Source organism: Streptomyces gamaensis (assembly GCF_042656465.1).
Taxonomy (GTDB): domain Bacteria; phylum Actinomycetota; class Actinomycetes; order Streptomycetales; family Streptomycetaceae; genus Streptomyces; species Streptomyces gamaensis.
In genome coordinates this window covers 173,015-229,915 of sequence record NZ_JBHSPB010000011.1, presented here as the reverse complement: position 1 = coordinate 229,915, position 56,901 = coordinate 173,015, and the positions used below count along the sequence as shown (strand labels likewise).

Sequence of the window (56,901 nt, the reverse complement as noted above, 5' to 3'; positions counted from 1 at the left end):
ACGGGTTCCGTCGGCCGTCGCCCCACGCGGGGGAGCCCGCGCGGCAACGACAAAGGCGAGGAGATTGTCCGCTCCTCGCCATGCTCAACATATAGCGCACTGGGGGCCTTGCCGCAAGGCCCCGGTCGTGCCGCACAATCGTCGGCCGAGGCCGGAATCCACGGGAATTCAGGGATTCGTCGCGCGCATTCGGTGCGGAGCGACCGGCCGGACACCACATGGGGGATTTCATGTTCGACGTGATCGTCGTCGGCGGCGGACCGACCGGCATGATGCTGGCGAGCGAGTTGCGGCTGCACGGCGTGCGGGTGCTCGTACTGGAGAAGGAGGCGGAGCCCGCCGCGTACGTCCGCGCGCTCGGGCTGCACGTGCGCAGCATCGAGGTGATGGACCAGCGCGGTCTGCTGGAGCGGTTCCTCGCGCACGGCAAGAAGTATCCGGTCGGCGGCTTCTTCGCCGCCATCGCCAAGCCGGCGCCCGAGCGGCTGGACACCGCGCACGGATATGTCCTCGGCATCCCGCAGCCCACCATCGACCGTCTGCTGGCCGAGCGTGCCGCCGAGCTCGGTGCCGGGATCCGGCGCGGCGCTGAAGTGGTCGGGCTGAGTCAGGACGAGGACGGGGTGACCGCCGAGCTGGCCGACGGGACCGTGCTGCGCTCGCGCTACCTCGTCGGCTGCGACGGCGGCCGCAGCACGGTGCGCAAACTCCTCGGCGTCGCCTTCCCCGGCGAGCCCGCCCGGGCCGAGACGCTGCTGGGCGAGATGGAGGTGGCGGCGCCGCCGGAGACGGTGGCCGCCGTCGTGGCCGAAGTCCGCAAGACCCAGCTGCGGTTCGGCATCGGGCCTGTCGGGGGCGAGCGGTACCGCGTCATCGTGCCCGCCGAGGGGGTGGCCGAGGACCGCGCGGTCCCGCCGACGCTTGAGGAGTTCAAGCGGCAGCTACGGGCGTACGCCGGCACCGACTTCGGCGTGCACTCACCGCGCTGGCTCTCCCGCTTCGGCGACGCCACCCGACAGGCCGAGCGCTACCGGGTCGGCCGGGTGCTGCTGGCCGGCGACGCGGCGCACATCCACCCGCCGGTCGGCGGGCAGGGGCTCAACCTCGGCGTGCAGGACGCGTTCAACCTCGGCTGGAAACTGGCCGCCGAGACCGGCGGCTGGGCGCCGGAGGGGCTGCTGGACAGCTATCACACCGAACGGCACCCGGTGGCCGCCGACGTGCTGGACAACACCCGCGCGCAGATGGAGCTGATGTCCACCGAGCCGGGCGCCCGGGCAGTGCGGCGGCTGGTGTCGGAACTGGCCGACTTCGAGGAGGTGAACCGGTACCTGATCGAGAAGATCACCGCGATCGCGGTCCGCTACGACTTCGGCGAGGGCCACGCGCTGCTCGGCCGGCGGATGCGGGACGTGCAGCTGAAGCAGGGCCGCCTCTACGAGCTGACGCACGCCGGGCGCGGGCTGCTGCTCGACCAGACCGGCCGGCTCTCGGTGGAGGGCTGGACGGACCGGGTCGACCACGTCGTCGGCACCAGCGAGGAACTCGACGTCCCCGCGGTGCTGTTGCGGCCCGACGGCCATGTGGCGTGGGTCGGCGAGGACCAACGGGAGCTGCTCGACCGGCTGCCGACGTGGTTCGGCGCTGCCGCTCGCTGAGCGCGCGGTGACGGCCCGGGCGGAGTGCCTTCGCCGGACGCGCCGGACCGGGCCGGCGGGTCACCCGTCCGGACGCCACGAACCTGCGCGGTGGCGCGGCGGAACCCAGGCTGGGGGCATGCGCACCCCTCACCGCGACCGGGCCGCACGCCCGGGAGAGCCCGCCCCGTGGGCATAGCCGACAGCGGCCGGGGCACCGTACACACCCGAACTCCGGGCGCAGTACGGGCCGTTGCCGCCGCTCCGGGCCTTCGGCGCCGCCGGGCGCACCGCTGCGCGGCGGCCGTGGCCGCCACGGTGCTGGCGGCCGTCACGTGTGCGTCGGGGTGCGGCTCCGACGCCCCGAAAGCGGCAGGCCCTGTCGCCGCGGTGCGGCTCGCGGGGCACACCTACCAGGTGCCCCGGCCACTGCCGCCCGCGGCTCCCGGTGCCCTGATCGCCGCGACCGACCACGGCCCCGCGCCGCTCTTCGACGGCGCGCGACGGTGGACGGTGCTGTACCACTCGGTCGACGCGCACGGGACGGACATCCCGGTGAGCGGCACCGTGCTGCTGCCGGCGGGCCCGGCGCCGGAGGGCGGCCTGCCGGTGGTGTCGTGGGCGCACGGCACCACCGGGGTCGCGGACCAGTGCGCTCCGTCGCAGGCCGCCGACCTCGGGTCCGCCGTCTACGCGCGGCAGGTGCGGCGGCTGCTGCGGGCCGGTTACGCGGTCGCCGCCAGCGACTATCCGGGGCTCGGCACGCCCGGGATGCACACGTACCTGGTGGGCGCGGACGAGGGCAACGCGGTCGTGGACATCGTCACCGCCGCGCACCGCCTGGTGCCGGGCCTGTCACCGGTGTGGTTCGCCATGGGGCACTCGCAGGGCGGGCAGGCCGCGCTGTTCGCGGCCAACGCGGCGCGGCGCGCGCCGGAGTTGCGATTCGCCGGCGGGGTGGCGATCGCGCCGGCCAGTCACCTGGGGGCCATGCTGCCGGGGGTCATCGCCGCCCACGAGTCGTCCGCGCTGTCCTTCGTGCTGTACTCGCTGGCCGGGCTGGGCGCCACCGACCCGTCCGTGGACGTCCGCAGACTCGTCGGGCCCTCGGCGGCGGGGACCGCCCAGGAGGTACTGGGCACGTGTCTGAAGGCCGGCTATCCGGCGCTGGCCCGTGTCACCACCGAGCAGATGCTGCCGCTCGGCCCGGCACAGATCACGGAACTGGGCGGGAAGCTGAGCGCGCACGGGGACCCGGACCGTACCGCGATCCAGGATCCGGTGCTGGTGGTGCAGGGCGGGCAGGACCACGACGTTCCCGCGCAGTGGACCGCCGAAGTCGTCGGCAGGCTACGGGCCTTGGGGTCCCCCGCCATCACCGACCGCGCCTATCCGGGCAGCGACCACGACCAGGTTCTCGGCCGGTCGGTGTGCGATGTCCTGGCGTTCCTCGCGGCCCATGGGGGGCGTGCCGTGCCGGGGTGCACGCCGTAGACCGCACGGGCCGCTGCGGGAAAATCCGTTGTCCTGCCCTGCCCGGGGCGGAGACCCTGTCCTCGTGACCGACATCAGGACGCTGACCCCCGACGACTGGCCGCTGTGGCGCGAGCTCCGGCTCGCCGCGCTCGCGGAGGCCCCGTACGCCTTCGGTTCGCGTCTCACCGACTGGCAGGGTGACGGGGACCGGGAGGAGCGCTGGCGCGCCCGCCTGGAGCTTCCGGGCTCGTGCAGCCTGGTCGCCGAACTCGACGGCCGGCCCGTGGGTTTGGCCGCCGGTGTCCCCGGCACCGAAGCGGGTACCGCCGAGCTGAGGTCCCTCTGGGTCACGGCCGCCGCCCGGGGCCGCGGTGTGGCGGACCGTCTGGTGCGGGCGGTGGAGCAGTGGGCGGCCGACCGGGGTGCCGAGCGCCTTCACCTCACCGTCATGCCCGGCAACGAGCACGCGTCCGCGCTCTACCGCCGTCACGGCCTGCGCGACACCGGGCCGCACGGCGCGGTCCTCCCCGACGGCCGCAGGAAACGTCTCATGGTCAAGCGCCTGTCCGCCGGCGGGGAGGCGCACCGGGCCGACGTCCGGCGGATCGCCCGTGAACAGGCGGTCATATGGCACGAGCTTCTGGAGCGACTGAAATGACGGTCCGTTACCTCGATGCGCAGGACGTCCTGATCGTCGCCGAACCGGCCTGCGGTGAGACCGAGTTGGTCCTGCGCGATGCCGGCTGGCTGGAGTCCGCGGTCGGCCGTCCGGCGGCCGAGATGTACGGGCAGCAGGTCCACCCGGACGTCGTCGACAAGGCCGCCGCGCTGCTCCAGGCCCTCGCGATCAACCACCCTCTCTTCGACGGCAACAAGCGCACCGCCTGGCTGTCCTGCGTCACCTTCCTGACGCTCAACGGCATCGGGCTGCGCCCCGACATCGACGCGGCGGAGCGCCTGGTGATCGGGGTGACGACGGGCGCGGTCCGCGAGGTCGCGGACATCGCGCGGGGGCTGCGGGAGCTGATGACGACCCCGGGCTGAAGCCCGGGTCGAAGCCCGGACCGAGGAGGGTCGTCATCAGCGCCGGCGGGTGAGGTGCGGAGGGGGCGGCGTTACTTGTTCAGCGCCGCGACTCCGGCCTGTGCGAACTTCTCGTCGAGGTCGCCGCTCGGTGCGCCGGCCACGCCGATCGCCGCGACGGGGGCGCCCTTGGCCTGGACGGGGGCGCCGCCGGGCAGGAAGAGGGTGCCGGGGATGTCCTTGAGGTTCGGGGTCTGGGAGAGGCGGCCCATCAGGGTGGAGGTGGGTGCGTTCCAGGAGACGGCGGTGAAGGCCTTCTTCTCGGCGGAGGCGTAGGACTGCGGGCCCGCTCCGTCGCCGCGGAGGGTGACGAGGGTGTTGCCGTTGCGGTCGACGACGGCGACGGAGATCTTCTGCCCTTCCTTGGTGGCGGCGTCCAGGGTGGCCTGGGCGGCCTTGGTGGCGGCGGCGATCGTCAGGTGGGTGGACTGGTTGAGGTTCCGGTCGGCGGTGTCGGCCGTGACCGGGGTCTTGGCCGCGGCGGCCGGGGCGGCGGCGTTCGCCGCGACGGCGCCGACGCCTCCGGCGGCGAGGACGGCGGTGGCGGTGACGAGGATCTTGCGGGTGTTGGTCATGGATCCGATCCTGCGGTCGGCTCCCCGTGGTGGTCTTCGGCCCACCGGCTGCTCGTGCGGGGCGTGACGGCCGACGGCCGTGTCATCCGATCGGTTGATGCGAGGATGGCCGTACCACCACAGGATGGGTGCGTATGCGCAGGTTGAGGAGAGTTCGATGCGGCGAGCCATGCCGTCGGCACAGCAGACCGCGGACCCCGTGCGGGCGGGGGCCGGCGGCCCTGGTGGTGAGGAGGCCACGGTCCGCGGGGAGCGGCACATGGCGCTCGTCATGCACGTCGCGTTCTTCCTCCTGCTCAGTGCTTCGCTGGCCAGGTTCCTGATCCGTCACCCCGGCAGCCCGCACACGTCGTGGATCATCGCGCTGTGCGCCGGGCTGGCGCTGTTGTACGTGCTGGGTCCGGCCCCGCTGTCCTCTCCCACGCCGCACGGGCTCGTCTGGCTGGGAGCGGTCGTGGCCGTGTGGACGGTGCTGGTGGTGATGGCGCCGAGTTTCGCGTGGTGCGCGGTGCCGCTGTTCTTCACGGGTCTGCGCACCCTGCCTCCGCGCGCGGCGCTCGCGCTCGTGGGGATGCTCACCGTCTTCGTGGTCGCGGCCCAACTCAAGCTGTCGGACGGGGGTTTCGACCCGAACCTGGTCCTCGCCCCGCCCGCCGTCGCCGCCATCGCCACCGCTGTCTTCGTCCACATGCAGCGGCAGGGCGAACGGCAGCGGCAGCTGATCGACGACCTGATCCGTACGCGGAACCACCTGGCCGCCACCGAGCGCCGCGAGGGCACCCTCGCCGAGCGCCAGCGCCTGTCGATGGAGATCCACGACACCCTCGCCCAGGGCCTGTCCAGTCAGCAGATGCTGCTCCAGGCGGCCGACCGGATCTGGACGGCCGACCCCGGTACCGCCCGCCGCCACCTCCGTGGCGCCGCCTCGATCGCCGGACGGAATCTGGCGGAGGCCCGCCGCCTCGTCCACGATCTCGCGCCCGCCGACCTCGCCGACAACGGGGGCCTGGAAGAGGCTCTGCGGGCGCTGGCCTCGCGCGCCTCGCGGGAGCCGGGCGGGCTCGCCGTCCGGTGCGTGATCGAGGGCACGCCCGCCTGCCCGCTGCCCGACCGCACGGCTTCGGCGCTGCTGCGCATCGCCCAGGGCGCGCTGGCGAACGTCCGTGAGCACGCCGGTGCCGGCACGGCGACGCTCACCCTCACCTGCCTCGGTGACCAGCTGGTCCTGGACATCGCCGACGACGGCAGCGGTTTCGACACGTCCGCGGGCACCGCGGACGTCTCCGGGGCCCGGGGGCACGGGCTGCCGGCGATGCGTGCGCGTGCCCGGCAGCTCGGCGGCACGCTGACCGTCGAGTCGACGGCGGGCGAGGGCACCGTGATCTCCGCCGCGATCCCCCTGGAGTGCGCGTGATGGCCGACGTCCCGGTCCGTATCCTGCTCTGCGACGACCACACCGTGGTACGCGCCGGACTGCTCGCCCTGCTCGGCAGCGAGCCCGACATCGAGGTGGTCGGCGAGGCCGGTGACGGCGAGGAGGCGGTGGCGGTCGCGGCGAGGCTGCGGCCCGACGTGGTGCTGATGGATCTCCAGCTCGGGCCCGGGATCGACGGCGTGGAGGTCACGCGCCGTATCGCGGCCACCGGTGTCCACGTCCTGGTGCTGACCACCTATGACACCGACGCCGACATCACCCGCGCGATCGCCGCGGGCGCCACCGGTTATCTCCTCAAGGCCGAACGCCCGGAAGAGCTCTTCGCCGCGATCCGCTCGGCCGCCCAGGGCCGTACCGCCCTCTCCCCGCCCGTCGCCAGCCGCGTCATGAGCCACATGCGCGGCGCGGCCCGCCCCACGCTGACCGCTCGTGAACTCGACATCCTCGGCCAGCTCGCCCAGGGGCTGGGCAACCGCGAGATCGCCCGCGCGCTGTTCATCAGCCAGGCCACGGTCAAGACCCATCTGGGCCGTATCTACGACAAGCTCGGCGTCGAGACGCGGGCCGGAGCGGTCGCCGTGGCGAAGGAGCAGCGCCTGCTGCCGTGACATGCTTGCCGACGAGGCCCTCGACGACGCCCGAGCGGTGTGCCGGTCGCGCCGGCGGTGCCACAGCCGGTGGGCCGGTTCAGTGGTCCTCGACGAGGATCATGTCGAGGGTGCGCGGGCCGTGCGCGCCGTCGACACGTGTGAGTTCGATGTCCGCCGTGATGGAGGGACCCGCGATCCACGCCGCCGGCCTGTCGGGGGTGAGGTGTTGCAGTGCTTCGGCCAGGGTGCCGACGATCTGCGAGGCCATGATGACCACGATGTGCCGGTCGGGCAGCAGGCTCAGCAGTCGTCGGCCCTGGGTCGGCCCGCCGTTGACGGCGAAACCGCCGGTCTTGGCCACTGCCACCGCGCAGCCGGTGATCGAGACGTCCACTGCTGCCAGGGGCTCGATCGGTGCGCCTGGTGTGTCCGGCAGTACGGTCGTCGTCATCGGGATCGCGGCGAGCCATTGCTTGGGGGCGTCGCCCGGCGCGGCGAGGGTCCGCGCGTGGTGACCGGCCACGACCTGCGCGACTGTTGCGGCGAGCTGGTCCGGGGTGACGCGGTGGACGCGGGTGCCGTACGCGCGGTTGTGCGTGAGGAATTCCTCGATGTCCGGCGGGGCGCTGCGCAGGTATGCGCGGGGGATCTCTTCCTTCCAGGACTCGGCGGGAACGTCGGCGAGCGCGTCGTCGACCTTCCGGAGGATGTTCGCGCGGGCGGTCACTGGGTGTCTTCCTTTGCTTCTGCTTGCTTTGCTTCTGCTTGCTTTGCTGCTGCCTGCTTGCGGAGTTCCTTCTCGTGCTCGGCCATCCAACGGCGGAAGGAGGTGCCGGGCAGTTCGGGCAGGTTGCGCGAGCCCTTCCAGTTCTTCGCCGGGCCCGGCAGCGGCAGTGCGGCCGCCTTGTTGCCGAACACTCCGGCGGCGCGCTGGCCGGCGCCGAGTACGCGGTGGTGTGCGAACATCTCGCGCGAGGCGCTCATCGCGAGGCGTTCCATGGTGTGGCCGGGGCCGCGCGCTGCTTTGGCCCGTAGGTGCAGCAGGACTTCCGGGAAGTCGATTTTCACCGGGCAGACCTCGCTGCACGCGCCGCACAGTGAGGAGGCGTAGGGCAGTGAGCGCTCCACTTCGTTGGACATGCCGCCCAGTTGCGGGGTGAGGATCGCTCCGATCGGTCCGGAGTACACCGCGCCGTACACCTGGCCGCCGCCGGCGTGCTCGAAGACGGGGCAGACGTTGAGGCAGGCCGAGCAGCGGATGCAGCGGAGTGCCTGGCGGCCGACCGGGTCGGCCAGCGCGTTGGTGCGTCCGTTGTCGAGGAGGACGAGGTGGAATTCCGTGGGCCCGTCCCCGTCGTGTACGCCGGACCACATCGAGGTGTAGGTGGCCTGTCGTTCGCCGACCGCCGACAGCGGCAGCATTTGCAGGTAGACCTCAAGGTCCTGCCAGGTCGGGACGAGCTTCTCGATGCCGATGACCGAGATCAGGGTGTCCGGCAGGGTGTTGCACATCCGGATGTTGCCCTCGCCCTCGAAGGTGAGGAGCGTGCCGGTTTCGGCGACGGCGAAGTTGCCGCCCGTGATGGCCACCGTCGCGCGCAGGAACTTCTCCCTGAGGTGGATGCGTGCGGCCTCGGTGAGTTCTTCGGGATGGTCGGTCAGGTCCTCGGGCGCGGGGCGGCCGTGTTTGGCCATCTCGCTCACGAAGGTGTCGCGGACCTGTGAGCGGTTGAGGTGGATGGAGGGGGCGATGATGTGGGAGGGGTGGTCCTCGCGCAGCTGGTTGATGAACGCGCCCAGGTCGGTCTCCACGGGCGTGATCCCCGCCTCGGTGAGCGCTTCGTTGAGGCCGATCTCCTCGCTGATCATCGTCTTGCTCTTGATGACCTCCCGCGCTCCCTTGGCGCGTACCAGCTCGGTGATCAGCGCCGCGGCCTGCTCGCCGTTCTCGGCCCAGTGCACGTGGCCGCCGCGGTCGATCACCGACTTCTCCAACTGGCGCAGGTAGGAGCCGAGATGGCGGATGGTGTGGTCCTTGATCGCGGCGCTCGCGTCGCGCAGCTGCGCGGCGTCCGGGACCTCGGCGAAGGCCCGGGCGCGCTTGCTCCGCATCATGCGGGTCGCGTGCGCGATATTGCCTTTGAGGACGGTGTCGTTCTCGGCCTGGTCGGCGGTCCTGGAGAATTTCGGCATCCCCATGAACGTCAGGCTCATCGGGTCACCCCGCTCGGTTCGGAGTCGCACACTGTGGGGCTGCTGGCGGAGCCGGGTCCCGGGCAGCGGCGGGACGGGCCGGCGGCCCAGGTGGTCGCGTGGCGGATGGCGTCGTCCTCCTCGGTGGAAGCCAGGATCTCGGCGATGTGCATGGTCGTGACCGCCGCGCCCGCCTGCCGGTTCAGGGTCCCGCCGATGTTCATCAGGCAGGAGTTGTCGGCGCCGCACAGGACTTCCGCGCCGCTGTCGACGACGTTGCGGGCCTTGAGGTTGGCCATCGAGGCGGACACGGCGCGGTTCTTCACCGAGAAGGTGCCGCCGAAGCCGCAGCATTCCTGGGCGTCCGGCAAGGGGACGTACGTCAGTCCGCGCACGGCTTTCAGGAGGCGCTCCGGGCGGTCGCCCAGCTTCAGTATCCGCCGGGAGTGGCAGGACGGGTGATAGGTGACCGAATGCGGGAAGTGGGCGCCGATGTCGGCGGTGCCCTGTACGTCGATGAGGAACTCGGTCAACTCGTAGGTACGCGGCACGATCTGCGCGACCTTCTCCTCCAATTCGATGTCACCGCGCGCCAATTCGGGGTAGTGGTGCCGGATGACGGTGGCGCACGACCCGGAGGGGGTCACGATCACCTCGGCGTCGGCGAAGTCCGCCACGAACTTGCGCGCGAGCGACCGGGCGTCATCGGGATAGCCGCTGTTGAGGTGCATCTGACCGCAGCAGGTCTGGGATCTGGGGAACTCGACCGCATGGCCGAGACGCTCCAGCAGCGTGACGGTGGCACGGCCCGCGTTCGGGAACACCGCGTCATTCACACAGGTGACAAAGAGCGAGATACGCACGGTTGTTGCTCTCAGTAGTTGTTCTGTTCGGCGAAGCGCCGGCAGATGGCGGACAGCAGTTCAGGGGAGTCGTCCCGGTCCAGTACGGCCTCGATCAGCACCAGCTTGTCCGGGTTGCGCCGGGCCTCGGTGAGGGCGGCGTCGAGCTCCTCGCCGTTCGTGGCCCGGACGCAGACGGACCGGTCGGCCGCGCCGAAGGCCGCGGGCAAGGCGGTGTAGTCCCAGGCGGCGATGTCGTTGTACGGGGCCGTGGCGCCGTGGATGGCACGCTCCACGGTGTAGCCGTCGTTGTTGACGACGATCACCACCGGGGCCGCTCCGTAACGGGCCATCGTCCCGAGCGCCTGCGCGGTCAGTTGGAGCGAGCCGTCACCGATGGCGAGGACGCAGCGCTTGTCGGGGACGGCGAGCTGGGCACCGAGGGTCGCGGGCAGGGTGTAGCCGATCGAGCCCCACAGTGGTTGTGCGATCAGTGTGCCGTCCTCGGGCAGTGTGATGTCCTGGGCCGCGAAGAAGCTCGTGCCCTGCTCGGCCAGGAGCACCTCGCCGGGCCGGAGGAAGGACTCGATGCGCGACCACAGGGAATTCTGGGTCAGTGGTCCTTCTTCCGCTTGCCGGTGACGGCCCGGGACGGCAGCCGGCGCCGGCGGCCTCAGGTGTCCGGCGCTGGAGAACAGGGCGGTGAGCCCCGCCAGCGCGTTGCTCAGGGAGATGCCCTCGTAGCGGGCGTGCCCGACCGTCGCGTGTCCCTCGAAGAGCTGGACGGTCCGCAGGGGGGCGAAGCTGTGCGTGAATCCGCCGGTCACCGTGTCGGTGGCCTTGGCGCCGGCGAGAATGAGCAGATCGGCGTCCTCGACCGCGGCTCTCGTCTCCTTGCCGCTGAACGCTCCCACGTACACGCCGGCGAAGTACGGGGCGTTCTCGGCGACCGTGCCGCGGGCGCTGCCCAGGACACAGGCGCGTATCGGGGCTCCCGCCTCCAGGAGCGTACGCAGCGCTCCGGTCAGGCCGTACCGGTCGATCTGGTACCCGGCCAGGAGCGTGGCGCTCTCGGCGTCCGCCAGCAGCTCGGCCACGTGCGCGAGGAACTGCGCGAGCCCGGCGGAGTCCGCGGGGCGTTCTTCCGTGGCCAGCAGGGGGGCGTCCGGCGCGGGGACAGGCAGAGTGACCAGATCGGCGGGGAAGTTGAGGTGGGCGGGGCGCTTCCCGTGCCACATGGCCCGCAGCAGCCGGTCGATCTGTGCGGTCGGGTTCTCCGGGGTGAGGGTCTCGCGTGCGACCGTCACTTCCTGGAACATGCGGCCGAAGTGGTCGTAGTTCCCGTCGGCGAGGGTGTGGTGCACGGGCTTTCCCGCCGCGACGACATCGGTGGCGGGCATGCCGGTGATGGCGAGCACCGGTACTTGCTCGGCGTAACTGCCCGCGATGCCGTTGACCGCGGAGAGCTCGCCCACCCCGAAGGTGGTGGCAAGGGCGGCGGCGCCGCGGCGGCGGGCGTAACCGTCGGCCGCGTAGGCGGCGTTGAGCTCGTTGCAGTTGCCGATCCACGTGAGCTTGCGGTGTTCCAGGATCCTGTCGAGGAAGCCGAGGTTGTAGTCACCGGGGACTCCGAAGACGTGCTCGATCCCCAGCTCACACAGCCGATCGAGCAGATAGTCACCGAGCGGGACACGGGCCATGGCGATCGCTCCTCCACACACCAACAGTCATCGATAGGTCAAGGACATTGACCTATTCCCACGGTAGGCCCGCCCCGGGTAATATGTCAACATGCTTGACCCAAATCGCCCGACCGTCGCGGACCGGGACCTGTGCCTGCTCTATCTCGCCTACCGCGAGTACAACGAGGAGCCCGACGCCACCCTCGCCGAGCACCGGCTCAACCGGTCCCACCACCGGATCCTGTTCTTCCTCGCGCTCATGCCCGGCATGAGCGTCGGCGAGCTGCTCGGCATCCTCGACCTCAGCAAACAGGCGATCAACGCCCCGCTGCGCACCCTCGTCGGCCAAGGGCTGATCGAGGCGGTCCCCGCCGCCGACGACCGGCGGCGCAAGGAACTCCGGCTCACCCCCGCCGGGGAACGCCTCGAACGCGAGCTGGGGCGACAGCGCGGCCGTCTGGGCGCCGCGCTCAAGGCGGTCGGCCCCGAGAAGGCCGCCGCGTGGCGCGAGGTCATGACCGTGCTCGCGGGGGACGCCTGGAGCACGCTGGCCGACCGGCTCCCGGACGCCCGGTAGACACGCGCCGGCAACCGCCGGAGGCGGCCGTCCCGGCAGTGGATCCGTGCTCTTAAAAAGCTCTTAGTGGGGTTTGAGATACCTGTCTGGCTTCCTTCTCAGGTACCCCAGCACACCCGGAGCACGGACCATGACACCTCCCGACGTAGAAGGCATATCCGCTCAGGGCCCGAGGCGCGGCCCCCGTCCCAAGCGCTGGGTCCTCATAGCGGCCGTGATGGCCGTGCTCGGGCTGGGCACCTGGCAGGTGCTCGACCACTTCGAGGTCTTCTCCGACAAGGGCGACGCGATCAGCTTCGGCGGCAACGGCGAGCAGAGCGCCGGGCAGGGCGGGACGGGCAAGGTGTCCATGCCCAGGGGCCCGGAGGCGAAGTTCGCCGTTTCCGGCACGGTTCCGGAGGACGGCAGCAAGATCGCGGTCACCGAGTACGCGGGAAAGAAGTCCGGGTTCACGGGGAAGGTCTGGGTCTGGGTCCCGCCGCAGTACAAGGACCCCAAGTACGCGAAGAGCGGCTTTCCCGTGATGATCGCGCTGCCCGGTGGCGCCGGGTATCCGAGCAACTACTGGATGGGCACGGACCTCAAGCTTGAGGCGAGCATTTCGAAGTGGTCCCAGGAGGGCAAGAGCCTGCCGTTCATCATCGCCATGCCGGTCCTCAACCCCGAGCCCGACAAGGGCGGTCTGTACTGGGACGGCAGCGATATTCCCGGCCAGCAGAAAATGGGGACCTGGCTGACGGAGGACGTGCCGGACCTGGTCAAGGAGAACTTCCGCACGATCGACTCCCGTGACGGCTGGGCCTTCATGGGCTCCTCCACCGGAGGTTTCGCGGGGCTGAAGTCCGTGCTGCAGAAGCCGGACAAGTTCAAGGCCGTCATCGCCTCGGGGCCGGACATCGTCCCGGACTCGCGGCTGTGGGCGGGCCACGACGCGGAGAAGGCGGCCAACAACCCCAAGGTGCTCGCGCCGAAGCTGATCCAGGCCGGGCGTCCGGACGTCTATCTCGCCTTTCAGGTCGGCACCAAGGAGACCTCGGCCATGCCGCCGATCGAGGACTTCGTGAAGCAGTACACGAAGGGCCCGATCCACACCAAGCTGAGTGTCATCCAGGGAGGCAGCCACAATGCCAAGACATATGTGCCGAACATGGAGGCCGGCGGTCTGATCCAGTGGATCAGCGAGCACATGCAGGGCCCCGTCCCCTCCTCCTGATGCCGGATTCCTCCCGGCCGGGAACCGGCCGTCCTGTACAGAGTCCGCTCCCCCGTCCCTGTCTCAACCGCCGTGGTTGACAAGGGAAACAAGAACAGACGTACGCTCTGAGGGACTCCGCTCCGAGGAACTCCCCTCAAACGTCAAGCGTCCGCCCCGGCGGACGATATGCGCGGCACCGCAGTCGTTTCCCCCACGGCCACCCTCGCACGTGGTCCGGTGAACACGGAGGTCCGGCAGCTTGAAGACACACAGACATCAGTGGCCCACGTGGCCGAGGTTCACCCCGCGGACCGAGGAGCGTCTGCTCGCGGCACTGCGGTCGGGCCGCTGGACGGTCAGCGGCGCGTACACGGGTGAGCGGTCCTTCGAGGAGTCCTTCGCGCGGGACTTCGCCGCGTATCTCGGTGCCGCGCACGCGGTTCCCACCTGCAACGGTTCGGCCGCCCTGACCATCGCCCTGGAGGCGCTGGACGTGGGGCCCGGCGACGAGGTGCTCGTCCCCGGGCTCACCTGGGTGGCCTGCGCCTCCTCCGCCCTGCGCGTCGGCGCGACCCCGGTGCTCGTCGACGTCGAACCGGACACCCTGTGCCTGTCCGTGGCGGCGGCCGAGGCCGCGCTCACGCCGAGGACCAAGGCCGTCATGGCGGTGCACCTGTACGGGTCCGCCGTCGACCTCGACGCCCTGGGCGCGCTGGCCCGCCGGCACGGCCTGGCGCTGCTGGAGGACTGTTCGCACGTGCACGGCGCCGTCTGGGGCGGGCGCCGTCTGGGGACGTTCGGCGACATCGCGGCGTTCAGTCTGCAGCAGACCAAGCTCCTCACCTGCGGGGAGGGGGGCGTCGCGGTGACCTCCGACCCGCGGATCCACTCCCGTCTGTACCGCAAGCGCGTCGACGGCCGCCGCCACCGGGCGGGGGCCCCGCCCGGCGAGCTGGAGCTGGAGGAACTGCCCGGGGTGCAGGGCTACAACTACTGCATGAGCGAGTTCAACGCGGCCGTCGCGCTGGACGGGCTCGGCCGGCTCGACGAGGAGAACGCCCTGCGCCGGGCCTCCATGCGGCGCCTGGAGGAGCTGCTCGGCGGCGTCGAGGGCGTCTTCCCCCTCGCCCGGCCGGCGGCGCTGACCGCCGAGGCCGCCTACCAGTTCTGTGTGCGGCTGCGTCCCGAGGTGTTCGGCCACGGCGCCAAGCACAAGGTCGCCGCTCTGCTCACCCAGCAGCTCGGGGCGTACGTCGAGCCCGCCGACTCGGCGCTGAACCGCAACGACCTCTACCAGCCGCTCAGTTCGGGCTGGGTGAGGGCCGGGGAGCGGCGGGCCCGGGAGCTGGACCCGGCGCGCTTCGAGCTGCCCGTCGCCGAGGCCGCGGGGGAGAACGCCGTCGTGCTCCCGCACTGGATGTTCCTCGCGCCGCCCGAGCGCATGGACCTGGTGGCCGCGGCGCTGGAGACGGCCAGGAACCGCCTCGCCGTTGCCTGACGTCCCGTCAGGCAGTACGTCCCGCGTGCCCGGCAGCTCCGTTCCTCCACGAAACACGAAAGGGGGACGCCATGACACCCCGTACCACGGCGGACACCGCTCCCGTGCGCGTGGTGACGTCGACCGGCCACGGAACCCTCAGCCAGGGCGACGCCGTCGCCTTCCTGCGCACCCTGCCCGACGCCGCCGCCCGCCTGGTGGTCACCTCGCCCTGGTTCACCGGCCCGTACCGGGCCTCTTCCGCGGACCCGACTTCTCCGGGCTTCGTCACCTGGCTCGATCCGTTCCTCACGGAGATCGCCCGGGTGCTCCGCCCGGACGGCAGCCTCGTGATGGAGCTCGGCTGCACCTGGGCGAAGGACGCCCCGGTGCGCACGGTGCAGAACTTCGCCGCGGTCAACTCCCTGCTGGGGCAGGGGGACTGGCATCTGCTCCAGGAGTTCTACTGGTACAACCCCGACTCCCTGCAGACCCGGGAGGAGTGGCGCACGCACCACCGGGTGCGCCTCGACGACTGCGTCAGCATGTGGTTCTGGCTGTCCAGGACACCCGATGTCCCGGTGGACGCCCGGCAGGTGCGCGGCTTCCAGAACCATCTCACCCGGCCGTTCGGCAACTTCCTCACCATGGGCGACTCCCCCGCCGACGGGTCCTGCCCCGACGAGATCCCCGGCGAGCCGTCCCCGGTGCTGGCGGACCGTTTCCCGGTGGCGCTGCCGGAGTACTTCATCCGCCTGCTGACGCGGGAGGGCGAGCTCGTCGTCGACCCCTTCGCCGGGACCGGTTCCACGGCGCTGGCCGCCGAGGCCACCGGCCGTACCTGGGCCTGCAACGACGTCTCGGACGAGGCGACCGGGATCGCCGAGCGGCGTATCGACGCACTACGAAGGTGATGGTCTTGGACTTCCAGCCCCCTCCCCCGGCCCCGGCCGGTACCCACGGACCCCAACACCCCTTGACGGAACGGTCCTTCGCGCTCGGGGACCGGCGCGTGCGGGTCCTGCTCGGGCACGACTGTCTCGACGAGGTGGCCCAGGTCCTCACCGCTCTGGACGCGGACCGCTTCGTGTTCGTCACCGACGACACCGTCCAGGGGGTGGTGGGGGGCAAGCTCGCGGGCGTCGTCGAGCAGACCGCGCCCGCCCTGCTGCTGTCCCACCCACCCGGTGAGGCGTACAAGAACCTCGCCACGCTCTCCCGGTTCATCGACCTCGCCCTGGACTTCGGGGTCACGCGCCGGTCCGTCGTCGTGGCCGTCGGCGGCGGCATCCCCGGCAATATCGCGGGGCTGCTGGCCGGGCTGCTCTTCCGCGGCATCCGGCTCGTGCACGTGCCGACCACCGTCATCGCCGCGTGCGACTCGGTCATCTCGGCGAAGCAGGCCGTCAACACCGCGCACGCCAAGAACACCGTCGGCCTCTACCACCCGCCCGAGCTGATCGTCGTCGACCTCGGTGTGGTAGCCGTGGGGTCCCCGCGCGATCTGCGGTCGGGCACCTGCGAGACCGTCAAGAACGCGCTGGCCATCGCACCGGGACAGATCCCCGCCCTGCGCCGGCTGCTGCGCCCGCGGGCCGACTACACGGCGGCCGACCTCGGCGAGATCTTCGACCTCAGCCTCACGGTCAAGAGCCGGCTGCTGCTGCGGGACCCGCACGAGAAGCACGCGGGCCTGCTGCTGGAGTACGGACACACCGTCGGCCACGCCCTCGAACTCGCCAGTGCCGCACCGGACTCGGCGGCCCGTGCCATCAAGCACGGCGAGGCCGTGGCCCTGGGCATGGCCGCGGCGGCCGATGTCGCGCACCGGCTCGGCGTCCTGGGCGCGGACGCGGTGGACGTGCACGAGGAACTCATCGCGCGCGTCGGGGTGTGCCGCTGTCTGACGGCCGGGCTGGACACGGAGACGGTCATGCGCCACATCGGTTTCGACAACAAGCGCGGCTACCAGGCGCACAGTTCCTCGCACGTCCCGATGGTGCTGCTGAGCGCGCTGGGCGTCCCGCTCGGACCCGGGCAGCGCTGTCTCACCCCGGTCCCCCGTCGCGCCGTCCGGGCCGCCGTCCACGAACTGCTGCGCCGGGGCCGGGAGTGCGGCGGGCGATGCTCCCGGGGGCGCGGGGCCCATGCCTGAGACCGTCACGGCCCGGGCCCCGCTGCGGATCTCGCTCGCGGGCGGCGGCACCGATCTGCCCAGTTATTCCGCGCGCCACGGCGGACTGGTGATCAGCTGTGCCATCGACCGCTACGTCGGGGTCACCGTCCACCCCCGCGAGTTCGAGGGGCGGCTGCGCACCGCCACGGACCGCTGCGCGAGCGTCGAGGGGGCGCGGCTGCACCCCGATCCCATGCTGCGTGCCTGTCTGACGCGCGCGGGGCTGACCCGCGCCGCTCAGGTGGCCGTCTTCGCCGACGTGCCCAGCGGCAGCGGGCTGGGCGGCTCGGCGGCCCTGGCCGTCTCCCTGCTGCACGCCGCCGCCCATCCCCGTACGCCCGACGCCCGTGAACTCGCCGAATCGGCGGCCCGGATCGAGATCGAGGACCTGGGGCGCGCGGTCGGCAAGCAGGACCACTACATCGCGGCCCACGGCGGCATCCGGATCCTGCGTTTCGACGCCTCCGGCCACGTCGGGACCGACCGTCTCGACCTCGACCCGGGCGTACGGGCCGAGTTGGAGGGACGGCTGCTGCTGTTCCACACCGGTGTCGGCCGGGACGCCGGGGACGTGCTCGCCGAGCAGAACCGGCACACCCTCCAGGGCCACGGCGACGCCCTGCGCCGCCTGCACGGGATCCGGCGGATCGCCGACGACATGGCCGGCGCTCTGGGCAAGGGAGACATCGACAGCGTCGGCGAGCTCGTCGAGCGGCACTGGCGGCTGAAGTGCGGGCTCGGCGCGCGGGTCAGCAGCCCGTGGCTCGACGGCCTGCACGACCGGGCGCTCGCGGCCGGGGCCGTCGGGGGAAAGCTGCTGGGTTCCGGCGGCGGCGGGTTCCTGCTGCTGGTCTGTGGCCGCGGGCGGCGGGACGCGGTGCGTCTGGCCATGGCCGGCGCGGGCCTGCGGGAGCTGCGCTTCCGCTTCACCGAGAGCGGATCCCGTGCCGTCTCCCTGCCGCCGTGACTCCCGTGCCTCCCGACGCGAACGCACCCCGAGCGAAAGGCGACCCAGCCGTGCTGGTCACCGTCGTCACCCTCACCAGGAACCGGCCCCGCCTGCTGGCGCGCGCCCTGCGCAGTGTCCAGCGGCAGGACCTCGACGCCCCCTGCCGGCACCTCGTCGTGATCGACGACTGTCACGAGACCTATCTGTCCCTGCGGGCCCGCGAGCCGCTGCCCGGCAACGTCCGCTGGCTGCTGGCCGGGCGCGGCCCCGAGGACGTGTCCGGGCCGGGGCGCTCGGCCCGGCTGCGCAACATGGCGGTACGCGCGAGCCGCGCCCGCTGGATCTGTTTCCTCGACGACGACAACGAATGGGAGCCGGAGCACCTCAGCAGCCTGCTGGAGTGCGCCGGGCGCACCGGTCACCGCGCCGTGCACTCCCATCTGACGATGCTCAACGCCGACGGCACCCCGTATCTGGAGCCCCGTGAGCCCTGGGCACGTGACGCGGCGGAGGGGCGGGCCCAGTGGGCGTGGATGCGCGCCAAGGGCGTCGTCACCCCGGGCAGTTGTGTGCGGCGGGACCGGCTCGACCCGCCGGGGGTGGCCGATCCGGTGGTCTCGGTCGACACCGGTGAGTGGCTGCTGGACCGGGGCCTGCTGCTGGACGTGCCCTTCCGGGACGTCTACGACGCCCGGGACGAGGCCGCATCCGTCGGCGAGGACGACAAGTTCGCCATGGATCTGCGTGCTCGCGGGGAGCCGGTCTCCTGCACCGGAAGGGCCACCCTGCGCTACTACCTGGGCGGCTACTCCAACAACTTCTCCCTCCCGTTCGACCCAACCTTCTCCTGGCGGGACGCGGGAGAACAGGAGGCGGTCCCATGACCGGTCCGTATCGCTTCGAGGACGGCAAGGTGGTCACGCCGGAGGGGTGCGAGCTCAATGTCGCGCACCACTGCAATCTCGGGTGCGCCTCGTGCAGCCACCTCTCCCCGGTCTTTCCCCGGTCCTTCGTCGATCCGGGGACGGCGGCGCGTGATCTGACGGTGCTGGCGCGGTCCTTCCGGGCCCGGTTCGTGAAGGTCCTCGGCGGGGAGCCGCTGCTGCACCGCGAACTCGTCACCATCCTGCGGTCCGTACGTGCCAGCGGCATCGCGCCGAGGATCGTCGTGTGCACCAACGGCGTGCTGCTGCCGCGTATGCGCGAGGACTTCTGGGCGGCGGTGGACGAGGTGGAGATCTCCGTCTATCCGGGGAAGGAGCTTCCCGAGGAGGAGCTGGCCCGGATCCGGGGGCACGCGGCGGACCACGGCGTCACCCTCACGGTCCTGCACTACTCGCACTTCCGTTACTCCTATTCGGAGTTCGGCACGTCCGACGAGGGTCTGGTGCGGCGGATCCACGCCACGTGCCAGATCGCCCATGTGTGGCGCTGCCACACCGTGTACGAGGGCCATTTCTTCGTCTGCCCGCAGTCCGTGTTCCTCCCCCGGGTCCTCGACGGCGGGGCGGATCCGTGGCAGGACGGGCTGGAGATCACGGACGAGCCGGGGTTCCCGGAGCGGCTGCTGGCGTATCTCCGCTCCCCCGAGCCCCTGCGGGCCTGCCGGAACTGTCTGGGCAGTGCGGGGCTGCGCATGCCGCACGAGCAGCGCACCCGGCGCGACTTCCGCGAACCGCAGCGGCGCGCCACCGAGGACCTCACCGATTACGGGTTCCTGGCCCTGCTGGACCGTACGCCCCACGCGGACGACGGCTGTGCCGTGGACAGCCCGGAGGAATGGCGCGCCCGCCTTCGCGAGACCGCCGGCAGCGCGGGCCGGGCGCCGTCCGGCTCCGCCGGCCCTCACATCCACCACACCCCGAAGGGGACCTGATGCGTTGTCTGGTGACCGGCGGGTCCGGTTTCATCGGCCGTCACGTGGCCCGCCGCTGCCACGACGAGGGCCACGAGGTCCTCGTCGTCGACACCCGGTGGACGCCCGACGACCCTTTTCCCGGCCGGGCGTTGAGCGTCACCGCGCGACGGGAGGTGCGCGAGCTGTTCGCCTCCTGGCGGCCGGACACGGTCATGCACCTGGCCGGGGTCGCCGACGCGCGTGCCGTGCTGGCCGACCCGGTGACCGCGATGGACATCAATGTCACCGGCACCACGGTGGTGCTCGACGCGTCGGCCGCCTGCGGGGTCTCCCGCGTCGTCCTCGCGGGCAGCTGCTGGGTGTACAACGCGATGCGTGTGGAGGCCATCGACGAGGACGAGCCCTTCCTGCCGACCGGCGCGGGTCACTTCTACACCACCTCGATGATCGCCAAGGAGCTGCTGGCCCGGGACTACGCCCGGCTGCACGGCCTCGATTCCACGGTGCTGCGCTACAGCCCGGTCTACGGCCCCGGCATGTGGCCCGGGCTCGTCGTCTCGGCCTTCCTGCGGGCGGCGGCCGAGGGCAGGGAGCTGACCGTCTTCGGCGACGGCTCCGAACGGCGCGCGTTCCTGCACGTCCACGACCTCGCCGACGCCTTCCTGCGGGCCACGGCCCCGGTCGCCGCGGGCGAGGTCTACAACCTGGAGGGGCCCGAGATCCTCACCACGCGGGAACTGGCCGAGCGGGTCTCGGCCCTGTTCGGCGGGGTGCCCATCGTGCACCGCGAGGAGCCGGCCCGGCGCGGTGAACTCGTCTACTCCCAGCGCCTGGTCTCCACCGCCAAGGCCCGCCGGCAGCTCGGCTGGACCCCCCGGATCACCATCGACCAGGGGCTGCGCATGCAGCTGCGGGCCGGCGAGGGCAGCGCGGCGGAGGTGAGCGGCCGGTGAGGCCCGCGCGCGTGGTCCCCGTACGGCCCGACTTCCGCGACGCGGACATCGAGGACGTGCTCGCCGCCGTGCGCACCAGTCTGACGACCGGGCAGCTCACGCAGGGCGCGCAGGTCGAGGCGTTCGAGCGGGAGACGGCCCGCTGCTGCGGTGTCCGGCACGCCGTGGCCGTCGCCTCCGGTACGGCCGCCCTGGTGTGCGGGCTGCGGGCACTGTCCGGCGAGGGCGGCGGCGAGGTGCTGGTCCCGGCCAACTCCTTCTACTCGTCGGCCGCCGCTCCCCTGCTGGCAGGGCTGCGGGTCCGGCTGACGGACGTGGACGCCGGCACGCTCGCGCCCGGGGTACGGGACCTGGAGCGGGCCGTGACCGGCGCGACCACGGGGGTGCTGCTCGTCCACATGGGCGGCATGATCACCCCGGACGTCGAGGCCGTCGCCGCCTGGTGCGCGCGCCGCGGGCTGTGGCTGTTCGAGGACTGCGCCCACGCCCACGGCAGCCGCCTGGGCGGGCGGCACGCCGGGACCTTCGGCGCGGCCGGGGCGTTCTCCTTCTACGCGACGAAGGTCCTCACCTCCGCCGAGGGCGGCATGGTCATCACCGACGACGACGAACTCGCCCGGCTCGTACGCCTGTACCGCAACCTGGGCAAGCCGGAACCCTGGCGCAGCTACCACACCGTGCTCGGTGAGAACGCGCGGATGAGCGAACTGCACGCCGCCGTCGGCAGGGTGCAACTGCGCCGTCTCGATGCCTTCCTGACGGCCCGTGACCGTGTTGCCCGGCGCTACACCGCCGGGCTGGCCGGCCTGCGCGGGGTACGCCCCCTGCTGCCCCAGCACTCCCCGGCGAGCTGGTACAAGTACGTGGTCGTCCTGGATCCCGGGACCGACCGGCAGCGGCTGCGCGCCCTGATGCGGGAGGAGGGTGTGCAACTCGGCGGTGAGATCTACGAGTTGCCGCTCGATGCCCAGCCGGTGTTCCGGGGGCGGATCCCGGCCGGGGAGCATCCTGTCGCCACGGACCTGTGCGCCCGGCACATCTGTCTGCCCCTGCACACCCGCATGAGCGACGCCGACGCCGACGCCGTCCTGCGCGCCCTGGAGGCGGCCCTCGCGGACCCGGACGTGACCCCGCCCCCACGGCACTGACGGAAAGGGGACCCCTGTGCCCGCCCTGTCACCGCAAGAGCTCTACCTCTTCGACACCACCGGATTCCTGCTCGTGCCGGGCCTGTTCAGCGCGCCGGAGGTCGCCGGTTTCCGCGCGGAACTCGACCGGCTCCGCCCGGTCGACCCCGGCTTCGCCAACACCCTGCGCTACGACGGCCTGCCGGGCGCCAGTGAGCTGTTCGCCCGGCTCGGGCGGGACGGCCGCATCGTCGGCCGGGTGCGCGAGGTCGTCAACCAGCCGCTGCGCATCCTGGAGGGCTACGCGCTGCGCCGCGGTCCGGACAGCGTGCTGTACCTGCACGGCGGCAGCTCCGAACTCCTCGACCTCGGCGGCGGGACCGTGGGCCGCGACCTGTCGATCACCCACACCTACCACGACGGCAAGCTGTTCTGCCCGTACGTGAAGGCCCTGGTGTACCTCAGCGAGATCCGCTCCCGGGAGGACGGCTCGTTCTGCTACATCCAGGGCTCGCACAAGGCCAACTTCCCGCTGCTGCGCCCGCGCGCGGAGCGCGGCGCGCGCACGTCGCTGATCGACGAGGGCTTCCCGACCCTCAGCGACCTGTTCGTGGGCGCGGGTGACCTGCTGCTGCTCAACGAGGCGCTCATGCACGGAACCCGCCGCAAGCGCACCCCCGGTGACCGGGCGCTGGTCGCCTTCGGGTACGGACCGACCTACATGGCCGACTGGCGCGAGCTGGACGGCGAGACCGGCGACCTGCGCGGCACAGGGTACGTCGACCACGACGTCGAAGAGGACTTCGTCCGCTGACAGTACGGCCGTTGTGCCCGGCCGGGTTCCGCCCACCACGACCGCGAGACGCCCCCGCACCCGTCCGGTGCTCCCCGACACGATTGCAGGTACGCAGAGATGACGCAGGACTCCATCGCCGGAGGCCGTCCGGGCCGCCGCCCGTGGGAGGAGTACCTGGACGCCGCGGGCCCCTTGCTCGCAGCCATGGGCGACCAGGTGCAGCAGCTGATCACCGAACTCGACGAGGTGCGGCGCGAGGGCGCCGCGGTCTTCCTGGCGGGCAACGGCGGCAGCGCCTCGGCCGCCTCCCATCTCGCGCAGGACCTCCTCAAGGGCACCTGCGCGGAGGGGAACCCGCCGCTGCGGGCCGTCTCCCTCACCGACAACCTGTCGATGCTCACCGCCTATGCCAACGACTGCGGTTACGAGAGGGTGTTCGTCGAGCCGCTGCGGCTGCTGGCCCGCCCCGGCGACCGGCTGCTGGTGATCAGCTGCTCGGGCACCAGCCCCAACGTGGTGGCGGCGGCGCGGTGGGCCAAGGGGGCGGGGCTGCGGGTGATCGCGGTGACCGCGGGCACCGGCGGCGTCCTGCGCGATCTCGCGGACACGGAGGTCAACACCCCCACCAAGGACGTCGGCATGGCCGAGGCCATGCACAGCATGATCTTTCACTTCGTCACCCAGTCCCTGCGGGACAACAGCGACAACTCCCCGCGGCCACCCCAGAGTTGATCCGAGGAAACCTCCGCGCCGAAAGGGCTTCCCGCATGCGTGCAGCAGTGCTCCACGGCCCCCGCGACCTGTCCGTCGAGAACGTCCCCGAACCGGAGCCGCCCGAGGGCTGGGCCCTGGTCCGCGTCGCCTACAACGCGATCTGCGGCAGCGACGTCTCCCTGTACAACGACGTGTGGCACGGCTCCGCCCTGCCGGCCGTACCGGGCCACGAGTGGAGCGGTACGGTCGTCGAGGCCCGCGGCCCCCTGGTGTCCCCCGGAGACAAGGTGGTCGGTGACATCGCGCTGACCTGCGGGCACTGCCCGTGGTGCCGCAGAGGGCAGCCGGTGATGTGCCCCGGGCTGCGGGAGTTCGGCTTCACCGACCCGGGCGGCTGCGCCGAGTACATCGCCGTCCCGGAGACGCATCTGGTGCGACTGCCGCCGGACACCGATCTGCTGACGGCCACCCAGGCCGAGCCGCTGGCCGTGGCCCTGCACGCACTGGACCGGGTACGGCTGGAGGCCGGGGAGACCGTCGCCGTGCTGGGCTGTGGCGGCATCGGCCTGAACCTGCTGCAGGCGGCGCGGATGTCCGGCGGCTGCGTCGTCCTGGCCGTCGACCCGATCGAGCGGCGGGCCGCCGTGGCGGCCTCCCTGGGCGCGCGGACCGTGCTGTCCGGCGAGGAACAGGTCACGCGGTGGATCGAGGACGTGGGCCCCGCGGGGCTGCCGGATGTCGTCCTGGACGCCTGCGGGGAGCCGGAGGCGATCCGGCTGGCCGGGGAACTCGTGCGGCCCGGCGGCCGGGTCGGGCTGATCGGCTACCGGGTCGGCAAGCGGGTCGAGGTGCCGTCCGCGCAGTGGCCGCTCAAGCTCATGTCGACGATCGGGGTCATGGGGCCGGGCCGGTTCCTGCGCCGGGCCGCGGACCTGGTCGCGCGCGGGGCCCTGCGCACCGACCCGGTCATCACCCACGTCCTGGGGCTGTCGGAGGCCGACAAGGCGTTCCGGCTCGCCGGCCGGCGCGACCCGGACGTGATCCGCGTCGCGATCCGTGCCGACCGCTGAAGCCGGGGGGAGGGCAGCGCGCGTGACCGAGGTGCGTACGGATCCGCTCACCGGCCTCACGGTGGCGGTCAACGGCCGCCGCCAGGGCCGGCCGCGTTCCCGGGGCGAGGACTGTCCGTTCTGTCCGGGCGGGACCGAGGCGCCGGCGGACTACCGGGTCCGGCGGTTCCCCAACCGCTGGCCCGCCCTGGACGGGGGCCGGTGCGAGGTGCTGCTCCACTCCCCCGAGCACGGCGCATCCTGGGCCACCATGGGTATCCAACAGGCCCTGACGGCCGTGGAGTTGTGGGGCGAGTGCACTGCGGAGCTCGGTGCGCGGCCCGATGTGGCCTACGTCCTGCTCTTCGAGAACCGGGGTGCCGACGCGGGTGCGACCGTGGACCATCCGCACGGCCAGGCGTTCGCCCTGCCGGACGTCCCGCACGCCCCAGCGGCCCAGTTGGAGCGCAGCCGCCTCCTCGGCCGCTGCCCGCTGTGCGAGGAGCCCGCGAAGGAGCTGGTGGTGGCCGAGGAGGGCGGGTGGCGGGCGTGGGTCCCCGAGGCGCCGCTGTTCCCGTACGCGCTGCGGCTGGCGCCGCGCGCCCATGTGCCGGATCTGCCGGGGGTGACGGCGGGCGGGCTGCGGGAGCTGGCCGGGCTGCTCACGACCGTCTTCGGCCACGTCGACGCGCTGTTCGGCCGGCCCGCCCCGTATCTGCTGTGGGTGCGTCAGCGCCCCACCGACGGCGGGCGGTGGCCGTGGGCGCACCTGTATCTGGAGGTGAACGTGGTCTGGCGGGCTGCCGGGGTGCCCCGTTACCTCGCCGCGGGGGAACTGGGCAGCGGGATGTACTTCACGCCGCTGGAGCCGGAGCGCGCCGCCGAGAGGCTGCGGGGATCGTGACGGCCTCACGGCGGCTCGGGTCCCGGTCAGGAGTGGCGGGGTCGGGCGGCCAGTTCCTCCAGCTGGTCCACGAGGAGGGCGATCGGGTCCGGCGGGACCTGCCGGCGCACGGCGCGGGCCGCGCGGCGGCCGATCTCCTGCCACTCGTCACGGCGCTGCCAGGCCCGTTCCAGGGCATCGTCGAGGCAGGCGGCGACCGGGGCGGCCGCGACGAAGCCGGTGACCCCGTCCTCGATGAGCTCGGCGTTGCCCGCCACGTCGCTGACGACGGCGGGCCGGCCGCAGAGCATCGCCTCGACGATGACGGTGGGCAGGCCCTCGGCCCGCGAGCACAGGACCAGGCCGTGGTGCTCGCGCCAGATCGCCTCGACGTCCGTGGTCCAGCCGGCGAACTCGACGCCGCGCAGGCCGAGCCGGTCGCGCAGGCCGCGCAGCACCCACGCGTGGGAGCCGGTGCCGAACAGGGAGACGGTCAGGGGGCGTTCACGCCACTTGGGCCGGGCGAGGACCTCGAAGAGCACGTCCTGGCCCTTGCTGATGGGGTCGAGGCGGGCGGGGCAGGCCAGCCTGAGGGGTTCGGCCGTCGCGGGCCAGGGCGGGGCGGCGGCGTAGTCCACCTTGAAGTGGCAGCGCACGACACGGGCGTTGGGCAGGTCCGTGCCGATCTGGCGTTGGGTCAGTTCGCGGTTGGCCTCGGAGACGAAGACGGCGGCGCGGGCCGCGCGGTACGCCACGGCCAGCCGCTGTGCCACGTCGTCCGCCGGCCACTCGAAGTCGGCGGCGGAGTTGGAGTAGGCGACGTAGGGGAGGCCGCGCGTCCGGCACTCCTCCATCCAGCCCAGCCCCTCGTAGTTGTCGCCCTGGGAGATGACGACCAGGTCGGGGCGGACCTTGTCCAGGGTGCTCGACTGCCGCTCGGACCAGGGGAGTTCGTGGATGGGCCGCAGGTCGTGGGGAGGCTTCTCCCAGCGGCGGTGCACCGTGCATCCGGCCCGCTCGACGGCGGCGAGCTCGGCGGGCACCTCGTCCCAGCCCTTGACGCACGCGTGGATCTCGGCGCCCCGGTCCGTCCAGCAGCGCGCGGCGAGCGCCCAGTTCGTCTCGCTGGGGCCCCACGGCGCCGTTTCGTTCGCCGACACGATGAGAATGCGGAGTCGTGCTCGATCGGCGGTGCCCATTCTCGCATGGCCTCCATTCCGGCTCCCCGGGAGCCTGAATGACCATAACAGCGGAAGCGGGTACGCGGAAGTGCGGTACACGGCAACGGAATTCGGCCCGGCCGAAAATGCCACGGGCGGGCCCGGCACATTCTTCCTGGACCGGGACGGCACCGTGAACGTGAAGCCGCCCGACGGGCAGTACGTCACGTCCCCGGGGGAACTGGTGCTGCTTCCGGGCGCGGCCGAGGCCGTGCGCCGGCTCAACGCCGCGGGGCGGCGCGTGGTGCTGGTGACCAACCAACGGGGCGTGGCCAGGGGCCTGATGACGCGCGAGGACGTGGCCGCGGTGCACCGGCGGCTCGCCGAAATGCTGCGGGCCGGCGGGGCGTTCCTGGACGCCTGCTACATCTGTCCGCACGAGGTGGGCCGGTGCGGCTGCAGAAAACCGCTGCCGGGACTGCTCCGGGCGGCCGCGCGGGATTTCCCGGACATCGATCCGGCGCATTCCGTCATGATCGGTGATTCGGAGTCGGACGTGCTCGCCGGAAAGGCCGCGGGCACCGCGACCGTCCGTATCGGCCGCCCGGCGGAAAACGCCGGACAGACCGCGGCGGACCTTGTGGCGGCGGATTTGTGGACGGCCGTCGATCTTTTGCTCACGTCCCGTCGGCGGCCGCGACGGCGCGGCCCCGCAGACCCGCGGAGAGGTGATGGCGTGTGAAGGTTCTGGTGACCGGCGGTGCCGGTTTCATCGGCAGTGCGGTGGCCTGCCGGCTGCTTGAGGAAGGGCATCGGGTCGTCGTCCTGGACGATCTGTCCACCGGGTTCGCCGACGCCGTCCCGCGCGGGGCCGCGTTCGTGCGGGGTTCGATGTCCGAGGCGGCCGGAGTCCTTTCCGGGCAGGGCCCGTTCGACGCGGTGCTGCATCTCGCGGCGCGGGCCCTGATCGACGATTCGGTGCGCCGTCCCGAGCGTTTCTGGCGCAACAACACGGTGGAGAGCCTGACCCTGCTGGACGCGGTGCTGCGGGCGGAGGTCGGCCGGCTGGTGTTCTCGTCCACGGCGGCGGTCTACGGGCAGCCGGACCGGGTGCCGATCGAGGAGAGCGCGCCCACGGTGCCCGCCAATCCCTATGGGGCGTCGAAGCTCGCCGTCGATCTGGCGCTGGAGGCGTACGCCCGGGCTCACGGGCTGGCCGCGGTGAGTCTGCGCTACTTCAATGTGGCGGGCGCGCTGGGGGAGTTCGGTGAGCGGCACGAGCCGGAGACGCACATCGTTCCGCTGGCCCTGGAGGCGGCGCTGGGCGGGCGCGGGGAGTTCCCGGTGTTCGGTGACGACTATCCCACCCATGACGGCACATGCGTACGGGACTTCATCCATGTCGCCGATGTCGCGGAGGCGCATCTGGCCGCGCTGCGCGGCGCGGTGCCCGGCGAGCACCGCGCCTACAACCTGGGCAACGGCGCGGGTTTCTCGGTGCGGGAGGTGCTGGCGGCCGTGGCCCGGGTGACCGGTCGCCGCGTGCCCGCCCGGGTGGTGGCCCGGCGCCCGGGGGACCCGGCCGTCCTGGTCGCCTCCGCCGGCCGCGTCCGCCGCGAGCTCGGCTGGCAGCCGGCCCGCCCGGCCCTCGACGGGATGATCGAGGACGCGTGGCGGTTCCACCGGGCCAGGCCCTCATGACGGACACAGCATGACGGACACAGCATGACGGACGAGGAGATGACGGATATCAACTGCCGGAGCGGCCCTCGGGTCCGCTACCGTACATCCCACAGGATCCGGGCAAGTTCTCCGATGTCGGTGATGCCGGACAGATCCGTCGGGACCTCCTCCAGCACGTCGAAGTCGTGCAGGAACGTGAACATCAGCATGTCCTCGGCGAAGCTCTCCGGCACCTGCCACTGGGCCCCGTCGAGCAGCGCGGCGAGCAACTCGCGGTCCGCGCGGAAAGCGTTGAGGTGCAATTGGACGAGGCTGTACCGGGGGTCTCCCGCGTACACGTCGGTGAAATCGATCAGACCGGTCACCAGCTCGCTCTCCGTATCGACGAAAAGGTTGGTGCCATGCAGATCGCCGTGCACGAATACCGGTTCCAGGCCGTCGAGCAGGGTGTCGACGTCGGGGAGGAAATCCTCCACCTTGTCCAGCAGCCGGTCCGAGAGATATCCCCATTCCCGGTGGTCCGCCACGGTGGCCGCGCGGCGTTCCGTCAGCAGCTCGGCGAAGACCGGGGAATCCGGTCGCAGCGCTCTGGATCCGGTCAGCGGAACGGAATGCAGCCGGCGCAGCACCGCACCGAAACGCCGCGCCAGGGTCAGCTGCGTCGGCCGGTCCGCGCGCGCGGACGCTTCCCGCCAGGTGATGCCGGAAGCGGTCGCCATCACCAGGAACGGCCACGGCCAGCCACTGCTGCCCGGATACAGCTCGCCCCGTCCCAGCAGCGGCGGAACCGGCAGATCCTGGCCCGCCAGCACCTCGTACGCCTCCGACTCGGCGGCATGGCTCTCCGGTCCGCACCAGTGCTCGCCGTAGAGCTTGACCACCGCGCCGGTGTCGGCGATCAGCACCGGGTTCGTGCTCTCCCCCGGGATCCTCAAGGCCCGCGGGGCGGCCAGGCCCGCCAGGTCCAGCGCGCGCCGTCCCCAAGGCTCCCAGAATTCCGGATCGTTCCGCAGTTTCGCGTAGGTCTCTTCCGAGGTGATTTCACTCGGCTGGGCGGGGTAATTCTCCGGCACGGCAGGTCCCCGGTTTCTCTGCGTGTGATGATGCCTGTCGAATTCGATTCAGGATAACATGGCCGACCGACCGGGCAACGGTGAACTCCGGCCATTTACCCCATCGTTGTGAGGAGTGGCATTGAGCGTCGACGGCACTTCGGCCCGAACTGCCGCGTCATCCCTTGCTGTTCTCCGCCGGATCGGCCCGTATTTACGGCCGGTGTGGCGCCCCGTCGCCGGGGCCGCCGCTGCCACGCTGGGGGCTCTGCTGTGCGGGCTCGGCATTCCTCTGGTGGTGCAGCGCATCGTCGACGGGCCGCTGCGCTCCGGCGATTTCGGACGGCTGCCGCAGCTGGTCCTGCTCGTCGCCGTGCTGGGAGCCGCGGAAGCGGGGCTGTTCTGGGCGCGCCGCAAACTCATCGCCCGTCCCACCGCGCTGGTGGAGTCCCGGATGCGGGCCGACCTCTTCGCCCATCTGCTGCGGCTGCCCGTCGCCTTCCACGACCGCTGGCAGTCCGGCCAGCTGATGTCCCGCGCGGTCAACGACCTGGTGACCCTGCGCAAGTACCTGGCCTTCGCGGCGGTCTTCCTCCTCGTCAACTCCCTGACCCTGGTGGCGGGTCTGGGCATCCTGTTCACCATCGCGCCCGCGCTCGCCCTGGTCGGCCTGGCCGGTGCCGCGCCGCTGCTGCTGGTCTCCTACTTCTACGAGACGCGCTACAAGGTCGTCGCCCGCCGCGCGCAGGACCAGCTGGGCGACCTCACCACCGTCGTCGAGGAGACGATGCTCGGCACGCGCGTCATCAGGGCGTTCGGACGCTCCGCGGAGCGCACCCGGACCTTCGTCGAACAGGCCCGCCGGCTGCGCTCGACCGAACTGCGCATCGTGCGCATCCTGGGGGCGCTGTCGACCGCGCTCCTCGTCCTGCCCGAACTCGGCATCGCCGGCCAGCTCGCGGTGGGCAGCTGGGGCATCGCCGACGGCCGGCTGACCCTCGGCCAGCTCGTCGCCGCGATCACGGTCAGCACGTATCTGCGCTGGCCGACCGAGTGCATCGGCTGGGCGCTGTCGGAGACCAGCACGGCCGCCGCGGCCTGCGACCGCTACTGGGAGATCAGGGACTGCCCGCCGGCCGTCACCGACCCCGCCCGGCCCGTGTCCCCGGTCCGCCCCGCGCGGGGCAGGCTGCGCTTCGAGAACGTCCACTTCCAGTACCCGGGGCGGACCGGCCCGTTGCTGCGCGGCGTCGACCTGGAGGTACGGCCCGGCGAGACGATGGCGCTCGTCGGCGCCACCGGATCGGGCAAGACCACCCTGGCCTCCCTGGTCCCCCGGCTCGCGGACGTCACCGCCGGCCGCGTGACCGTCGACGGCGTGGACGTAAGGGACATGCCGCTGGCCGAGCTGCGGGCGATGATGGGCTGCGCCTTCGAGGACGCGCTGCTCTCCTCCGCCTCCGTCCACGAGAACGTCGCCCTCGGCGCCCCGGCCGCCTCCCCCGCCGACGTCCGCGAGGCCCTCCGGGTGGCCTGCGCCGAGGAGTTCGTCGACGCGCTGCGCCCCCACGGGCCGGGCACCCGCGTCGGGGAACGCGGCATGTCCCTGTCCGGGGGACAGCGGCAACGGCTCGCCCTCGCCCGCGCGGTGCTCCCCCGTCCCGTCCTGCTCGTCCTCGACGACCCGCTGTCCGCCCTCGACCTGCACACCGAGGCGGAGGTGGAACGGGCGCTGCGCGGGGTGCTGCGCGATGCCACGGCGCTCGTGGTGGCGCACCGGCCGAACACCGCGCGCATGGCGGACCGGGTCGCGGTCCTGGCCGACGGCCGCATCCTCGCCGTCGGCACCCACCGTCGGCTCCTGGACTCCTGCGCGCACTACCGCGCCCTGATGGCGACCCCCGGACGGTGACCCGTGAGCGAGACGACGTGCGCGAAGTCCCCCGGGTCCGCCGGGGCCCCCGGGCACACGGCGGACCTCGCCGGCGCCCTCGCCGCCGAGGACGCCCCTGTTCTCGACAAGGCCACCCAGGCGCGTGTCCGCGCCCGTTCCCGGCGGCTGCTCGGCTCGCTGCTGCGGCCCTGGCTGTCCCGGTCCCTGCTGGCGCTGGCGGCCCTGGTGGCCGAGAACCTCGGGCAGTTGGCCGGCCCCCTGCTGATCGCCCGGGCCATCGACGTAGGGGTGCCGACGGCGGTCGCTGGGCGGCCGGGGGCCCTCGTGTGGTGCGTGGCCGGGTTCACCGCCTGCGGTCTGCTCGCCGCCGGCGCGCGCTACGGCTTCTTCCGGCTGTCCGGCAGCGTCGGCCAGTCCGTCCTGCTGGAGCTGCGCACCCGTATCTTCGAGCACGCGCAGCGCCTGCCGGTCGCCTTCCACGACGCCTACACCTCGGGCCGTGTGGTCTCCCGGCTCACCTCGGACGTCGACGCGGTGCGCGACCTCGTCGAGACGAGCCTGGACGGTCTGCTGACCTCGCTGCTGTCGGTGGGCGGGATCGCCGTCCTGCTGCTGTGGCTGGACCTGCCGCTGGCCCTGGTCGTCCTCTCCTCGGCCGTCCCTCTCGTGCTGATGACCCGCTGGTTCCGTGAGCGGTCGCGGCAGGCGTACCGCAGGGCCCGCAACACCGTCGCGGAGATCCTGGTGGAGCTGGGCGAGACGCTCGGCGGCATCCGGGCCGTCCAGGCGTTCCGCGCCGAGGCCCGCGCGGCGGCACGGATGAACCGGCTCAACGACGACTTCCGCGACGCGCACACCGACGCGCTGCACGTGGTGGCCCGCTACACCGCGGGCGTCCGCCTGCTCGGCAACGCCTCTCTGGCCCTGGTCCTCGCGATCGGCAGCTGGCGGATCGCGAACGGCACCCTGCCGCTCGGCGTGCTGACCGCCTTCCTGCTCTATCTCCGCAAGTTCTACGATCCGTTGGACGAGCTCGCGACCTTCACCAACAAGTACGCCGCGGCCGCCGCGGCCCTGGAGAAGATCTCGGGCTTCCTGGCCGTACGCTCGTCCGTGCCCGAACCGGCCGCCCCCGCGTTCCTCGCCGCCGACCGGCCGGAACGGGGCCGGCTGCGGCTCCGCGACGTGGAGTTCCGTTACGCGCCTACGGGCCCGCTCGTCCTCCCGCGCCTGGATCTGACGGTTCCCGCGGGGCAGACCGTGGCCGTCGTCGGCGAGACGGGCGCCGGGAAGTCCACCCTGGCCAAGCTCGTCGCCCGTTTCTACGACCCGTCGGCCGGAGCGGTGCTGCTGGACGGCGTGGACCTCAGGGATCTCGCGGAAGCGGACCTGCGCCGCGAAGTGACCCTTCTGACCCAGGAGAACTTCCTGTTCAGCGGGACAGTGGCGGAGAACCTCGCACTGGCCCGGCCCGACGCGGCCGAGGCCGACCTCCACGCCGCCGCGGCCGCCGTCGGCGCACACGCCTTCATCACGGCCCTGCCCGACGGCTACGCCACACAGGTCAGCAAACGCGGCAGCCGCCTGTCGGCGGGCCAGCGCCAGATGGTGGCCCTCACCCGCGCCTTCCTGGCCGACCCGACCGTGCTGCTGCTGGACGAGGCCACCTCCAGCCTGGACATCCCGACGGAACGCGCCGTGCAGACCGCCATGGCCAAGGTGCTCGCCGACCGCACGGCCCTGATCATCGCGCACCGGCTGTCGACCGTCCTGGCCGCCGACCGCGTGCTGGTCATGGAGTCCGGCCGTATCGTGGAGGACGGACCGCCCGGTCAACTCATCGACGCCTCGGGGCCGTTCAGCCGTATGTATCGCACATGGATCTCGACGGTCGACGACGGGCCGCCGCCCGGGAAGTGACGCCGTCCGGAAAGTTCCGGAAAGTGATGTCGCCGGGAAGTGATCAGGAAGGTTCGGCACCCCGATGCTCCACCTCGTGACCGGCGCTCCGGGCGCCGGGAAGTCCACGGTGATCGCGCACCTGGCCGCGTACCCGTTCACCGCCGTCGACTTCGACGAGCTGATCGGCCCCGTCGGCAGCCTGCTGGGCATGGACCTCACGTCCGCCTCGGCCGGCCTGGCGTGGCCCGGATACAACAGGCTGTGGGCGAGGATCATCGCCTTGATGCTGCGGTCCGGCAGGCCCGTGCTCGTCATGTGCCCGCTGTCACCAGACGAGTGGGCCCGCGCGGCGTCGGACGTCGCGGGCCTGCCGGAGCCGCTGTGGGCGCGGCTCGACTGCGACGGGGCGGACAGGCGGGCACGGCTGGCCGCTCGTGGCTGGGACCGCGAGCAGATCGACAACGCGCTGGGGGACGCGGACGAGCTGCGCCGCGTCATCGGCCGGGCGTTCACCACCAGCGGCCGCGGTCCCGCCGAGGTGGCGGCGGACCTGGCGGGGTGGGTCGGAGAGGCCCCAAGAAAGACCCCAAGAATTCGCACAGATATGTGATAAATTCCCCCCATATCCCTCCGACAGCTCTGCCGTCCGTTCCGGGCGCCCGCAAAGCCCAGAACGGAATTTTCGAGTGGTTCAGCTCACCCAGCCTGTCAACGATCCCTCCGCTGCCCCTGGTGAGGAGTCCCTGGGGCACGGGCTCAAGCAGCGCCATCTGACGATGCTGGGGCTGGGCGGGGTGATCGGAGCCGGGCTCTTCGTCGGCTCCGGCGCCGGGATCGCCGTGGCCGGTCCCGGGATCATGCTGTCGTACCTGTTCGCGGGCGGACTCGCGATGCTCGTGATGCGGATGCTGGGTGAGATGTCCGCCGCGGCGCCGGCTTCCGGCTCCTTCTCCGTCCACGCGGAGCGGGCGCTGGGCCGCTGGGCCGGGTTCTCGGCCGGCTGGCTGTACTGGTTCCTGCTCGTCGTCGTGCTCGCCGTGGAGGCCACGGGAGCCGCCACGATCGCGAACGGCTGGCTGCCCGCGGTTCCGCAGTGGGCCTGGGTGGCGGTCTTCATGACGGTCTTCACCGTCAGCAACCTCACCGCCGTGCGCAACTTCGGGGAGTTCGAGTTCTGGCTCGCCTCCCTGAAGGTCGGGGCGATCGTCCTGTTCCTGGGGCTGGGCACCCTCGCGATCACCGGGGTGCTGCCGGACACCGCCCCGGTGGGGCTCGCGAACCTCACCGGCCACGGGGGCTTCCTCCCCAACGGCTGGGCGGGCGTCATCAACGGGATCCTGGCCGTGGTCTTCACCTTCGGCGGCCTGGAGGTCGTCACGATCGCGGCGGCCGAGTCCGACGACCCCGCCCGCTCGGTGTCGCGTGCGGTGCGCACCTCGGTGTGGCGGATCCTCTTCTTCTACATCGCGTCGATGCTGGTCATCGTCACCCTGCTGCCGTGGAACGCCGTCAGGCCCGGGGAGAGCCCGTACGTGGCCGTGCTCGACGCGATCGGTGTGCCGGCCGCCGGGCAGATCATGAACGTTGTGGTGTTCGTGGCCCTGCTCTCGGCGCTGAACGCGAATCTGTACAGCGCCTCCCGCATGGTCCACTCGCTCGCCGAGCGCGGCGAGGCCCCGCGCGGACTGCTGCGGGTCTCGCCCGGCGGGGTCCCGCGCCGGGCCGTGCTCGCCTCCGTCGCCTTCGGCTTCGTGTCCGTCCTGCTCAATCTGTTCTGGCCGGACACCGTCTTCTCCTGCATGCTCAACGCGGTGGGCGCGGTGATCCTCTTCGTCTGGGCCCTGATCGCCGTCTCCCAGCTGCGGATGCGCCGCCGTATCGAACGCGAGCACCCCGAGCGCCTGGTCCTGCGCATGTGGGCCTTCCCGTACCTGACGTGGGCGGCGCTGGCCGCGATGGCGACGGTCGTGGCACTGATGCTGACCGATGCCACGGCCCGGCAGCAGCTGCTGTGGTCGGCCGGGGCGGCGGCGGTCGTCCTGGCCGTGGCGTGGATCAGGGAACTCCGCGCACGGCGCGACACCGACATGCGCTGAAGCCCCCAGGGGCCGGCGGGCCCGCCGGCCCCTGGGGTTGCCCGGCCGGGGTTACTCGACGACCAGCTCGACCGGGATGTTGCCGCGGGTCGCCCTGGAGTACGGGCAGACCTGGTGCGCCTGCTCGACCAGCTCGCGGCCCGTCGCGGCGTCGACCGTGTCGGGCAGTTCCACGCGCAGGGTGACCGCCAGCCCGAAGCCCGCGCCCTCCTTGCCTATGCCGACCTCGGCGGTCACGGCGGCCTCGCCGAGATCGGTCTTCGCCTCGCGGCCCACCAGTCCGAGGGCACTGGCGAAGCAGGCCGCGTACCCGGCGGCGAACAACTGCTCCGGGTTCGTTCCGTTGCCGTCGCCGCCCAGCTGCGCCGGGAAGGCCAGCCGGACGTCGAGACGGCCGTCGGAACTGACGGCGCGGCCCTCGCGGCCGTGGGTGGCGGTGGCGACGGCGGTGTACAGGGCTTCCATGCGAACCATCCCTCTCGAACGATCGTGGCCGACGACCTGTGCGGTCGCCGTACCAGGAACAGTAGCCCACGATTAAGTTGTGCACAACTAAATGCCTCCCGAGCTAACCTGGGCGCATGACGAAGCCGCCGACCGAGAAGCCACCGACGGACCGACCGGGGGACGCGCCCCGCGAGGACTACCTCCGCCTGGACCTGCAGCTCTGTTTCTCCCTGAACGCCGCGTCCCGCGCGTTCGGCTCCGTCTACCGCACGGTCCTCAAGGACCTCGGTCTGACGTACCCGCAGTACCTGGTCATGATGGCCCTGTGGGAGCACACCGAGCTGCCCGTCAAACGGCTGGGCGAACTCCTCCGCCTCGACTCCGGGACGCTCTCCCCGCTCCTCAAACGCCTGGAGGCGGCCGGGCTCGTCCACCGCGAGCGCAGCGCGCAGGACGAGCGCTCCGTCCTCGTCCGCCTCACCCCGGCGGGCTCGGAGCTGCGCACGGAAGCCGCCCTCGTGCCGGTGCGGATCATCTCCGCGACCGGCCTCGACGCCCGCGAGGCCGCGGAGCTGCGGGCCACCATCGACCGGCTGACCCGCGCGCTCGACGCCGCGGCGTCCGCTACTTCTACTTCTTGAGGACGGCTTCCATGACGGACTTGGCGATCGGGGCGCCCAGCTTGCCGCCGCCGATCTCCGTGCGCGAGATGTCCATGCCTTCCGGGTCGACGAAGACGGCGACCGCGACCGGCGAGGTGCCGTCGCTCTGCTTGGCGTAGGAGACGAACCAGGCGTAGGGCAGCTTCTCGTTGTTCACGCCGTGCTGCGCGGTGCCGGTCTTGCCGCCGACGGTGTATCCGTCGATCTGCGCCTTGCGGGCGCTGCCGTCGCTGGCGGTGGCGGTGGCCTCCATCATCTCCTGGACCTTCTTCGCGGTGGCGGCGGAGACGGCCTGGGACTTCATCTTGGGGCCGAACTTCTCGATGGTGGTCAGGTCGGGGCCGCGGAGCTCGTCCACGATGTGCGGCTGCATGAGCTTGCCGTCGTTCGCGAGGGCCGCGGTGACCGCGGCCATCTCCAGCGGGGTGCTGGTCAGGCTGCCCTGTCCCATGCCGGTCAGTGCCGTCTGCGGCTTGTCGAGCTTGTCCGGGTAGAGGCTCTTGGCCGCGGCCAGGTCCCCGAAGTCCTTGTTGTAGAAGTCGGAGTTGAGCCCGAACTTCTGCGCGGTCTCGCGCATCTTGTCCTGGCCCAGCTTGTTCGCCGCGTCGAGGAAGACGTTGTTGCAGGAGATCTCCATGGCCCGCTTCATGGAGACCTTGTCGCAGGACGCGTCGCCCGCCTCGCTGCTGATCTTGTTCGTGGACAGCGGCAGCTGGTACGGGGAGGGGGCGCCGGAGGACGCGTCGACGTTGGTGACCACGCCGTTCTCGATGGCCGCGGCGGCGGTGAGGATCTTGAAGGTGGAGCCGGGCGGGTAGGTCTCGCGCAGGGCGCGGTTGTTCAGCGGCTTGTTCTTGTCCTTTTCCAGTTCGCTGAACTTCTTGCTGTTGTTGATGTCGGCGAAGACACCGGGGTCGTAGGAGGGCGTGGAGGCCATGGCGAGGATCCTGCCGGTGCGCGGGTCGATGGCGACCACCGCGCCCTTGGCGTTGAGGTCGGTCAGACCCTTGTAGGCGGCCTCCTGCGCCTTGGGGTCGATGGTGGTGATGACGTCGCCGCCGCGCGGCTGCTCCCCGGTCAGGATGTCCTTGGCGCGTTTGAGGGCGAGCCGGTCGTCGCGGCCGTTGAGGATCTTGTTGTAGGTGCCCTCCAGCAGCGAGTTGCCGATGGCCTGGGAGGCATAGCCGGTGACGGGCGCGTACATCGGGCCGTCGACGTAGGTGCGCTTGTACTTGAAGTCCGTGTCACCGCCCTCCTGCGAGCCGGTGACCGGCTTGCCGCCGACGATGATGTTGCCCCGGGGGTTGGCGAAGGCCTCGATCTTCACCCGGCGGTTGTTCTTGTTGCTCGACAACTCGTCCGCCTGCACGAACTGCACCCACGTCGCCCGGACCAGCACGGCGAAGACGAGCACCCCACAGAAGACGGCTATGCGCCTCAGCGGCTTGTTCATGGTCCTGCGCTCCTGTCTCCCTTGTGCCCGCGTCAATGCCCCCGGGCCGAACACTGCGGCCTCTGGGGATGAAGGATGTCATTTCTGTCAAAACGGTTCCAGAAGTCCGTCAAAACCCGGTGATCAGAGCCTCTTCGGGGGGCGGAAGCGGCGACGGTATTCCGCGGGGCCGACACCGAGGTTGCGCAGGAATGCGCGGCGCATGGCCTCGGGTGTGCCGTAACCGCAGCGGCGTGAGGTCTCCTCGATGCCGCTGTCCGTGGTGGTCAGCAGACGGCGGGCCTGCTCCAGCCGGATAAGCTCCACGTAACGGCCGGGTGTCATGCCGACCTCGTCGCGGAAAGCCCTCCCGAATTGGCGCGGTGACAACGCCGCACGGCGGGCGAGCGCCTCGACGGACAGGTCCTCGTCAGGGTGCTCGGTGATCCACTGCTGGACGTCGCGCAGCGGCAGGCGCTCGGCGGTCTGGGCGTGCAGATGGGTGCTGAACTGGGCCTGATCGCCAGGACGGGTCAGGAAGACGACCAGCTCACGGGCGACGGACAGGGCCGTCTCCCGGCCCAGGTCGTCGCGGACCAGATCCAGTGCCAGGTCGATGCCCGCCGTCACCCCCGCCGACGTGGCCAGTTTCCCCTCCCGCAGGAAGATCGGGTCGGGTTCGACGCGTACGGCGGGATACCGGGCGGCGAGGTGTTCGCACTGCGACCAGTGCGTGGTCGCGCGGTGGCCGTCCAGCAGTCCGGCCTCGGCGAGCAGGAACGCTCCCGTGCACACCGACACCACGCGCCCGGCCTTCGGGGCGTGCTCGCGCAGCCATCCGACCAGCCCCGGGTCCGGGCCGGGGACGCGGGTCCCCGGACCGCCGGGTACGACGAGCGTGTGCGGGGACGGCCCGTCCGCCAGCGCCAGGTCGGGGACGAGGGTGAGGCCGCTCCACGTCCGTACCGGACGGCCGTCCAAGGTGGCCGTCCGGACCCGGTACGCGTCGGGCCGGTACAGGCCGGCGCACGCGAACACCTCGACCGGGCCGGTGACATCGATGCTCTGGACACCCTCGTAGAGGACCACCAGCACGTCACGGCGCACCATCGCGGCTCCTTATGCCCCTGGGAACATCCCTGGGAACGTCCCTGGGAATCGACAGCAACTCACTTCGAGGACACAGGTGTTGCCCCGGTCAGCGCTTCGGCTGCGGCGACCGCGACATTCTGCACGAGTTCAATACCACGTTCCTGGGATTCCTGACCGCTGGAGAGGATCGCGATGCGCAGCGGGTGCCCACTGTGCTGTATTTCACCGACGCTGTTGATGTCCCACAGGCCTGTGGCGGTACGCGGAAGCCAGCCGTTCTTCAGGACACAGGAGGTGTTCGCGTCGGCCGCTGCGGATATCCCCCACCGTTGATCGGCATCGATGCGGCCCATCAACGTGCGAATGTACTGCCGGGCGGAGGGGGTGAGGGGAGAGTCGTCGCCCACAGCCCTTTCGAGCAGGGTGAGCTGATCGACAGCGGTGGTCTGGGTCAGTCCCCAGTCGTAACCGCTACCGGCGACGGTCTGACTCAGACCGAAGGCTTTGTTGGCCGCCGTCAGCCCCGCCGAGCCGCCGATTTCGCTCCACAGCGCGGTGGCTGCGTCGTTGTCGCTCTCCTGCACCATCTTCTCGGCCAGTTCCCTCTGGCCACCGGTCAGCGGCGTGCCGTGGGCCCGGTACAGCAGGGCCGCGAGGATGTCGAGTTTCACGATGCTCGCGGTGTCGTAGCTCCAGCGGCCCGTGTGGTAGTCGGCGGTCGCGCCCGTCTTCATGTCCCGCACGGCCACGGCGTACGAGCCGCGCACCGGAATTCTCTCCAGGGCACAGCGCAGCGCGGTGGCGGGGTCCGCCGGTTCTCCGCCGCTTCGCTGTCCGTCCGACGGGTCCGTCGGCGGTGCGGAAGGCTCCAGAACAATGGGCTGTTGGGGTCCGGCCAGCGGCCTTCTGTTCCAGGACGTGATTTTCCAGAGCGCGAGACCGCAGACCACGGTCACCGCGACGGGGAGAACGATCCAGCGCCAGCCTTTCATCGACCGGGGCCGGCCTGTCTGACATTGCATGTATTGCTGATCTCCGTCGAACCGGATACGAGGTCGGGAGTCACCGTAACCACGGCGGAGAGCACCGGAAGCCGGGCAGAACTCCATTCCGCGCAGCACGTCCGAATACGTGGGAAACACGTCCCGGTTTCCGCCCTGGTTTCTGTCCCGGTTTCTGTCCCGGCGTTCCGCGGGTTGATCTCGCCGGGTGACACCCCCGTGTCCTCCCGTTGTCCGCGCGCGTTCGCCCGTACAAGCACAACGTGCGCCGTGCCGGTCTCGCACAGTCCGCGCGGAGAAATGCCGAAAACCGTCGGAAGAGTTGACCGTTGAGCGAGCACGACGTAGTGGTGACCGGCCTGGGGCTGGTCACACCGGCCGGCGTGGGCGTGCCCGCCACCTGGGAGGGCCTGCTCTCCGGCGACCCGACGGCAGCCACCGATCCGGAACTGGCCGGGTTGCCGACCGACTTTTCCTGCCGGGTGCCCGGATTCGACGCGTCCGCCCTCCTCGGGTCGCGGCTGGCCGCACGGCTGGACTCGTTCACGGCCATGGCGGTGCTCGCCGCGCGTGAGGCGGTCGCGGACGCGGGTCTGGAACCGCGCGAGTGGGATCCGACGCGGGTCGCGGTGGCCGTCGGGACCGGTACGGCGTCCCTGGAGAAGTACGTCGACGAGATCGTGAAGGTCGCCGAGGGGCGGCACCTGCTGGTTTCTCCACTGGTGCTGCCACGCAGTATTCCCAGCATGGCGGCCGGCGAGATCGGGCTCGACCTCGGGGCGCGCGGCCCGAACCTGGTCACCAGCACCGCGTGCGCCTCGGGTGCCACCGCGATCGGCACCGCCCTGATGATGCTGCGCACCGGGGCGTGCGACGTTGTCGTCACCGGGGGTGCGGAGTCCATCTGCTCACGGCCGGCAGTGGTGTGTTTCGGGCAGTTGCGGGCGCTCTCCCGCCGCTGTGCGGAGCCCGAGCGGGCGTCGCGGCCGTTCGACGCGGACCGGGACGGGTTCGTGCCCGGCGAGGGGGCCGGGATGCTGGTGCTGGAGCGGAGCGGTCATGCTCGGGCGCGCGGCGCGGTGCCGCTGGCCCGGCTCGCGGGCTACGGGGCGTCCTGCGACGCGTACGACGTCACGGCCCCGTGCCCGGACGGGCGGGGAGCGGCGGAGGCGGTACGCGCCGCGCTCGCCGACGCGGACCTGGAGCCGGGCGCCGTCGGGCACGTCAACGCGCACGGCACCGGCACCCGGCTCAACGACGCCGCGGAGAGCGCCGCGTTGCACCGGGTCTTCGGCCGGCCGCCCCCGGTCACCGCGCTCAAGGGGGTGCTCGGGCACGCGGTCGGCGGGGCCGGGGCGATCGAGGCGGCGTGCACCGTACTGTCGCTGCGCCACGGGGTCGTTCCGCCGACGGCCAATCTGGAGTGCCCCGACCCGGAGCTCGATCTGGATGTGGTGGCCAAGGTGCCACGTCAACTGCGGCTGGAGGCCGCGGTGTCGACATCGTTCGGCTTCGGCGGCCAGAACGCCGCGCTCGTCTTCACGGCGGTGTGACCAGGGGCTGCCTTCGACTTGCTGTTCCCGCTTTCGACATGGAGGAGTTGGGATGTCCACGACGTACGACAGGATCGCCGGCATTCTTGTCACGGACCTCGGCCTGCCCGAGGAGGAGATCGGTCCCGATGTGGTCCTGGAGGACTTGGGCCTGCGTTCCCTGGATCTCGTCACGCTGGGCGTCGCTCTGCAGGACGAGCTGGATCTGGAGCTGGAGGACATCGACCCCGCGGAGACACTCGGCAGCTTCTGCGTCCGCGTGGAGCGGAAGCGGGAACAGCCGTGCCCCCCGCTGCCGGTACCGGCTGCTGCGCCTGAGGAGCGCGCCGCCGTCGGGACCTGACGGACTCCTTCGGCCACCGACCGCTGTGGGGCACGTGTGTGCCGACTGACCGACCTTGACGAAGGAACAGCGCATGGCTCCCGCAGTACGGAACCTGACCTTTCACGGCTACCGTTACTCGTGTCTGGTGCACGAGCAACCGGACCCCCGGCTGTCACCGGTGGTCCTGCTGCCGGGCGCGGATCAGCAGGCGGATGCGTTCGGCGGGCCCTGTCGGCTCATGACGCGCTGGGCGACGTGCGTCGGTATCGATCTGCCCGGCGGCCCGGGAGCCGATCCGCTCCCGCCACGGTACGGGCCCGGCTTCCTCGCGGACTGCGTCGCGCACACCATCGGCGAACTCGGCCTGGGGAGAGTGAACTTGTGCGGGGCATCGGCAGCCACTCCGGTGGCCTACCAAGCCGCGGTGTCGCACCCCGAGCATGTGGCGCGCGTCGCCCTGATCGGCTTCATGACCACCGCACCGGAGGAGACCGACGCGTTCGAGCGGGAGGCTCACGAGCTGCTGACGTCCGGCCGTACCCGGGAATGGGCCGGCCTGATGGTACGTCACCTGTTCTGTCACGACGCGCGCCGCGTGGTGCGCGGGCGGTCGATGCTGGTCAAGCTGTTCCTGCGGACCTATGCGAACAGCAACCGGAACGACCTCGCGCGCTACCGTCAGATGGCCGAGAGGTTCCGGCTGCACCGCGACTGGTTTCCCGGGGTGGGCCTGCCGCAGCCGGCCTTGTTCTTCACCGGTGAGCACGACCGGATCACGCCACCGGAGGAGGCCCGTGCGGCGGCCCGGCTGTGCGCGGACGCGCGGACCACGACGGTGAAGGAAGCCGACCACATGCTCTTCGCCGAGCGGATGCCGGAGACCGTCGATCTCCTCACCAGGTTCTTCTCCGGGGAGAGCCTGGAAGGTCTGCCGTACTGCGGGGACGTCGAGTATTTCGGCACCGGCGCCCGCCCGGCGGCGGCGATGCCTGGTGCGTAGCCGGTACGGGCGCTACGGCCGCCCGGACAGTGCGCCCGGCCGATCGGCGCCGGCCCGGACCGGTCGTTCACCGTGCCGGCGGTCACCGCTGCCGGGCAGCCACCAGTTCCACCGGCCCAGCAGCCGCATCAGCGCGGGGACGAGGAGCAGGCGCACGACCGTCGCGTCCAGGGCGATGGCGACGGCCACGGCGAAGCCGAACTGGCGGACGGCGGCGCTGCCGACGGTGGTGAACGACGCGAAGGCGGCGACCATGACGGCGGCGGCCAGGGTGATCGGGGTGGCGGTGCGGGACAGGGCGACGGCGACGGCCGTGGTGTCGTCGTCACCGGCGAGATGGCGTTCGCGGACGCGGCGGACCAGGAACATCTCGTAGTCCAGGGACAGTCCGAAGAGCATCACGACGGTGACCAGGGGCACGTAGTGGTTGATCACCGGATGCCCCGCGGTGCCCAGCCACGGCGCGCACACGCGCAGGATGCCGAACGTGGCCGCGGTGACCGCGATGTTGGCGGCGATCGCCTTGAGGGGAAGCAGCAGGCTGCGGAAGGCGACCGTGAGGAAGCACAGGGCGCCGACGAGCAGACAGACGGCGACCGTGACCAGGCTGTCGTCGACCACCGTGTGCTGGTCGGCGAGCGCGGCGGGGGCACCGCCGACACAGGCCCGCCGGCCGGGCGGCAGGGCGCTGGGGAGGACGTGGTGGCGCAGCCGGTCGACCAGGGACGCGGTGGGGGCGGCGTCGATCGCGCTGCGGGGCAGTACGAGGACCGCGGTCGTACCGCGCTCGTTGCCGACGGGCACGGCGGCGGCGATGTCCGGGTCGGTTGCGAGCGCGTTCATCAACGCGGGGAGTTCTTGGGGGACTTGGGTGCCGGGATGGGGCAGGGCGATCACGACGGTGGCGGCCGCGCCGGCGGCTCCTTGTGTCTCCAGGGTGTGCAGGGCGGTACCGGCCGGGGTCCCGGCGAGCGCGCCGCGGTCGAAGTCGAAGCCGGTCCGCAGCCCGGCGGCCGGCCAGGAGGCCAGGGCGAGCACGGCCAGTGCCGCGAGGGCGCAGGGCCAGGGGCGGCGCATCACCTGCCGTGCCCAGAGTTCCCAGCCGCCCGGCCGCTTCGCCCGGTCCGTGTTCCGGCCGGTGGTACGGGGCCGCCGCGTGGCCGTGACGGCGTCCGGCCACTGCGCGAGGCAGGCCGGGAGCAGGGTCACGGCGGCGAGCAGGGCCGTCGCCGTGACGGCCATCGCCCCGAGGGCGCAGCTGCGGACCAGCGGCATGCCCACCACGAGCAGGCTGGCGGCGCCGGCCACGACGGTCAGCGCGGAGTACGTCACGGTACGGCCCGCCGTCAACACGGCGGCCACAGCGGCCCGTTGCCCGTCCGCGCCTTCCGCCCGGTGCTCGCGGAAGCGCATCAGGACGAGCAGCGCGTAGTCGAGGCCGACGCCCAGGCCGAGCGCCGAGGTGGTCGCGGCGGTGAACAGGTCGACGGAGACGCCGGGGACGACGCCGAGCAGGGCCAGGGCGACGGCGACCGTGGTACCGGCGGCCAGCAGCGGCAGCGCGGCGGGCACCGGGCGTCGCAGGACGAGGAGCAGGGCCGTGCAGGCGGCCGTGACCGCGAGGGCGTCGGCCAGGCGCAGCGAGGGCGCCATTTTTTCCTGAAGCTGTGTCACGGCTGCGGTGAGGCCGAGCAGATCGGCGCTCACCCGGTGTCCGGAGACCCGGTCCGCCGTGTCCGCCAGTGCCGTCTGCTGGGCGGCCGACCGGGCCTGCCGGCGGTCCGGGGCGCCGGCGACGCCCACCAGGCGGTAGGCCGTGTGCCGGGTGTCCCCCGCCGACGGCACCGGCAGGTCGCTGACGCCGGCGATGCCCGGCTGCGCGGACAGTGCCGCCGAGGCCCGGTCGACGGTCTTGCGGAACAGCGGGTCCTCGGCGTCCAGTCCGGGCGAACGGAATACGGCGATCATCTGCTCGGCCCCGAATTCCGGGAATCCTTCCTGCACGATGCGGCCCGCCTGTGCGGACTCCGTGTCCGGCATGACGAACGACGGTACGGCCAGGGTGCCGGTGAATCCGGGGAGGAACAGTGCGGCCGCCCCGAGGAACACGGCCCACAGGGAGATCACCCACCGCCGGTGCCGCACCACGACCAGTGCGAAAGACCGGGTCAACTCCTCTTGATCAGCCCTTTTTTGACTTGCCGTCGGCTGCGTGTCCCGTGGAGCGTGACGCTGGGCGAAAAGAGTCATCACGACAGCCTTTCCAGGGTCCGCGTGGACAGCGAAATCCCCACGGCGAACCGGGGAAATACGGGAACCACAGTAGGACATGAATAGACTTCAGAAGACGCACGCACCCAGCCCCGCCGGAATTCCGACCCCGATGGAGACGCGTGAACATCCAGTCATGTCATGAGTGCCCGGTTTCCCGACGGCCGCGGGGTCTCGCCGCGGCCCTGGTGACGGCGGCGCTGGCCTGCCTCGGCGCGGCCCCGCCGCCCCTGTCCGCGGGCACGCCCGCGCCGGGTGCCGCGGGTGTGGCCCTGACCTGCCAGGGGCACACGGCCCCGGGGGAGCCCGTCGTCGTCTCGCCACCCCTGAGCGGGCAGCGGCAGCACACCACTGTGCGGGGAACGCTGCTGCTGGACCACTGTGTCTCGCCCGACGGCACGGCCGAGCGGCTGCGCTCGGCGCGGGTCGTCCTGCATGCGTCCGGCCGCGCCGACTGCTCCGGTGCCCAGCACGTCACGGGAACAGGCCGGGTGATCTGGTACCGGAGCCCGGATCGCAGTGGCAGGCCCGTCGGCACCTCCGTGCTGGGTACGGACGGGCCGGCCGGCGGCTGGTCACCCAGCGGTCCGCTGCCGGCGGTCACCATCCGCTCCGGCCCCCTGGCCGGCGGCACGGTCACCGTCGGCGCGGTGGGCACGCCGCGGATGCTCCACTGCTCCACGCGCGGCATCGGCTCGCTCGCGGGTTCCTTCTGGGCGACGGTGCGACGCTGACGGCCCCCGGCAGCGGGTGCCGGGGGCCGTGGTCGCGCCTGTGGGGTCAGCCCGAGTGGTTCGCGGGGGTGAAGGCGCGGGGGACGAGGAGGGCGGCCAGCACAGTCACGGCGGCCATGACGCCCGCGGAGACCAGGCTGGTGGTCGCGAAGGAGTCGGTGAAGGCCGTCTTCGCGGCCTGCGCGAGGTGCGCGCCGTCCTGGGGCAGGCGCTCGGCCGCCGACAGCGCTCCGGCCAGCGACTCCCGGGCCGCTTCGGCGGCGTGCGCGGGCAGGCCGTGGCTGTCGGTGGTCACCGCGCCGCGGAAGAGCGCGGCGGCCAGGCTGCCGAGGACGGCGATGCCGAGGGCTCCGCCCAGTTCGAAGGACATCTCGTCGACGGCGGCCGCGCCGCCGGCCTGCTCGGGCCGGACGGCCGCCATCAGGGTCACCGAGGAGGCGGTGAACATGGCGCCGCCGCCCGCGCCGAGCAGGACCAGCGCCCCGGCGACGGGCACGTAGCCCCTGTCGACGAGCAGGCCGAGCAGGAGTGCGCCGAGCGCGACGGTGGCGAGCGCGCCCACGATGACGGTGCGCATGCCCAGGCGGTGGATCAGGGCGGAGGCGGCCGGGGCGGCGGCCAGCAGGGCGAGCGTCATCGGCAGCAGGCGCACTCCGGCGTCGAAGGCGCTGAGCCCCTGGGCCATCTGGAAGTGCTGGGTGAGCAGGAAGAGCACGATGGCCTCGGTGGCCATGGTCAGCAGGATGGCGACGGCCGCCGCACTGAACGTCCGGTTGGTGAAGAGGCGTACGTCCAGCAGGGGTTCGTCGAGCCGGAGCTGGCGGCGGGCGAACCAGGTGAGGAGGGCGGCGCCGGCCGCCAGGGCGAGCAGGGTGCTCGGGGCGCCGATGCCGGCCTTGCCGATCTGCTTGACGCCGAAGACGAGCGCGATCACACCCGCCATGGACAGGGCCACGCTGGGGGCGTCGAGGCCCGCGTGGGCCCGGCCCGTGGACTCCGTGAGCCACAGGGCTCCCGCGATCAGGGCGATGAGGACCACCGGCACGTTGACCAGGAACGCGGCGTGCCAGTCGAAGTGCTCCATGAGGAGTCCGCCGACGAGGGGGCCCGCCGCCATGCCGCCGGCGGCCATCGCGGACCAGATGCCGACGGCGACGGTGCGTTCGCGGGTGTCGGTGAAGGCCGTGCGGATCATCGAGAGCGTGGACGGCATGATCGCGGCGCCGCCGACGCCCAGCAGGGCGCGGACGGCGATCAGCGCGGCCGGGCCGTCGGCCACGACGACGAGTGCCGAGGCCAGCCCGAAGAGGGCGAAGCCGGTGAGCAGCAGCTTCTTGCGGCCCCAGCGGTCACCGAGCGCGCCGGCGGTGACCAGGAGTCCGGACAGGACGAGCGCGTAGGCGTCCACGATCCACAGCTGCTGGGTGGCGTCGGCGCCGAGGTCCCGTACCAGGGCGGGCAGGGCGGCGTTGAGGATCGTGGCGTCCATGCCGATGAGCAGGACGGACACGCACAGGATGGCCAGCTGCAGCCAGCGCAGCCGCGAGGGGGCGGGGGTTGCCGTGGGGCTGGTCACGGCTATCTCTCCTTGAGGCACTAGAGTCGCGAATGAGACGTTCACGTCTCATTCTCTTCCCCAGGGTACATGCCTCGCTCAGGGGCGGGCCTCCTCGACGGCGACCAGCGGAAGGCTGACCTCCGGATCGTCGAGGCACTGGCCCGTGCGCAGGTCGAAGACCTGCTTGTGCATCGGGGAGGCGACGACGGGGACGCCGTCGCGGCTGCCCATGATCCCGTTCGCGATGACGTCCGCGCCGGAGAACGGGTCGCGGTTGGAGACCGCGTAGACCTCGCCCGCGGCGGTCTTGAACACCGCGGCCTCGCCGCCGCCGGGGAGGCGGACGGGGCGGCCGCGGCCGGGTTCCAGGGAGTCGAGGGCGCCGAAGTCGACGTGCCCGAAGCGGGAGAGCGCGGCCGGGTCGTCGAGGACGGCCTCCCACTCGTCCCGGTACGCCGCCACGTGCCGCTCCATCTGGGCCTCCAGCTCGGCGCAGATGCCGAGGGAGTCCTCCAGGACGACCTCCTTGACGTGGTCGAGGCCGCCGTCGATGCGCTGGATCCAGGCGGCGGTGCGCTCCAGGCGCTCGGCGGTCATGACGTAGTACATCAGGAACCGGTCGACGACCTTGAGGAGTTCGGCGGTGGACAGGTCGGTGGCCAGCAGGTCGGCGTGCCGGGGACGGGCGCCGCCGTTGCCGCACACGTACAGGTTCCAGCCCTTCGCGGTGGCGATGACGCCCACGTCCTTGCTGTGGGCCTCGGCGCACTCGCGCAGACAGCCCGAGACGCCGCCCTTGAACTTGTGCGGGGTGCGCAGGCCCCGGTAGCGCAGCTCCAGGTCGATGGCGAGCTGGATGGAGTCGCCCTGCCCGAAGCGGCAGAACCGGGAGCCCACACAGGACTTGACGGCGCGCAGCGACTTTCCGTACGCCTGCCCGGACTCGAAGCCGGCCGCCCGCAGCCGGCGCCAGATCCCGGGGAGCTGTTCGGCGCGGGCGCCGAACAGGCCGATGCGCTGCGCGCCGGTGATCTTGGTGTAGAGGCCGTGGTCGCGGGCGATCTCGCCGAGCACGATGACCTGTTCCGCGGTGATCTCGCCGCCGGCGACGCGGGGGACGACCGAATAGCTGCCGTCCTTCTGGAGGTTGGCGAGGAACAGGTCGCCCGAGTCCTGGAGGCCGGCCTGCTCGCCGTCGAGGACGTGCCCGATGCCGAGTTCGGGCGCGAGGGTGCCCAGGACGTTCGCGACGACCGGCTTGCACACGGCGCAGCCTTCGCCGCCGGTCCCGTGCTTTGCCAGCAACTCGGTGAAGGAGCACAGGCGTTCGTCCCGTACGACGCGGTAGATCTCGGAGCGGGTCAGCGCGAAGTGCTCGCACAGGCCGCGCGGCTTCTCGACGCCCCCGGCGGCGAGTTCCGCGTCGAGGACGGCCTGGAGGGAGCCGGCGCAGCCGCCGCAGCCGGTACCGGCCTTGGTGCGGCGCTTGATGCCGTCGAGGTCGGTGAGTCCGTGCTCGGCGACGGCCTGCTTCACCGCCGCCTTGGTGACGTTGTGGCACGAGCAGACGACGGTGTCGTCGGGCAGCGCGTCGGCGCCGGGTGTCCCCTCGCCCCCGCCGGGGGCGACGAAGGCCGCGGCGGGCGCGGGGAGTTCGCGTCCGACGTGCGGTTTGAGGGCGTCGTACGGAGCGGCGTCGCCGACGAGGATGCCGCCGAGCAGCTGCCCTCCGGGGCCGAGCAGCAGCTTCTTGTAGACGCCTTCGCGGCCGTCGGAGAACAGCACTTCGGCGGCCTCGCCGGTCTCGCCCGCGAAGGGGTCGCCGAAGGAGGCCACGTCGGCGCCCATCAGCTTGAGCTTGGTGGAGGTGTCGGCGCCGGTGAAGGTGAGGGAGGCGGCGCCGGCGAGCCGGTCGGCGACGGTCTCGGCCATCCGGTAGCCGGGCGCGACCAGTCCGTAAACCTGTCCGTCGGCGGTCCGGGCGCACTCGCCGACGGCGAAGACGCGGGGGTCGCTGGTGCGGCAGTGGGCGTCGACGGCGACGCCGCCGCGGGCGTCGACGGCGAGCCCGCTCTCCCGGGCGAGCCGGTCGCGGGGGCGGATGCCCGCCGAGAAGACCACGACGTCGGCGTCGATACGGTGCCCGTCGGACAGCAGCAGGCCGCGGGCGCGGCCCTCGGCGTCGGTGTCGATGCCGCGCGCGCTGACGCCGGTGTGCACGGTGACGCCCATCGATTCGATGGTGGTGCGCAGGGCGGCCGCGCCGCCGTCGTCGACCTGCAGCGGCATGAGGCGTGGCGCGAACTCGACGACGTGGGTGCGCAGTCCGAGGGTGCGCAGGGCGCCCGCGGCCTCCAGGCCGAGCAGCCCGCCGCCGATGACGGCGCCGGTGTGCCGTCCGCCCTCGCCGACGTAGGCGATGAGCTTGTCGACGTCCGTCAGGGTGCGGTAGGTGAAGCAGCCGGTGGCCTCCCTGCCGGGGACGGGCGGGACGAACGGGGAGGAGCCGGTGGCGAGCACCAGCGCGTCGTAGGCGAGGCGTGCTCCGCGCGCGGTGGTGACGGTGCGGGCCTCGGTGTCGATGCGGACGGCGGGGTCGCCGAGCCGCAGGTCGATGCCGTGCCGGTCGGCGAACGCGCTGTCGGCGAGGGACAGTTGGCCTCGGGGGGTGCCCGCGAAGACGGAGGACAGGTGCACGCGGTCGTACGCGGGGACGTCCTCCTCCGCGAGGACGGTGACGCGCCGGCCGGTCGTCCGGCCGGGTCCGGGGAGCGCGTCGCGTTCGGCGAGGGCCTCCAGGAAGCGGTGGCCCACCATGCCGTAGCCGATGAGCACGAGGTTCTGCGGGGGCGTCGAGGGCATGAGGTGACTCCAGGAGGCGAGTGGCGACGGGGCCTTCCGCTTCGACCGTAGCCGCGCGGTGCCGCCGGTCCGGGCCGCGAACGGCCCTGCCGGCAGGGACCAGTGGCCCTGCGTGGAGGGCCGGTCGCGGACCCCGCCGGGCGTGGCCCGTGCCTAGCCTGGGCAGCGCGGGCCGCGTCCTTCCTTGTCACCTCGGCCCGTGCACAGCGGATCCGGGGCCGCGGGGGTGCGCGACACCACCCCCGGCGGTCCCGGATCCCCGGACCGGGAGGCCGAGATGCTCGTACTGGCCGTGCACGGCAGTGCCGTACCGCAGGCGTCGGCCGTGATCGGGCGGCTGGCGCGCTCGCTGGGGGTGCCCGTGGCCGTGGGTCACCTCGACATCCAGCGCCCCCGCCTCGCCGAGGTCCTGGCCCGGCACCCGGGCGCGGTCGTCGTGCCGCTGCTGCTCGGTGACGGCTACCACCGCCGCGTCGGCATCCCGGCGACCGCCCGCCGCTTCGGCTGTACGGTGACCCCCGGGCTGGCCGGGGAGCCGGGCGTGGCCCGGGCGGTGCACCGGCGGCTGCTGGCGGCCGGCGGGCCCGGGGACGCGGTGGTCGTCGCGGGCGCCGGCTCGTCGCGACCGTCCGGCAACGACGGAACCCGTGCCGTCGTACGGCAGTTGAGCGCGGCGCACCCCGACATCCCCGTCCTCGACGCCTACTGCTCCGCCGCGTCGCCCACCGTGCCGGAACGCGTCGAGCAGCTCGGGCGGGCCGGATACCGGCGCGTGTGCGTCGCCACGCACCTGCTCGCCCCCGGCCGCTTCACCCGGGCCCTGGAGGCGACGCCCGGGGTGACGGCCGTCTCCGCGCCGCTCGCGGACGACCCGGTGATCGCGCGGCTGGTGCTGAGCCGGTACGAGAGCGCGCGGCGGGACGCGTACGCCTGCTGAGGCGGCCGAGGGGACAGGGCAGGACATGCGCCGGCCCCGTCGCCGCCCGGGGTGGCGGTGACGGGGCCGGCGCACGTCCCGTGGGGCGCTCTCAGAAGAAGGCCTCCACGATCCCGAACCCGCAGCCCACGGAGACGCCCGTGGTGATGAGTCCGGGCAGCATGAAGGAGTGGTTGAGGACGAACCGGCCGATGCGGGTGGTCCCGGAGCGGTCGAAGTTGATCGCGGCGATGAAGGTGCCGTAGGTCGGCAGCAGGAAGTAGCCGTTGACCGCGGGCCACATGGCTATGAGCAGCGGCGCCGGTATGCCCAGCGCGACGCCCAGCGGCATCAGGGCCTTGGTGGTGGTCGCCTGGCTGAACAGCAGCGCGGACAGCAGGAGCAGCATCACCGCGAAGAACCACGGCTGGGAGTGGGCGATCCCGCCCAGCTTCTCGGTGATCAGCTTCTGGTTGTGGCCGATGAACGTCAGGCCCAGCCAGGACAGTCCGAAGACACCGATGACGGCGACCAGTCCGGAGCGGGCCACGTCCGTGCCCGGCACCTTGGCCGCGTCCACCTTGCACAGCAGGAGGATCACGGCAGCGACGGCCATCATGATGATCTCGATCGCGGCGGGCATGGACAGCGGGGCGCTGCCGCCGCTGCCCGGCACCGAGGGCCGCAGCTGCGGGAAGAGGCCGCTGACCACGACGGCCAGGGTGCCCGCCAGGAAGAGGCCGGCGGACAGGGCGGCGCGCGGCGGGAGTTGGGCGCTTTCCCGGGCGGCGGGCTGCCGGTTCTCGGCGGGCAGGTCCTTGCCGATACGGCTCTGTACGGCGGCGGCGGTCAGGACGCCGAGGAGGGTGGCGGGCACGGCCACCGCCATGATCTTGGGGAGGGTCCAGCCGTCGCCGTCGAACATCACGATCATGGCGGCCATGGCGGCGGAGACGGGCGAGGCGGTGATGCCCACGGTGCTGGCGATCGAGGAGACGGCGATGGGGCGCTCGGGCCGGACGCCGCCCTCCCGCGCCACGTCGTGGATCACCGGCAGCAGCGGGTAGAAGACGTGGGCGGTGCCCGCGCCCAGGGTGAACAGCCAGGAGACGACGGGGGCGATGAAGGTGACCCGGGAGGGGTGGCGGCGGATCATCCGTTCCGCGACTGCGACCAGGTACTGGATGCCGCCGGCCGCCTCCATCGCGGCGGCCGCCATGATCACCGCGAGGATGATCAGCATCACGTCCACGATGCCCGCGGTGTCGGCGGGCGCGACCTGGAAGACGGTGGCCAGGACGAAGACGCCGACCGCGCCCCACAGACCCATCCCCACACCGCCCTTGCGGGATCCGAGAGCGATGGCCGCCAGCATGACGGCCAGTTGAAGCAGCATGGAGAGCACGGACGGACCTTACGTTCGAACATATGGTGCACCCCTACGGTAGGGCACCTGGAGGACAGCTCTTGCCCCGAAGGCCGGCCGGCCCCGGTGGTCACACACGGCCCGCCCCGCGCTCGCGCAGCAGCAGCCAGCCGAGGTAGGCGCCTCCCGCGACGCCGGTGACCACGCCGACCGGCAACAGGGCGGAGCCGGTGAGCCGTTGGGCGAGCAGGTCGGCGCCGGTGACCAGGAGCGCTCCGGTCCAGGCGGCGGGCAGGAGGTTCGGGCCGGTGGCGCCGGTGATCCGGCGGGCGAGCTGGGGGGCGGCGAGCGCGACGAACGGGACGGGGCCGGCGGCGGCGACCGCGGCGGCGGTCAGTCCGGTGCCCGCCGCGAGGAGCACCAGGCGGGTGCGTTCGGGGCGGACGCCGAGCGCGGCGGCGGCATCGTCGCCCATCTCCAGCACGGCCAGTCCCCGCGCGCGTGCGAGGACGAGCGGGAGCAGCGCGGCGAGCGCGACAGCGGCGACGGTCACGTCGTGCCAGCCGCGCCCGTTGAGGGAGCCTGCCATCCAGGAGGCGGCCTGCGCCGCCTTGCCCAGCTCCGCGCGGACGTAGAGGAAGCTCGTCACCGCGCCGAGGACCGCCGAGGCCCCGATGCCGACCAGGACGAGCCGGTGGCCGTGCACGCCCCGCTTCCACGCCAGCAGGTACACGGCGGCGGCGGTCGCGAAGCCGCCGCCCACCGCGCCGAGCGCGGTCTGCGCCGTGCCCGCGCCGAGGACGACGATCGCGACGAGCGCGCCGGCGGAGGCGCCGTGGCCGAAGCCGATGACGTCGGGGCTGCCCAGCGGGTTGCGGGACAGGGACTGGAAGACGGCGCCGGCCGTGCCCATGGCGCAGCCGACCAGGACCCCGTCCAGGGACCGGGGCAGCCGCAGGTCGGTCACGACGAAGGCGGCGCCGGGCGGGCCGTCGCCGGCCAGGGTCCGCAGGACCTCCCACGGGGAGAGGGCGTACGAGCCCGTGCCCAGCGCCGCCACCGTCACCGCCGCCACGGCCGCGAGCAGCGCCGCGCACACGGTCACCGAGCGGCGGTCGACGCGCAGGGACCAGGGGCCCAGGCGCAGAGAGGTCTTGCGTGCGGTCACAGCGCGGCCGCCTTCCGCCGCCGTACCAGGTACACGAAGAGCAGGCCGCCCACGAAGGCCGTCACGACGCCGACCTCGATCTCGTAGGGCGGCGCGGCGATGCGGCCGAGGACGTCGCAGGTGAGCAGCAGGGCCGGCGCGTACAGCGCGCAGTACGGCAGCAGCCATCGGGGGTCGGGGCCGGTGAAGGCGCGGACGGCGTGCGGGACCATCAGGCCGATGAAGCCGATGGGTCCGCACATCGCGGTCGCCCCGCCGCACAGCAGGGTGACCGCGACGACCGAGAGCACTCTGGTGCGTCCCACGCGGGCGCCGAGCGCGCGGGCGTGGTCGTCGCCGAGGGCGAGCGCGCCGAGGGGCCGGGCGAGGGCGAGCGCGAGCAGGCCGCCCGCCGCGAGGACCGGGAGGGCGGCGAGGAACAGGTCCACGGGCCGGCCCGCGAGGGTGCCGACCGCCCAGTGGCGCATGGTCTCCAGGGTGTCGAGGTCGGTGAGTTGCAGGCCGTTGACGTAGCCGAGGAGTGCCGCGTTGACCGCTGTGCCGGCCAGGGCGAGCCGGACCGGGTTCGCGGTGCGGCTGCCGGCGAGCGCGGTGACGAGGACCGCGGCGGCGGCCGCGCCGGCGAGGGCGAACCACAGGTATCCGGTGAAGGAGCCGACGCCGAGCAGGGCGACGGCGGTGACCACGGCGGCGGAGGCGCCGGCGTTCACCCCGAGCAGTCCGGGGTCGGCGAGCGGGTTGCGGGTGAGGGTCTGCATGACCGCGCCCGCCATGCCCAGGGCGGTGCCCGCGGCCGCTCCCGTGAGGGTGCGCGGCAGCCGGAGTCCGCGGACGATGCCGTCGCTCTCCGTTCCCGACGGGGCGGTCAGGGCCGACCAGACCTCGCCGAGGGGCAGGGGCCGGGTGCCGACCGCCAGGCTCGCGGCGACGGCGGCCAGCAGCAGGACGAGGCCGAGGGCGAGACCGGTGATCCGCAACGGCCGGTGCGCCGTGGCGGGTTCGGGCGGCCCCACGGGGGCAGGGCGTGATCCAATGAGCATGTACTTAGGTTAGGCTAAGCTAAGTAACGGATCGCGCCGTGGTCACGCGGCCCCCTGCCACCGGGCCGCTGTTCGCGCCAACGCGCCTGCGCACCCTACCTCCTGAGGCCACGTCAGTCACGGGGACGGCGATCACACGTCAGAAAGCGGGGACACGATGAGCGGCACACCACCCACCTCGGCGGCACGCCCCGCCGACGGCTCCGCGGACGTCCGCCCCCGCCCCCTGACCGGCCCGGGCATCGCCCGTCTCACCGAGCAGCTGGCCGCCGCCGCCACGGACGGCGAACGCGAGGCGCTCGTCGACGGGTTCTGGGAACGGGCCGAACGGCAGGGCACCCCGCTCGTCGAGGAGATCGACGGCGATCCGGACCACCGCGCCGTCACCTTCCTGTGGCGCGGGCACCGCGCCACCCGGCAGGTCCTGCTCGTCGCCAACCGCATCGGCGACCGGGGCCGCCTCGCCGGTTCCCTGCTGCGCCGGGTGCCGGGCACCGACGTCTGGCACCTGGGGTACCGGCTGCGCGCCGACCACCGGGGCTCGTACCGGATGGCCGCCGACGTCTCCCCCGGCGAACCGCCCGCGGACCCGGCCGGGCTCCAGCAGCGGCTGCGGTCCCTGTCCGCGTTCGCCGCGCCCGACCCGCTCAACCCCCGGCGCATCGCCAGCCGTTGGAATGCCCTCGACAGCTCCGTCTTCGCCCTCCCCCGGGCCCCGGCCCAGCCCTGGGCCGCCCGCCGCGCGGGCATCGCGCGCGGCACGGTCGAGCGCCACCGGCGCACCGGGACGGCCCCCGGCGGGGACCGCGACGTGTGGGTCTACCGGCCGCCCGGCGAGGGCCACGGCGACCTGCCCGTCCTGGTGCTGTGCGACGGCGACATGTGGTTCGGCGGGCTGCGCTTCCAGGACACCCTGGACGCGATGATCGCCGACGGGGCCGTACCGCCGCTGGCCGTGCTCGCGCCGGACGCCGTCGACAACCCCACCCGCTGGCAGGACCTCGGCGGCCGCGACCCTTATGTCCGTTTCCTTGCCGATGAGTTGCTGCCGTGGGCGGCGGGCCGCTGGCCGGTGACCACCGACCCGGCCCGTACCGCCGTGGCCGGCCAGAGCCTCGGCGGGGTCACCGCCCTGTACGCCGCCCACACCCGGCCGGAGCGTTTCGGCCACGCGATCGCCCAGTCCCCCTCCCTGTGGTGGCAGCCCGGCCGGCCGCCGGGCGTACCGCAGGAACCCATCGCCGGCACCCCCTGGCTCGTCTCCCGCTTCGCCACGGCCGAACGGCGGCCGGTGACCGTCCGCCTCGACGTCGGGCTGCACGAAGGGCCGATGGCCGGCTACGCGCGCACCCTGCGCGACACCCTCGACGCCCACGGATACCCCGTGACCCTCACCGTCCACAACGGCGGCCACGACTACGCCTGTTGGCGCGGTTTACTCGCCGACGCCCTGGCGGCCGTCCTCGGCGGCGACCGCCGCTGACGCCACCGTCCGCACCCACCGCGCGCGAGCTCACCAGCACCGACGCACCACCCCCAAGGAGCCACCCTCATGTTCTCCCCTCGTGTCCGGCGCGGCGGCGCCCTCGCGGCCGCCGCCCTGTCGGGCGCCCTCGTCCTGTCCGCCTGCGGCAGCGGCTCGGACACGGACCGGGGCGCCTCCCCGGACACCCGCACGGTCACCGATGTGACGGGCACGAGCGTGGCCGTGCCCGAAAGCCCGCGCAAGGTCGTCACGCTCAGCGAACCCACCCTGGACGCCGCCCTCGCCCTGGGGGTGGAACCCGCCGGCACCGCGGCCGGCCGCGGCCAGAAGGGCGTGTCCACCTATCTCGCGGACAGGGCCGCCAAGGCCGAGGTCGTCGCCACCACCGCCGAACCCGACCTGGAGAAACTGGCCGCGCTGCGGCCGGATCTGATCCTGCTCGACGAGACCACGGGCTCCAAGCGCTTCGTGGACAAGCTCCGTTCGATCGCCCCGACCGTGGTGACCGCCAAACTCAACGAGGACTGGAAGAAGGCCTTCACCGCCACCGCCGACGCCCTGAACAAGAAGCCCCAGGGCGAGCAGCTCCTCGCCGGACTCGACGCCGACGCGGCGAAGGCGAAGGCGCGCCTCGGCGACCGGGCCGGGGCCGTCGTCAGCGTCGTGCGCTGGCAGAACGGCGCCCCGTCCGTCGTCGGCAAGGGCAACGGCCACGTCGGGTCCACGCTCTCCCTCCTCGGCCTGCGACGGCCCGAGGACCAGCAGGGACAAGGGGTGGGCCACAGCGAGCCCGTCAGCCTGGAGAAGCTGGGCACGATCGACGGCGACTGGCTGTTCTTCGGCGCCCTCGGCGACCGGGCGGCCGGCGAGAAGGCGCTGGGCGAAGCCCGCAAGGTGCCGGGCTTCGACGCGCTGAAGGCGGAACGCGACGGGC

At 72.4% G+C, this 56,901-nt stretch carries 51 protein-coding genes (1 of these 51 running past the window's edge); 34 read left to right on the top strand and 17 right to left on the bottom strand.

Going from position 1 to position 56,901, the window contains the following annotated elements; all coding sequences use genetic code 11:
- Window positions 1-230: 230 nt before the first annotated feature.
- The 4 genes from rox to ACFP1Z_RS19720 all read left to right on the top strand — a co-directional run bounded on the left by rox (window position 231) and on the right by ACFP1Z_RS19720 (window position 4,157).
- Window positions 231-1,658 (top strand): rifampin monooxygenase, encoded by a 1,428-nt coding sequence (gene rox / locus ACFP1Z_RS19735; protein WP_390317834.1) that lies wholly within the window; start codon window positions 231-233, stop codon window positions 1,656-1,658.
- A gap of 285 nt (window positions 1,659-1,943) precedes the next feature.
- Window positions 1,944-3,131, top strand: a complete 1,188-nt coding sequence (locus tag ACFP1Z_RS19730) for an alpha/beta hydrolase family protein (protein WP_390317832.1) — start codon at window positions 1,944-1,946, stop codon at window positions 3,129-3,131.
- Window positions 3,132-3,195: 64 nt separating this feature from the next.
- Window positions 3,196-3,771 (top strand): GNAT family N-acetyltransferase, encoded by a 576-nt coding sequence (locus ACFP1Z_RS19725; RefSeq protein ID WP_390317830.1) that lies wholly within the window; start codon window positions 3,196-3,198, stop codon window positions 3,769-3,771.
- Window positions 3,768-4,157: a type II toxin-antitoxin system death-on-curing family toxin gene (locus tag ACFP1Z_RS19720; protein WP_390317828.1), complete on the top strand. Its 390-nt coding sequence runs from the start codon at window positions 3,768-3,770 to the stop codon at window positions 4,155-4,157. Before ACFP1Z_RS19725 ends, ACFP1Z_RS19720 begins: the two co-directional genes overlap by 4 nt.
- Before the next feature lie 71 nt (window positions 4,158-4,228).
- On the opposite strand, the gene ACFP1Z_RS19715 is transcribed toward ACFP1Z_RS19720, so the two are convergent.
- A complete protein-coding gene (locus ACFP1Z_RS19715) occupies window positions 4,229-4,771 on the bottom strand; it encodes a GlcG/HbpS family heme-binding protein (RefSeq protein WP_390317826.1) in 543 nt (180 codons plus the stop codon).
- 169 nt (window positions 4,772-4,940) lie between these two features.
- On the opposite strand from ACFP1Z_RS19715, the gene ACFP1Z_RS19710 reads away from it, so the two are divergent.
- Window positions 4,941-6,185 (top strand): sensor histidine kinase, encoded by a 1,245-nt coding sequence (locus ACFP1Z_RS19710; protein ID WP_417801285.1) that lies wholly within the window; start codon window positions 4,941-4,943, stop codon window positions 6,183-6,185.
- The gene (locus ACFP1Z_RS19705) at window positions 6,185-6,814 is read left to right on the top strand and encodes a response regulator (protein ID WP_390317822.1); all 630 of its coding nucleotides are present in this window, start codon (window positions 6,185-6,187) and stop codon (window positions 6,812-6,814) included. Before ACFP1Z_RS19710 ends, ACFP1Z_RS19705 begins: the two co-directional genes overlap by 1 nt.
- Before the next feature lie 79 nt (window positions 6,815-6,893).
- Here the strand turns inward: ACFP1Z_RS19705 and ACFP1Z_RS19700 are convergent, their stop codons facing one another.
- The 4 genes from ACFP1Z_RS19700 to ACFP1Z_RS19685 are packed head-to-tail and all read right to left on the bottom strand — an operon-like array spanning window position 6,894 to window position 11,531.
- Window positions 6,894-7,523: a LutC/YkgG family protein gene (locus ACFP1Z_RS19700; protein ID WP_390317820.1), complete on the bottom strand. Its 630-nt coding sequence runs from the start codon at window positions 7,521-7,523 to the stop codon at window positions 6,894-6,896.
- Window positions 7,520-9,010 carry a lactate utilization protein B gene (locus ACFP1Z_RS19695; RefSeq protein ID WP_390317818.1) on the bottom strand — a complete coding sequence of 497 codons (1,491 nt, stop codon included), beginning with the start codon at window positions 9,008-9,010 and terminating at the stop codon, window positions 7,520-7,522. Before ACFP1Z_RS19695 ends, ACFP1Z_RS19700 begins: the two co-directional genes overlap by 4 nt.
- Window positions 9,007-9,852, bottom strand: coding sequence for a (Fe-S)-binding protein (locus tag ACFP1Z_RS19690; RefSeq protein WP_390317816.1), 846 nt, complete (start codon window positions 9,850-9,852; stop codon window positions 9,007-9,009). Before ACFP1Z_RS19690 ends, ACFP1Z_RS19695 begins: the two co-directional genes overlap by 4 nt.
- An 11-nt stretch (window positions 9,853-9,863) precedes the next feature.
- Window positions 9,864-11,531: an alpha-keto acid decarboxylase family protein gene (locus ACFP1Z_RS19685; protein ID WP_390317814.1), complete on the bottom strand. Its 1,668-nt coding sequence runs from the start codon at window positions 11,529-11,531 to the stop codon at window positions 9,864-9,866.
- 91 nt (window positions 11,532-11,622) lie between these two features.
- On the opposite strand from ACFP1Z_RS19685, the gene ACFP1Z_RS19680 reads away from it, so the two are divergent.
- From ACFP1Z_RS19680 to ACFP1Z_RS19615, 14 genes are all read left to right on the top strand, one after another.
- Window positions 11,623-12,090: a MarR family winged helix-turn-helix transcriptional regulator gene (locus tag ACFP1Z_RS19680; RefSeq protein ID WP_390317812.1), complete on the top strand. Its 468-nt coding sequence runs from the start codon at window positions 11,623-11,625 to the stop codon at window positions 12,088-12,090.
- 130 nt (window positions 12,091-12,220) lie between these two features.
- Window positions 12,221-13,303: an alpha/beta hydrolase gene (locus ACFP1Z_RS19675; protein ID WP_390317810.1), complete on the top strand. Its 1,083-nt coding sequence runs from the start codon at window positions 12,221-12,223 to the stop codon at window positions 13,301-13,303.
- Window positions 13,304-13,544: 241 nt separating this feature from the next.
- Window positions 13,545-14,783 (top strand): DegT/DnrJ/EryC1/StrS family aminotransferase, encoded by a 1,239-nt coding sequence (locus ACFP1Z_RS19670; RefSeq protein ID WP_390317808.1) that lies wholly within the window; start codon window positions 13,545-13,547, stop codon window positions 14,781-14,783.
- A gap of 71 nt (window positions 14,784-14,854) precedes the next feature.
- Entirely contained in the window at window positions 14,855-15,676 is an 822-nt protein-coding gene (locus ACFP1Z_RS19665; protein WP_390317806.1) for a DNA-methyltransferase, read from the top strand.
- A 62-nt stretch (window positions 15,677-15,738) separates the two neighbouring features.
- On the top strand, window positions 15,739-16,917 hold the full coding sequence (locus ACFP1Z_RS19660) for an iron-containing alcohol dehydrogenase (RefSeq protein ID WP_390317804.1): 1,179 nt from the start codon (window positions 15,739-15,741) through the stop codon (window positions 16,915-16,917).
- Window positions 16,910-17,905, top strand: a complete 996-nt coding sequence (locus ACFP1Z_RS19655; RefSeq protein ID WP_390317802.1) for a GHMP family kinase ATP-binding protein — start codon at window positions 16,910-16,912, stop codon at window positions 17,903-17,905. The genes ACFP1Z_RS19660 and ACFP1Z_RS19655 overlap by 8 nt, the downstream gene beginning before the upstream one ends.
- A gap of 50 nt (window positions 17,906-17,955) precedes the next feature.
- A complete protein-coding gene (locus ACFP1Z_RS19650; RefSeq protein ID WP_390317800.1) occupies window positions 17,956-18,771 on the top strand; it encodes a glycosyltransferase family 2 protein in 816 nt (271 codons plus the stop codon).
- On the top strand, window positions 18,768-19,763 hold the full coding sequence (locus ACFP1Z_RS19645; protein ID WP_390317797.1) for a radical SAM protein: 996 nt from the start codon (window positions 18,768-18,770) through the stop codon (window positions 19,761-19,763). The genes ACFP1Z_RS19650 and ACFP1Z_RS19645 overlap by 4 nt, the downstream gene beginning before the upstream one ends.
- On the top strand, window positions 19,763-20,698 hold the full coding sequence (locus tag ACFP1Z_RS19640; RefSeq protein WP_390317795.1) for an NAD-dependent epimerase/dehydratase family protein: 936 nt from the start codon (window positions 19,763-19,765) through the stop codon (window positions 20,696-20,698). Before ACFP1Z_RS19645 ends, ACFP1Z_RS19640 begins: the two co-directional genes overlap by 1 nt.
- Window positions 20,695-21,846, top strand: coding sequence for a DegT/DnrJ/EryC1/StrS family aminotransferase (locus ACFP1Z_RS19635; RefSeq protein WP_390317793.1), 1,152 nt, complete (start codon window positions 20,695-20,697; stop codon window positions 21,844-21,846). Before ACFP1Z_RS19640 ends, ACFP1Z_RS19635 begins: the two co-directional genes overlap by 4 nt.
- A 16-nt stretch (window positions 21,847-21,862) precedes the next feature.
- Window positions 21,863-22,639, top strand: a complete 777-nt coding sequence (locus ACFP1Z_RS19630; RefSeq protein ID WP_390317791.1) for a phytanoyl-CoA dioxygenase family protein — start codon at window positions 21,863-21,865, stop codon at window positions 22,637-22,639.
- Window positions 22,640-22,738: 99 nt separating this feature from the next.
- A complete protein-coding gene (locus ACFP1Z_RS19625; protein ID WP_390317789.1) occupies window positions 22,739-23,353 on the top strand; it encodes an SIS domain-containing protein in 615 nt (204 codons plus the stop codon).
- A 35-nt stretch (window positions 23,354-23,388) separates the two neighbouring features.
- Window positions 23,389-24,405, top strand: a complete 1,017-nt coding sequence (locus ACFP1Z_RS19620; RefSeq protein ID WP_390317787.1) for a zinc-dependent alcohol dehydrogenase — start codon at window positions 23,389-23,391, stop codon at window positions 24,403-24,405.
- Between the two features lie 22 nt (window positions 24,406-24,427).
- Window positions 24,428-25,288 carry a galactose-1-phosphate uridylyltransferase gene (locus tag ACFP1Z_RS19615; RefSeq protein WP_390317785.1) on the top strand — a complete coding sequence of 287 codons (861 nt, stop codon included), beginning with the start codon at window positions 24,428-24,430 and terminating at the stop codon, window positions 25,286-25,288.
- Window positions 25,289-25,314: 26 nt separating this feature from the next.
- On the opposite strand, the gene ACFP1Z_RS19610 is transcribed toward ACFP1Z_RS19615, so the two are convergent.
- Window positions 25,315-26,427: a glycosyltransferase gene (locus ACFP1Z_RS19610; protein ID WP_390317783.1), complete on the bottom strand. Its 1,113-nt coding sequence runs from the start codon at window positions 26,425-26,427 to the stop codon at window positions 25,315-25,317.
- A gap of 109 nt (window positions 26,428-26,536) precedes the next feature.
- Between ACFP1Z_RS19610 and ACFP1Z_RS19605 the strand changes: the two genes are divergently transcribed.
- Together ACFP1Z_RS19605 and galE are read left to right on the top strand one after the other, a co-directional pair.
- Window positions 26,537-27,169, top strand: coding sequence for a D-glycero-alpha-D-manno-heptose-1,7-bisphosphate 7-phosphatase (locus ACFP1Z_RS19605; RefSeq protein WP_390317781.1), 633 nt, complete (start codon window positions 26,537-26,539; stop codon window positions 27,167-27,169).
- Window positions 27,166-28,128 carry a UDP-glucose 4-epimerase GalE gene (galE, locus tag ACFP1Z_RS19600; protein ID WP_390317779.1) on the top strand — a complete coding sequence of 321 codons (963 nt, stop codon included), beginning with the start codon at window positions 27,166-27,168 and terminating at the stop codon, window positions 28,126-28,128. The genes ACFP1Z_RS19605 and galE overlap by 4 nt, the downstream gene beginning before the upstream one ends.
- A gap of 77 nt (window positions 28,129-28,205) precedes the next feature.
- On the opposite strand, the gene ACFP1Z_RS19595 is transcribed toward galE, so the two are convergent.
- Window positions 28,206-29,183 (bottom strand): phosphotransferase family protein, encoded by a 978-nt coding sequence (locus tag ACFP1Z_RS19595; RefSeq protein WP_390317777.1) that lies wholly within the window; start codon window positions 29,181-29,183, stop codon window positions 28,206-28,208.
- Window positions 29,184-29,385: 202 nt separating this feature from the next.
- Here ACFP1Z_RS19595 and ACFP1Z_RS19590 point away from each other — a divergent pair, with 202 nt between their 5' ends.
- From ACFP1Z_RS19590 to ACFP1Z_RS19575, 4 genes are all read left to right on the top strand, one after another.
- The gene (locus ACFP1Z_RS19590) at window positions 29,386-31,074 is read left to right on the top strand and encodes an ABC transporter ATP-binding protein (protein ID WP_390317775.1); all 1,689 of its coding nucleotides are present in this window, start codon (window positions 29,386-29,388) and stop codon (window positions 31,072-31,074) included.
- 3 nt (window positions 31,075-31,077) lie between these two features.
- A complete protein-coding gene (locus ACFP1Z_RS19585; protein WP_390317773.1) occupies window positions 31,078-32,976 on the top strand; it encodes an ABC transporter ATP-binding protein in 1,899 nt (632 codons plus the stop codon).
- 64 nt (window positions 32,977-33,040) lie between these two features.
- The gene (locus ACFP1Z_RS19580; RefSeq protein ID WP_390317771.1) at window positions 33,041-33,568 is read left to right on the top strand and encodes a P-loop nucleotide/nucleoside kinase family protein; all 528 of its coding nucleotides are present in this window, start codon (window positions 33,041-33,043) and stop codon (window positions 33,566-33,568) included.
- Between the two features lie 76 nt (window positions 33,569-33,644).
- Window positions 33,645-35,054: an amino acid permease gene (locus ACFP1Z_RS19575; RefSeq protein ID WP_390317770.1), complete on the top strand. Its 1,410-nt coding sequence runs from the start codon at window positions 33,645-33,647 to the stop codon at window positions 35,052-35,054.
- A 51-nt stretch (window positions 35,055-35,105) separates the two neighbouring features.
- Here the strand turns inward: ACFP1Z_RS19575 and ACFP1Z_RS19570 are convergent, their stop codons facing one another.
- On the bottom strand, window positions 35,106-35,519 hold the full coding sequence (locus tag ACFP1Z_RS19570) for an organic hydroperoxide resistance protein (RefSeq protein ID WP_390317768.1): 414 nt from the start codon (window positions 35,517-35,519) through the stop codon (window positions 35,106-35,108).
- 116 nt (window positions 35,520-35,635) lie between these two features.
- Here ACFP1Z_RS19570 and ACFP1Z_RS19565 point away from each other — a divergent pair, with 116 nt between their 5' ends.
- A complete protein-coding gene (locus ACFP1Z_RS19565) occupies window positions 35,636-36,142 on the top strand; it encodes a MarR family winged helix-turn-helix transcriptional regulator (RefSeq protein WP_390317766.1) in 507 nt (168 codons plus the stop codon).
- Here ACFP1Z_RS19565 and ACFP1Z_RS19560 read toward each other — a convergent pair.
- The 3 genes from ACFP1Z_RS19560 to ACFP1Z_RS19550 form a co-directional block, all read right to left on the bottom strand.
- Window positions 36,132-37,616, bottom strand: coding sequence for a peptidoglycan D,D-transpeptidase FtsI family protein (locus tag ACFP1Z_RS19560; RefSeq protein WP_390317764.1), 1,485 nt, complete (start codon window positions 37,614-37,616; stop codon window positions 36,132-36,134). The two genes, ACFP1Z_RS19565 and ACFP1Z_RS19560, sit on opposite strands and share 11 nt — an antisense overlap.
- Window positions 37,617-37,739: 123 nt before the next feature.
- The gene (locus tag ACFP1Z_RS19555; protein ID WP_390317762.1) at window positions 37,740-38,705 is read right to left on the bottom strand and encodes a GlxA family transcriptional regulator; all 966 of its coding nucleotides are present in this window, start codon (window positions 38,703-38,705) and stop codon (window positions 37,740-37,742) included.
- A 59-nt stretch (window positions 38,706-38,764) separates the two neighbouring features.
- Window positions 38,765-39,829 (bottom strand): serine hydrolase, encoded by a 1,065-nt coding sequence (locus ACFP1Z_RS19550; protein ID WP_390317759.1) that lies wholly within the window; start codon window positions 39,827-39,829, stop codon window positions 38,765-38,767.
- Window positions 39,830-40,017: 188 nt separating this feature from the next.
- Here ACFP1Z_RS19550 and ACFP1Z_RS19545 point away from each other — a divergent pair, with 188 nt between their 5' ends.
- From ACFP1Z_RS19545 to ACFP1Z_RS19535, 3 genes are all read left to right on the top strand, one after another.
- On the top strand, window positions 40,018-41,241 hold the full coding sequence (locus ACFP1Z_RS19545; protein WP_390317758.1) for a beta-ketoacyl-[acyl-carrier-protein] synthase family protein: 1,224 nt from the start codon (window positions 40,018-40,020) through the stop codon (window positions 41,239-41,241).
- Between the two features lie 52 nt (window positions 41,242-41,293).
- Window positions 41,294-41,584 (top strand): acyl carrier protein, encoded by a 291-nt coding sequence (locus ACFP1Z_RS19540; RefSeq protein WP_390317756.1) that lies wholly within the window; start codon window positions 41,294-41,296, stop codon window positions 41,582-41,584.
- A gap of 73 nt (window positions 41,585-41,657) precedes the next feature.
- The gene (locus tag ACFP1Z_RS19535; protein WP_390317755.1) at window positions 41,658-42,566 is read left to right on the top strand and encodes an alpha/beta fold hydrolase; all 909 of its coding nucleotides are present in this window, start codon (window positions 41,658-41,660) and stop codon (window positions 42,564-42,566) included.
- A gap of 12 nt (window positions 42,567-42,578) precedes the next feature.
- Here the strand turns inward: ACFP1Z_RS19535 and ACFP1Z_RS19530 are convergent, their stop codons facing one another.
- Window positions 42,579-44,738 carry an MMPL family transporter gene (locus ACFP1Z_RS19530; RefSeq protein ID WP_390317754.1) on the bottom strand — a complete coding sequence of 720 codons (2,160 nt, stop codon included), beginning with the start codon at window positions 44,736-44,738 and terminating at the stop codon, window positions 42,579-42,581.
- Between the two features lie 221 nt (window positions 44,739-44,959).
- On the opposite strand from ACFP1Z_RS19530, the gene ACFP1Z_RS19525 reads away from it, so the two are divergent.
- Window positions 44,960-45,571 (top strand): hypothetical protein, encoded by a 612-nt coding sequence (locus ACFP1Z_RS19525; protein ID WP_390317752.1) that lies wholly within the window; start codon window positions 44,960-44,962, stop codon window positions 45,569-45,571.
- Between the two features lie 46 nt (window positions 45,572-45,617).
- Here ACFP1Z_RS19525 and ACFP1Z_RS19520 read toward each other — a convergent pair whose 3' ends face one another.
- A complete protein-coding gene (locus ACFP1Z_RS19520) occupies window positions 45,618-47,147 on the bottom strand; it encodes an MFS transporter (protein WP_390317751.1) in 1,530 nt (509 codons plus the stop codon).
- A gap of 78 nt (window positions 47,148-47,225) precedes the next feature.
- Complete coding sequence (gene nirB / locus ACFP1Z_RS19515) at window positions 47,226-49,991, bottom strand: nitrite reductase large subunit NirB (RefSeq protein WP_390317749.1); 2,766 nt, start codon at window positions 49,989-49,991, stop codon at window positions 47,226-47,228.
- A 199-nt stretch (window positions 49,992-50,190) separates the two neighbouring features.
- Between nirB and ACFP1Z_RS19510 the strand changes: the two genes are divergently transcribed.
- On the top strand, window positions 50,191-50,928 hold the full coding sequence (locus ACFP1Z_RS19510) for a sirohydrochlorin chelatase (RefSeq protein ID WP_390317748.1): 738 nt from the start codon (window positions 50,191-50,193) through the stop codon (window positions 50,926-50,928).
- 91 nt (window positions 50,929-51,019) lie between these two features.
- On the opposite strand, the gene ACFP1Z_RS19505 is transcribed toward ACFP1Z_RS19510, so the two are convergent.
- The 3 genes from ACFP1Z_RS19505 to ACFP1Z_RS19495 form a co-directional block, all read right to left on the bottom strand.
- Complete coding sequence (locus ACFP1Z_RS19505) at window positions 51,020-52,303, bottom strand: anaerobic C4-dicarboxylate transporter family protein (RefSeq protein WP_390317883.1); 1,284 nt, start codon at window positions 52,301-52,303, stop codon at window positions 51,020-51,022.
- 100 nt (window positions 52,304-52,403) lie between these two features.
- Window positions 52,404-53,441, bottom strand: a complete 1,038-nt coding sequence (locus tag ACFP1Z_RS19500) for a FecCD family ABC transporter permease (protein WP_390317746.1) — start codon at window positions 53,439-53,441, stop codon at window positions 52,404-52,406.
- On the bottom strand, window positions 53,438-54,481 hold the full coding sequence (locus ACFP1Z_RS19495) for a FecCD family ABC transporter permease (protein ID WP_390317744.1): 1,044 nt from the start codon (window positions 54,479-54,481) through the stop codon (window positions 53,438-53,440). Before ACFP1Z_RS19495 ends, ACFP1Z_RS19500 begins: the two co-directional genes overlap by 4 nt.
- 157 nt (window positions 54,482-54,638) lie before the next feature.
- On the opposite strand from ACFP1Z_RS19495, the gene fes reads away from it, so the two are divergent.
- Entirely contained in the window at window positions 54,639-55,964 is a 1,326-nt protein-coding gene (fes, locus tag ACFP1Z_RS19490; RefSeq protein WP_390317742.1) for an enterochelin esterase, read from the top strand.
- Window positions 55,965-56,033: 69 nt separating this feature from the next.
- Window positions 56,034-56,901, top strand: partial view of an ABC transporter substrate-binding protein gene (locus ACFP1Z_RS19485; protein WP_390317741.1) — the 5' portion only. 98 nt of this gene lie beyond the right edge of the window; 868 of the gene's 966 nt are visible here — the first part of the coding sequence; its start codon is at window positions 56,034-56,036; its stop codon lies off the right edge, out of view.

Excerpts from the sequence above, each read along its gene's own strand:
- rox (WP_390317834.1), top strand. The coding sequence starts at position 231 with ATGTTCGACGTGATCGTCGTCGGCGGCGGACCGACCGGCATGATGCTG.
- ACFP1Z_RS19720 (WP_390317828.1), top strand. The coding sequence starts at position 3,768 with ATGACGGTCCGTTACCTCGATGCGCAGGACGTCCTGATCGTCGCCGAA.
- ACFP1Z_RS19715 (WP_390317826.1), bottom strand. The coding sequence starts at position 4,771 with ATGACCAACACCCGCAAGATCCTCGTCACCGCCACCGCCGTCCTCGCC.
- ACFP1Z_RS19710 (WP_417801285.1), top strand. The coding sequence starts at position 4,941 with ATGCCGTCGGCACAGCAGACCGCGGACCCCGTGCGGGCGGGGGCCGGC.
- ACFP1Z_RS19705 (WP_390317822.1), top strand. The coding sequence starts at position 6,185 with ATGGCCGACGTCCCGGTCCGTATCCTGCTCTGCGACGACCACACCGTG.
- ACFP1Z_RS19695 (WP_390317818.1), bottom strand. The coding sequence starts at position 9,010 with ATGAGCCTGACGTTCATGGGGATGCCGAAATTCTCCAGGACCGCCGAC.
- ACFP1Z_RS19685 (WP_390317814.1), bottom strand. The coding sequence starts at position 11,531 with ATGGCCCGTGTCCCGCTCGGTGACTATCTGCTCGATCGGCTGTGTGAG.
- ACFP1Z_RS19680 (WP_390317812.1), top strand. The coding sequence starts at position 11,623 with ATGCTTGACCCAAATCGCCCGACCGTCGCGGACCGGGACCTGTGCCTG.
- ACFP1Z_RS19675 (WP_390317810.1), top strand. The coding sequence starts at position 12,221 with ATGACACCTCCCGACGTAGAAGGCATATCCGCTCAGGGCCCGAGGCGC.
- ACFP1Z_RS19665 (WP_390317806.1), top strand. The coding sequence starts at position 14,855 with ATGACACCCCGTACCACGGCGGACACCGCTCCCGTGCGCGTGGTGACG.
- ACFP1Z_RS19655 (WP_390317802.1), top strand. The coding sequence starts at position 16,910 with ATGCCTGAGACCGTCACGGCCCGGGCCCCGCTGCGGATCTCGCTCGCG.
- ACFP1Z_RS19645 (WP_390317797.1), top strand. The coding sequence starts at position 18,768 with ATGACCGGTCCGTATCGCTTCGAGGACGGCAAGGTGGTCACGCCGGAG.
- ACFP1Z_RS19640 (WP_390317795.1), top strand. The coding sequence starts at position 19,763 with ATGCGTTGTCTGGTGACCGGCGGGTCCGGTTTCATCGGCCGTCACGTG.
- ACFP1Z_RS19625 (WP_390317789.1), top strand. The coding sequence starts at position 22,739 with ATGACGCAGGACTCCATCGCCGGAGGCCGTCCGGGCCGCCGCCCGTGG.
- ACFP1Z_RS19620 (WP_390317787.1), top strand. The coding sequence starts at position 23,389 with ATGCGTGCAGCAGTGCTCCACGGCCCCCGCGACCTGTCCGTCGAGAAC.
- ACFP1Z_RS19580 (WP_390317771.1), top strand. The coding sequence starts at position 33,041 with ATGCTCCACCTCGTGACCGGCGCTCCGGGCGCCGGGAAGTCCACGGTG.
- ACFP1Z_RS19570 (WP_390317768.1), bottom strand. The coding sequence starts at position 35,519 with ATGGAAGCCCTGTACACCGCCGTCGCCACCGCCACCCACGGCCGCGAG.
- ACFP1Z_RS19565 (WP_390317766.1), top strand. The coding sequence starts at position 35,636 with ATGACGAAGCCGCCGACCGAGAAGCCACCGACGGACCGACCGGGGGAC.
- ACFP1Z_RS19560 (WP_390317764.1), bottom strand. The coding sequence starts at position 37,616 with ATGAACAAGCCGCTGAGGCGCATAGCCGTCTTCTGTGGGGTGCTCGTC.
- ACFP1Z_RS19555 (WP_390317762.1), bottom strand. The coding sequence starts at position 38,705 with ATGGTGCGCCGTGACGTGCTGGTGGTCCTCTACGAGGGTGTCCAGAGC.
- ACFP1Z_RS19540 (WP_390317756.1), top strand. The coding sequence starts at position 41,294 with ATGTCCACGACGTACGACAGGATCGCCGGCATTCTTGTCACGGACCTC.
- ACFP1Z_RS19535 (WP_390317755.1), top strand. The coding sequence starts at position 41,658 with ATGGCTCCCGCAGTACGGAACCTGACCTTTCACGGCTACCGTTACTCG.
- nirB (WP_390317749.1), bottom strand. The coding sequence starts at position 49,991 with ATGCCCTCGACGCCCCCGCAGAACCTCGTGCTCATCGGCTACGGCATG.
- ACFP1Z_RS19505 (WP_390317883.1), bottom strand. The coding sequence starts at position 52,303 with ATGCTGCTTCAACTGGCCGTCATGCTGGCGGCCATCGCTCTCGGATCC.
- ACFP1Z_RS19495 (WP_390317744.1), bottom strand. The coding sequence starts at position 54,481 with ATGCTCATTGGATCACGCCCTGCCCCCGTGGGGCCGCCCGAACCCGCC.
- fes (WP_390317742.1), top strand. The coding sequence starts at position 54,639 with ATGAGCGGCACACCACCCACCTCGGCGGCACGCCCCGCCGACGGCTCC.